The following is a 57671-nucleotide window of genomic DNA, read 5'->3' as shown; positions in this document are numbered from 1 at the left end:
CGGCCGGCCCCGGCGTCGCCGGGCACCTGCTGACCGGCACCAGCGTGAGCGTGGTCTCCGGCCGGATCGCTTACCTGCTCGGCCTGAACGGACCCGCGCTGACCGTGGACACCGCCTGCTCGGCCTCGCTGGTGGCGCTGCACCAGGCGGTGCGCTCGGTGCGCTCCGGGGAGTGCACGCTCGCCCTGGCCGGCGGCGTCACCGTGATGGCCACCCCCGGCATGTTCGTGGAGCTCTCCCGCCAGCGGGTGCTGGCCGCCGACGGCCGCTGCAAGGCGTTCTCCGCGCAGGCGGACGGCACCGGCTGGGGCGAGGGCGCCGGCATGGTGGTGATCGAGCGGCTCTCCGCCGCCCGCCGCCACGGCCACCCGGTGCTGGCGGTCGTCGCGGGCAGCGCCGTCAACTCCGACGGCGCCTCCAACGGGCTGTCCGCGCCGAACGGCCTCGCCCAGCAGCGCGTCATCCAGGACGCCCTCGCCGACGCCGGGCTCGCCCCGCGGCAGGTCGACGCCGTCGAGGCGCACGGCACCGGCACCGCCCTGGGTGACCCGATCGAGGCGAACGCCCTGCTGGCCACCTACGGGCAGGACCGGGCGGGGCAGCGGCCGCTCTGGCTGGGCTCGCTCAAGTCCAACATCGGGCACGCCCAGGCGGCGGCCGGTATCGGCGGCGTGATCAAGATGGTGCAGGCGATCCGGCACGCCACCCTGCCCGCGACCCTGCACGTCGACCGGCCGTCCCCGCACGTGGACTGGACGGCCGGGGCGGTGGCCCTGCTCGACCGGGCCCGGCCCTGGCCGCAGACCGGCGGGCCCCGGCGCGGCGGCGTCTCCTCCTTCGGGATCAGCGGCACCAACGCGCACGTCATCCTCGCCGAGCCGCCCGTCGTCGCGGCCGGGACGGCGGACACGGCGGACACGGCGGACGCGCCGGGGACGGCGGAGCGGCCGCAGCGCCCGCCCATGGTGCCCGTGGTGCTGTCGGCCCGCACCCCCGAGGCGCTGCGCGAGCAGGCCCGGCGGCTGGCCGCCGCCCCGCTCGACCCGACCGCGGCCGCACCGGCCCTGACCGCCCGTACCGCCTTCGACGAGCGCGCCGTGGTGATCGCCGCCGACCGCGCGGAGGCCGACCGGGCGCTGGACGCCCTGGCCCGCGGCGAGGAGCACCGCGCCGTCGTCACCGGCCGGGCCGGTGAGCCCGGGCGGACCGTCCTGGTCTTCCCCGGCCAGGGCGGCCAGTGGCAGGGGATGGCGGCGGCGCTCGCCGCCGAGAGCCCGGTCTTCGCGGCCCGGCTGGCCGAGTGCGAGCGGGCGCTCGCGCCGTACGTGGACTGGTCGTTGGCCGACGTCCTGGCCGGGGCGCCGCTGCTGGACCGGATCGACGTGGTGCAGCCCGCGCTGTGGGCCGTGATGGTGTCGCTGGCCGAACTGTGGCGCTCCGCCGGGGTCCTCCCGGACGCCGTGGTCGGCCACTCCCAGGGCGAGATCGCCGCCGCCGTGGTGGCCGGGGCGCTCTCGCTGGAGGACGGCGCCCGCGCCATCGCGCTGCGCAGCAGCGTGGCGATCGAGCTGATGGGCAAGGGCGCGATGGCCGTCGTCCCGCTGCCCGCGGCGCGGGTGCGGGAACGGCTCGTCGAACCGCTGGCCGTAGCCGCGATCAACGGCCCCGGCAGTACGGCGGTGGCCGGGCCGCCGGCGGCGATCGCCGAACTGGTCGACGGCTACCGGGCCGAGGGCGTCGAGGCCCGGGTGATCCCGGCCGCCTTCGCCTCGCACTGCCCGGCGGTCGAACCGATCCGGGACCGGATCCTGGCCGGGCTGGCGCCGTTGGCCCCGCGCGGCGGCGGCACGGCGCTGATGTCCTCGGTCACCGCCGACTGGCAGGACGGCGCCGGGCTGGACGCCTCCTACTGGTACGCCAATCTGCGGCACACCGTGCGCTTCCAGGAGGCCGTCGAGGCGCTGATCGCCGCCGGCCACACCACCTTCGTCGAGGTCGGCCCGCACCCGGTGCTGGTCGGCAGCATCGGCCGGATCCTGGAGGAGGCCGGGGTCGAGGGGACGGTGACCGGCTCGCTGCGCCGCGAGGACGGCGGACTGCGCCGCTTCCTCACCTCCGCCGCCGAGGCCCACGTCCGGGGCCTGCCGGTCGCCTGGGACCGGCTCACCGGCCCCGGCACCGGCACCGCCGCCGACCGCCCCGAGCTGCCCACCTACCCCTTCCAGGGGCGCCGCTACTGGCTCACCGCCACCGCCGGACCGACCGGCACCGCCGACCTCGGCCAGGCCCCGGCCGACCACCCGCTGCTCGGCGCGGCCGTCGAACTCGGCGACGGCGAGACGGTGTTCACCGGACGGCTGGCCGTCCGCAGCCACCCCTGGCTGGCCGACCACGCCCTCGCCGGGACGGTCGTGCTGCCCGGCAGCGCCTTCCTGGACCTGGCCCTGCACGCGGGTGCCCGGTCCGGGGCCGCCCGGATCGAGGAACTGACCGTCACCGCACCGCTGGTGCTGCCCGCGGACGGCGCCGTCGACCTGCGGGTCCGGATCACCGGCGAGGACGGGGCCGGGCTGCGGACCTGCCGGATCTCCGGCCGGGCGACCGGCGGGGCGACCGGCGGGGAGTGGACCGAGCACGCTACCGGCACCCTCGCGGTCGCGAGCCCCGCCGCCGTACCCGCACCGGAGGCCGGGGAGTGGCCGCCGACCGGTGCCGTGCCGGTGCCGCCGGAGCGCGCGTACCAGGACCTCGCCCTGCACGGCCACGCCTACGGGCCGGTGTTCCAGGGGCTGCGGGCCGCCTGGCGGCGCGACGGCGAGCAGTTCGCCGAGGCCGTCCTGCCCGAGCCGGCCGCCGAGGCCGCCGGGGCCCACCAGCTGCACCCCGCCCTGCTCGACGCCGCCCTGCACGGGCTGATCGCCGAAGCGCTGGAGCGGCAGGGGCGGCGCACCCAGCCGCTGCGCTGGCGCGGCGTGTCGCTGACCGGCGGCGCCGGCCCGACGGCCCTGCGGGTGCACGCGGAGCCCGCCGGGGACGGCGGCTTCCGGCTGACCCTGCGGGACGCCTCGGGGGCCGCGGTGGGGCTGGTCGAGTCGGTGGAGCTGTGTCCGGTCGCGGAGACCGGCGGCTCGGTCGATCCCGAAGCCGCCGCGCGGGACTCGCTGTTCGCGCTGGGCTGGGAGCAACTGGCGCAGCCTGACGTTGAATTGACTGGACATCAGAAAGCCGTCCGCTGGGAGGACCTCGACCTGGAGGCGCTGTGCACGGCGGCCGAGCCGCCCGCGCACGTCCTGGTGGACTGTCCGGCGGGTGCGGACGGGACCGATCCGGCGACGGCGGCCCGTACCGTGACCCGTCGGACGCGGGACCTGCTCGGCCGCTGGCTGGCCGAGGAGCGGCTCGCCGGGGTCCGGCTGGTGCTGGTGACCCGTGGGGCGGTCGCCGTCCGGGACGGCGAGACCGTCCGGGACCTCGCCCAGGCGGCGGCCTGGGGGCTGGTGCGGACAGCCCAGGTCGAGCACCCGGGCCGGTTCGTCCTGGTCGACCTCGCCGCTGACCCGGCCGACCCGGCCGGTGCTGCCGGTGCGCCCGGTGCCGCCGGGGTTCCGGCCGCTGCCCTGACGCCTGAGGAGCACCAGCTGGCCGTCCGGGACGGTGCCGTCCTGGTGCCCAGGCTGCGATCCGCAGCGGGGGAGCGCGCGCTGACCGTACCGGCGGACGCGGCGGCCTGGCGGCTGGACCTGTCCCGGCCCGGCACCCTCGACGCCCTGGAGCTCCGCTCCTGCCCCGAGGCCGCCGCGGCACCGGGCCCCGGCCTGGTCCGGATCGCGGTCCGCGCCGCCGGGCTCACCTTCCACGACGTCCTGGGCGCGCTGGACCTGCACGCCGGGGAGCCGGGCCCGCTCGGGCTGGAGGGCGCGGGCGTGGTCACCGCGACCGGTCCCGGGGTCACCGGGCTGGCCGTCGGCGACCGGGTGATGGGCCTGTTCCCCGCCGCCTTCGGCACCGTCGCCCACGCCGACCACCGCACCCTGGTGCGGATCCCCGAGGGCTGGTCCTTCACCCGGGCCGCCGCCGTGCCGGTCGCCCACCTGGCCGCCCTGCACGCCCTGGTCGAACTGGGCGGGGTGCGCGCGGGCGACGCCGTGCTGATCCACGCCGGGGCGGGCGGCGTCGGCACGGCCGCCGTCCAACTCGCCCGGCACCTGGGCGCGGAGGTCTTCGCGACCGCCGCCCCCGCCAAGTGGCCCGCCCTGCGCGCCCTCGGGGTGGACGACGACCACCTGGCCTCCTCCCGGGAGCCCGGCTTCGGCGAGCGGTTCGCCGAACTCCCGTCCGGCGCACGGGGGATGGCGGTGGTGCTGAACTCGCTGACCGGGGAACTCGTCGACGAGTCGCTGCGGTCGCTGCGCCCGGGTGGCCTGCTGGTCGAACTCGGCCGGGCCGACCGGCGCGACCCCGCCGAGGTGGCCGCCGCCCACCCCGGCGCCCGCTACCGGGCGATGAACCTGCTGGAGCTGCCGCCCGAGCACCTCGGCCGGCTGCTGCGCCGGGTGGTCGAGCTGTTCGCCGAGGGCGCGTTCGGCCGGGCCCCGGTGACCGACCTGGACGTGCGGCGCGCCCCCGAGGCCTTCGGGCTGCTGAGCCGGGGCGGGCACGTCGGGAAGGTCGTGCTGACCGTGCCGCCGGTCCTCGACCCGGACGGGACCGTCCTGATCACCGGCGGGACGGGCGCCATCGGCCGGGCCCTCGCCCGGCACCTGGTCACCGCCCACGGCGCCCGGCGGCTGCTGCTGGCCGGACGGCGCGGCGCGGCGGCGCCCGGCGCGGCCGAACTCGCCGCCGAACTGGCGCAGTCGGGCGCCGAGGTGCGGTTCGCGGCGGTCGACGTCGCCGACCGGGCCGCGGTGGCCGCGATGATCGCCGCCGTCCCCGAGCGGCACCCGCTGACCGCGGTGGTGCACGCCGCGGGCGTGGTGGACGACGCCCCGATCACCTCGCTCACCCCCGACCGGATCGACCGGGTGATGCGGACCAAGGCCGACGGCGCCTGGCACCTGCACGAGTTGACCGCCGGCCACCCGCTCACCGCCTTCGTGCTGATCTCCTCGGTGATGGCGACGCTCGGCGGCGCCGGGCAGGGCGGCTACACCGCCGCCAACGCCTTCCTGGACGCGCTCGCCCGGCACCGCCGCACCCAGGGCCTGCCCGGGCTCGCCCTCGGCTGGGGCCTGTGGGACGACCCGGACGGCATGCTCGGCGGGCTGAGCGCCGCCGACCGCGCCCGCTTCGCCCGGGCCGGACTGGTCGCGATGGCACCCGAGCTGGGCCTCGCCCTGCTGGACGCGGCCCTGCCGTCCCCGCACGCTGCCCTGCTGCCCGCCCGGCTGGACCGGGCGGCGCTGCGCGAGCTCGGCGGCGAGCTGCCGCCGGTGCTGCGCGGGGTCCTGGCGGCCGCCGGAGCGCAGCGGCCGGGGCACGCCCCCGGGCGGCGGAACCGGCCGTTGCGGGAGGAGCTGGCCGGGCTGGGCGCCGACGAACGCGCCGAGCTGCTGGCCGAGCTGATCCGCACCCAGATGGCCGCCGTACTGGGCTGCCGTCCCGAGGCCGTCCCGGCCGACCGGCCGTTCGGCGAGCTCGGCTTCGACTCGCTCACCTCGGTCGAGTTCCGCAACCGGCTCGGCGCGGCGACCGAGGTCAAGCTGCCCGTCACCCTGCTGTTCGAGGCGCCGACGCTGCCGGAGCTGGTCGCGGTGCTGGACGCCGCGCTCGTACCGGCCGAGCCGATGGCAGCGGAGCCGGAGCCGGAGCCGGAGCCGCAGCCGGCAGCGGAGACGGCGGCGGACACGGCCGATCCGGCGGAGGACGTGACGGCGCTGATCGAGGCCGCCACCGCCGAGGAGCTGTTCGCCTTCATCGACCGTCAGCTCGCCTGACCCCTCGCCTCCTCCCCTCTCCCCCCACGCAAGGACCGATCCGCCATGGCAACAGCACCAGCACCGGCAACAGCAGCACCAGCACCGGCACCGGCCGCCGACGAGAAGCTGCTCGGCTACCTCAAGCGCCTCACCGTCGACCTGCACCGGACCCGCGAGCGCCTGCGCGAAGTGGAGGAGGGCGGCCGGGAGCCGATCGCCATCGTCGGCATGGCCTGCCGCTACCCGGGCGGCGTCGACTCGCCCGAGGCCCTGTGGCGGCTGCTGGCCTCCGGCGGGGAGACCGTCGGCGCGTTCCCCCGGGACCGCGGCTGGGCGGAGGGCCTGCACGACCCCGCCGACGGCGGGGGTCCGAGCCTGACCGGCTCCGGCGGCTTCCTGCGCGACGCGGCCGACTTCGACGCGGCCTTCTTCGGCATCAGCCCGCGCGAGGCGCTGGCCATGGACCCGCAGCAGCGGCTGCTGCTGGAGACCGCCTGGCGGGCCTTCGAGGACGCCGGGATCGACCCGGAGTCGGTGCGCGACAGCGAGACCGGGGTGTTCACCGGGCTGTCCTGCCTGGACTACGGGCAGGGGCGCGGCGAGGTGCCCGAGGAGGCGGAGGGCTTCCTGACCACCGGCTCGGTGGGCGGCGCCGCCGCCGGCCGGATCTCGTACACGCTGGGCCTGCGCGGCCCCTCGCTGACCGTGGAGACGGCCTGTTCGTCCTCGCTGGTGGCGCTGCACCTGGCCGTGCAGTCGCTGCGTCGCGGCGAGTGCACGATGGCGCTGGCGGGCGGTGCGACGGTGATGTCCACCCCGCAGCTGTTCACCGAGTTCACCCGGATGCAGGGGCTGTCGCCGGACGGCCGATGTCGCCCGTTCTCGGCGCAGGCCGCGGGCAGCGGGCTCGCCGAGGGCGTGGGCGTGCTGCTGGTGGAGCGGCTGTCGGACGCCCGGCGGCTGGGCCACCCGGTGCTGGCCGTGGTGCGCGGCAGCGCGGTGAACCAGGACGGTGCCAGCAACGGCTTCACCGCGCCCAGCGGCTCGGCCCAACAGCGGGTCGTCCGGCAGGCGTTGGCCGACGCGCGGCTCTCGCCCGGTGACGTCCAGGTGGTGGAGGCGAGCAGCACCGGCACCCCGCTCGGCGACCCGATCGAGGCCCGCGCCCTGCTGGCCGCCTACGGGCGCGACCGGGACCCAGGGCAGCCGCTGCGGCTCGGCTCGCTCAAGCCCAACATCGGGCACACCCAGGCGGCGGCGGGCGTCGCCGGGGTGATCAAGACCGTGCTGTCGCTGCGGTACGGGCGGCTCCCCGCCACCCTGCACGTCGCCGAGCCGACCCCGCACGTGGACTGGTCGGCGGGCGCGGTCGAGCTGGTCGCCGAGGCGTGCGACTGGCCGCCGAGCGCGGGGCCCCGGCGGGCCGGGGTGTCCTCGCAGGGCATCACCGGCACCAACGCCCACGTGATCATCGAGGAGGCCCCGGCCGCCCCCGCGGCGGGCGAGCGGACCGCGCCGGACCGTCCGGAGCTGCTCACCCTGTCGGCGAAGACCCCGGTCGCCCTCGCCGAACTCGCCGCTCGCTACGTCGAGTTGCTCGACGCCGACCCCGCCGGCCGGTCGCTCGCGGCGCTCTGCCGGACCACCGGCCTCGGACGGGCGCACTTCCCCCACCGGCTCACCGCCGTCGCCTCCTCCACCGCCGAGCTGCGCGGCCTGCTCGCCCGGACCGGCCCGGACGGGGCGCTGCCCGCCGGGGTCCGCCGCGGGGCCCGTACCCCGGAGGGCGCCCGCGGGCCGGTGTTCCTGTTCACCGGCGGCCCGGACGGGCAGTTCGCCGACGCGGCGGCCGAGTTGGCCGCGACCGAGCCGGTCTTCCGGGGCGCCCTGGAGCGGTGCGCGGAGGAGCCCGGCGCCTGGCCCTCGGCGTTCGCCGTCCAGTACGCGCTGGCCGAGCTGTGGCGGTCCTGGGGCGTGCAGCCCGCCGCCGTCCTCGGGCACGGCGCCGAGGGCGAGGCGGTGGCCGCCTGCGTCGCGGGCACCGGCGCCAAGAGCCCGGCGGAGGCGCTGCGGGCGGCGCGCGCGACCGCCCCCGCCCCCGCCGCCGACGCGGACCGGCGGTTCGCCGAGGGCCTCGCCGCGCTGCTGCGCGAGGGGCACCGCGGCTTCGTGCTGCTCGGCCCCGCCTCCCCGCTGCTCGACCGGGCCCGGGCGGAGGCCGGGGACGCCGGGTTCCTGCCGTCGCTGCGCGCGGGGGAGGACGCCCGGCGCACCCTGCTGGACGGCCTCGGCGCGCTGTACGTCCGGGGTGCCCGGATCGACTGGGCGCGGGTGCACGGCGAGCCGGTCGGCCCGCCCGTGCCGCTGCCCGGCTACCCGTTCCAGCGCGAGCGCTACTGGCTCTGGAACGGCAGCCCCCGGCCGGAGGGGAGGCCGGCGCACGGCGGTGGCGGGCCGCTGGTCGCGCAGGTGCGGCTGGTCGGCGCCGACGGCACGCCGGTGGCCCTGGCCGAGGGCGTACGGCTGGAGCCGGTGCCCGGTGCCGATCGCCCGGAGCGGTCCGTACCGAGGGAGGCCGTACCGAGGGAAGCCGGACCGGGGGAGACCGCACCCGGCGAGGCCGCGCCCGGGGACCAGGGCGTCGACGTCGCCGAGCTGGTGGTCGGCATCGTCGGCCGGGCGCGCGGCGCGGCCGTCACCGGCGAGGACCTGCACCGGCCGCTGCGCAGCCTGGGCGCCGACTCGCTGATCGCGATGGACATCCGGCAGACCCTGGCCCGGCGGCTCGGCGTCGACCTCCCGCTGCCCGAACTGCTGGACGGCCGGAGCGTGGCCGAGCTCGCGCAGCGCGTCCGGGCCTCGTACGGCGGCGCCGCCGCCACCACCCCGGCGGAGCGGCCCGGTGCGGCGCTGGTCGCCGACCCGGCGGCCCGGTACGAACCGTTCCCGCTCACCGACCTCCAGCAGGCCTACCTGGTCGGCCGGACCGACGCCTTCGAGCTGGGCAACGTCGCCACCTCCTTCCTGGTCGAGCTCGACCTCACCGACACCGACCTCGACCGGCTCGCCGCCGCCCTGCGGCAGCTGATCGACCGCCACGACATGCTCCGCGCGGTGGTCTCCCGGGACGGCTACCAGCGGGTGCTCGCCGAGGTCCCCGCGTACCGGATCGCCACCGTCGACCTGCGGGCCCTCGACGCGGCCGAGCGGGCGGAGCGCCTCGCCGAGACCCACCGGGAGCTGCGCGACCGGGTCTTCGACACCGAGGCCTGGCCGCTGTTCGACGTCCGGGCGAGCCTGCTGGACGACCGCACCACCCGGCTGCACCTCACCTTCGACGCGCTGATCGTCGACGGCCGCAGCTCCGGCGTGCTGTTCCGGGAGTGGGCGCAGGCCTACCGCGACGGCGCCCCCGCGACGCCCGCCCCCGGCGTCAGCTACCGCGACTACGTGCTCGCCGCCGCCCGGACGGACGCCGAGCGGCGCGCGGACTCGCTCGCCTACTGGCAGTCCCGCCTCGCCACCCTGCCGTCCGCGCCCCGGCTGCCGCTGCGCCCGGGGGCGCTACCGCGCCGACCGGTGTTCACCCACCGCACGGCCCGGATCGAGCCGGCCGAGTGGCAGCGCTTCCAGGCGAACGCCGACGCGGCGGGCGTCTCGCCCTCGGCGGCCCTGTGCGCCGCGTACGCGCAGGTGGTGGGCGCCTGGAGCGAGTCGCCGCGCTTCACGCTCAACCTGCTGGCGTTCCACCGGCGGCCGCTGCACGAGGACGTCGCCCGGGTCCTCGGCAACCTCAGCACGACCACCCTGCTGGAGGTCGACGCCGCCCCCGCCGAGTCCTTCGCCACCGGCGCCCTGCGGCTCCAGCACCAGCTGCTGACCGACCTCGACCACGGGTACGTCAGCGGCGTCGAGGTGCTGCGCGAGCTCAACCGCACCCGGGGCGGGACGGGACTGGCGAGCATGCCCGTGGTGTTCACCAGCACCATCGGCTTCTCGGCGCAGGACGCCTCCGGCGAGGGCGGCGGTGCCCTGACGGCGCTGACCGGGCTCGGCCGCTCCGGCCGACTGGCCTCCAGTTCCGTCCGCACCCCGCAGGTCTGGCTCGACCACCAGGCCCTGGAGGAGGCCGGCGAACTGGTCCTGAACTGGGACGTGGTCGAGGAGGTGTTCCCCGACGGCGTGGTCGACGCCATGTGGGAGGCCTACCGGGAGCTGGTCCGGGAGCTGTGCGGCGAGGGGGCGTGGCGCCGACCGGCCGCCGTGCCCGTGCCCGCCGCCGACCTGGCCCTGCGACGGGCCGTCAACGCCACCGACGCCCCCGTCCCGGCCGAACTGCTGCACGACGGGTTCCTGCGCCAGGCCGCGGCCCGGCCGACCGCCCCCGCCGTCATCACCGCCGACCGGACGCTGAGCTACGGCGAGCTGGACCGCCGCTCCGACCGGATCGCCCGCCGGCTGATCGCGCACGGCGCGGGGCCGGGGGTGCCGGTGGGCATCGTGACGGACAAGGGCTGGGAACAGGTGGTCGCCGCGCTGGGCGTCCTCAAGGCCGGGGCCGCCTATGTGCCGGTGGACGCCGCGATGCCGGCCCGCCGGCTCCGGATGATCGTCGAGACCGCCGGCATCGGGCTGGTGCTGACCCGCTCGGCGCTCGCGGACACCCTCGAACTGCCGGACGGCACACGCTCGTTGAACGTCGACACCGAGTCGGCGGACGGCGTCGGCGACGGTAGTGGCGACGGCCTCCCGCTGCCGCCCTCCCCGGCCCGGCCCGAGGACCTCGCGTACGTCATCTTCACCTCGGGCTCCACCGGCGTCCCCAAGGGCGTGATGATCGAGCACACCGGCGCCGTCAACACGATCCGGGACGTCAACGACCGCTACGGCGTGACCGCCGAGGACCGCGTCCTCGCGCTGTCCGCGCTCAACTTCGACCTCTCCGTCTACGACGTCTTCGGCCTGCTCGCCGCCGGTGGCGCCGTCGTGCTGCCCGACGAGGCCGCGCGGCGTGAACCCGCGGCCTGGCTGGAGCTGGCCGAACGGCACCGGGTGACGGTCTGGAACAGCGTCCCCGCGCTGATGGAGATGTTCACCGAACACCTGCGGGCCGTCGGCGGCACGCCCCCGCTGCGCCTGGCGCTGCTGAGCGGCGACTGGATCCCGGTCACCCTCCCCGAGGCCGTCGCCGAGCTGCTGCCCGGCACGCGCGTCCACGCCCTGGGCGGCGCGACCGAGGCGTCCATCTGGTCGATCCAGCACCCGGTCGAGCGGACGGACCGGGAGCGGGCGAGCATCCCGTACGGCCGGCCGATGCGCAACCAGCGCTTCCACGTGCTGGACGAGGCGCTGCGGCCGCGCCCGACCCTCGTCCCCGGCGACCTGTACATCGCCGGCACCGGCCTGGCCCGCGGCTACCTCGGCGACGAGGCCAGGACCCGCGCCGCCTTCCTCCACCACCCGGTCACCGGGGAGCGGCTCTACCGCACCGGCGACCTCGGCCGCTACCTGCCGGACGGCGAGATCGAGTTCCTGGGCCGCGCGGACTTCCAGGTGAAGATCCAGGGGCACCGGATCGAGCTCGGCGAGGTCGAGGCCGCGCTGCTGCGCCTCCCGGGCGTCCGGGCCGCGGCCGCGGTGGCCGAGGGCGAGCCGGGCGGGCCCCGACGGCTGGTCGGGTACGTGGTGGCCGACACCGCGCCGGCCGAGGACTCCGAAGGCTTCGAGGAGGAACTGCGCACGGCACTCGGCCGGGAACTGCCCGGCTACATGGTGCCCGCCCGGATCGTCCGGCTCGACGAACTGCCGCTGACCGACAACGGCAAGGTGGACCGCCGCCGGCTGCCCGCGCCGCCGGAGTCCGCCCCGCGCTCCGCCGGGACCGTCCCGCCGCGCGACGCCGTCGAACGTCAACTCGCCGGGATCTGGGCCGAGTTCTTCTCGAGCACGGCCACCCGGGAGCTCGGCGTCACCGAGGACTTCTTCGACCTCGGCGGCGACTCGATGCTCGCGGTGCGGATGATGGCCCGGATCCACCGGGCGACCGGGCGCTCGCTCCCCGTCGCCACCCTGCTCGCCCGCCCGACCGTCGCGGCGCTCGCCGAGGTGCTGCGCGAGCGGCCCGGCCCGGCCGCCGACGAGGCCCGGGCCGCGCTGGTCCCCGTCCGGGCCGCCGGCAGCCGGCCGCCGCTGTTCCTGATCCACCCGGTCGGCGGCGACGTGCTCTGCTACGCCGGGCTCGCCGCCCTGCTGGACACCGAGCAGCCGGTGCACGCCCTCCAGTACCCCGACCCCGACCCCGCGCCGCGCAGCGTGGCCGAGCTGGCCGCCCACTACGTGGACGCGATCACCGAGCGCTTCCCGAACGGCCCGTACCGGCTCGGCGGCTGGTCCATGGGCGGGGTGCTCGCCCTGGAGGCCGCCGCGCTGCTCACCGCCCGGGGCGCCACCGTCGAACTGGTCGCGGCCGTCGACCTGTTGGAGCCGCCCGGCCCGGCCGGGCCGCAGTCCGACGCGGCCCTGCTGGCCCGCTTCGCCCGCGACCTCGCCGGGCTGGCCGGACGCGACTGGCACCCCGGCCCGGAGGCCTTCGAGCCCACCGGCGACCGCACCCCGACCGAGGAACTGCTCACCAGGGCCCGGCAGGCCGCCGTCCTCCCGGACGACGTCGACCCCGCCACCCTGGACCGGCTCGCGGGCCGCTTCCTGCACCTCAGCCGCGCCCTGGCCGAGCACCGGCCCACCCCGTACCGGGGCCGGGTCAGGCTGCTGCGCGCCATGGACGGGGCCGGCACCGGCACCACCCGGCAGTGGCTGGACCTGCTCGGCGACCGCGCCGAGGCCGTCGACCTGCCCGGCGACCACTACAGCGTCATGCGCCCGCCCCACCTCCAGACCCTGGCGGCCGAGCTCGACAAGGCGCTGAACGACCTGTGACCGACAGCCACCGGATGAACCGGACGGAACCGATGAACCGGATGAAGCCGATGGACCGGACGAAGCCGACGGACCGGCCGGACCGGCCGAGCTTGGAGGACGAGCGGATGACCGTCGTCGAACTGCCGCCCCGGGCCCCCGAGTCGGGGCTCACCGCCGACGACGTACTGGAGCGGGTCCGGGCCTACGCCGCGACCCTGCCGGCCCGCGCGCCGGAGGTCGAGCGGCAGGGCCGGATCCCGGCCGACCTGCTCGACGGCCTCCGGGCCACCGGCCTGCTGCGCGCCGCCCTCCCGCCCGCCCTGGGCGGGGTCGAGCTGACCGCGCCGCAACTCACCCGGGCCGTCGACCTGTTGGCCGAGGGCGACGCCTCGGTCGGCTGGTGCGCCGCCGTCGCGCTGAACGCCTCGCTCGCGGTGGTCTCGCTGCCCGCCGAGGTGTTCGCCGAGCTGTTCCCGGACCCGGACCTGATCACCGCCACCGTGCTGCCGCCGCTCGGCCGGTCCGCCGCCCACGACGGCGGGTACCTGCTCTCCGGCCGGTGGCCGTCCGCCAGCGGGATCACCCACGCCGACCGGGTATTGGCCGGCTTCCTGACGCCCGACGGCGCCCCGCGGGTCGCCGTCCTGAACGCCGCCGACGTCCGGGTGCTCGACACCTGGCACACCACCGGGCTGCGCGGCACCGGCTCCCACGACTTCGAGGTCACCGACCTGTTCGTCCCGGACCGGCACACCTTCACACCCCCGGCGGCCGGCGCCCCGCAGCCGCTCCACCTGCGCGCCGACAACCTCGCCCTCAAGATGGCCGGCGTCCCGCTGGGCATCGCCCGCTCCGCGCTGAGCTGCGCCCGGGAGCTGCTCACCGCCCGCGGCCCGGCCCTGCCCAGGCCCTCCGCCCCGGCCGAACTCGCCCACGCCGAGGCCCTGATCGGCGCCGCCGACGCCTACGTCTACACCACCCTGGACCGGGCCTGGGCCGCCCAGGCCGCGGGCCGCGCCCCCGAACGCGGCACCGCCGCCCTCGCCCGCCAGTACGCCCACCGCGCCTGCCGGGAGGCCGTCCAGCACCTCTACGACCTGGTCGGCGCGGCGGCCGTCTACACCGAGCGCACCCCGCTCGACCGCTGCCTGCGCGACGTCGTCACGGCCGGCCGGCACGTCGCCTCCGCCGAACGCATCCTCGACGCCGTCGGCGAGCTGCGCCTCGGCGGCGACCCCTCCTCGCCCCATCTCTGACCGGGTGGTCGGCCGGCGTCGACCACATCCGGACAACTGCGAACCGGGGGTCCGGGGTGCGATCCGGCCCGGAGCGCGGGTGGAGGATTCACGGAGCAACCGAGGCACTCATGGCCGCCGTCCCCGGACGGCGGCCATCGTCGTCGCCGAACGACGGCCGCCGAACGAGGGCGCCGACGCAGAAGCGCTCGGCCGGGAAACCCGGCCGAGCGCTTGGACGAACTGATCAACGGCGGCAGGATACCGCCCGCGCACCGCTGCGGCCCCCGGGCGGGGGCTCGGCGGCGACGCGCTGGCGGGTTAGGCCGCGGGGGTGAGCAGGGAGTCGGTGCGGGTGACGGTGACGCCCATGCGGTGGAAGGCGTCGATGGCGGCGGTGTGGCCCTGGGGGGAGAGGGCGGCGACGGCGTCCTCGACGACGGTGGTGGGGTAGCCGAGGTTGACGGCGGTGCGGACGGTCTCGCCGACGCCGTACTCGGTGGCGATGCCCGCGACGACCAGGTCGGTGGCGCCGAGGCGGTTGAGCCGGTCGGCGAGGTCGGTGCCGGCGAAGGCGTCGATGCCGTACTTGGTGACGACCTCATTGCCGGGGCGGGCGGCGACCTCGGGGGCGAAGCGGTTGAAGGCGGAGTCGGGTCCGCCGTCGCTGCCGTCCATCCGGGCGTAGCGGACCAGGACGACGGGCCGGCCGGCGGCCTCGAAGGCGGCCTTGAGCCGGGCGGCGGAGCGGACCACCTCCGGGCCGCTGAGCGGGGCGACCGGGCGGCGGACGATCCACTGCTGGAGGTCGACCAGCACCAGGACGGTGCCGGGGGTGAGGGCGGGGGTGTCGGGCATCGGGGTTCCTCGGTGGTCAGTTCAGTCGGTGACGGGTGGCGGCCGGTCGCTCACTCGGCGGCGACGAGCAGGGCGGTCCAGGTGAAGCCGGCACCGGCGCTCAGCAGGATGGCGATCCGGCCGGGTTCGAGCAAGCCGCGGGCGTGCAGGTGGGCCAGGCCGGCGGCGGCGTCGCCCGCGCCCAGGTGGCCGGTGCGGGTGCCCAGGTCGAGCACCTCGACGCCGGTCAGCCCGAGGCGGTCGACGGCCGGGAGGTAGGCGGTCTCCAGGACGGTGCGGCCGAGCCGGGGAAGCAGCAGGTGGCTGAGCCGGGGGTCGTCCGGGGCGAGGCCGGCGTCGGCGAGGGCGCCGCGGACGGCCCGGGCCACGCCCTCGCCCGCGGTGGCGGCGAAGTGCGGGCCGAGGCCGTCGCCCAGGAAGGCCTTCTTGGTGCGCCGGATGTCGAGGGTCTCGCCGTTGGCGCGGGGTGCGGCGGAGAAGGCGTCGTGGCCGCGGTGCATGGACTCCAGGTCGGGGGCGGCGGCGGTGTGCGCGGCGAGCAGCCGGTACGGGCCGCGCTCGCGGTCCAGCACGAGCGCGGTCGCGCCGTCCCCGTACGCGACCCCGTAGTCGCCCTGCCAGCGGTCGAAGCCGGGGGCGGCGAAGCGGTCGCCGGTGGTGACCAGGGCCCGCTCCAGGGCCGGGTCGGCGGCCAGCCGGACGGCCGCCAGCTCGACGGCGGTGGCCCCGCCGTTGCACATCTGCTGGACGCCGAGCGGCACCGCCCGTACGGCGCCCGCGTGTTGGGCGACGTAGTGGGCGGGGGACCAGAAGTCGTGCCCCTGGTGGTAGATCCAGGCGTGGACGACCAGGCCGATGGACTCGGGCGGGCAGCCGGCCTCGCCGATCGCCTTGGCGGCGGCGAGGACGGCCATCTCGGGGCCCGACGGGCCGTCGCTGACGGGCAGTTCGAGGTAGCCGTCCTTGGCGGCGTTCTCGGCGGTGACCCGGCCTCCGGCGACGGCCGCCGCCGCGGTGTCCGTGGTCGGGGGGAGCCAGTCGACCACGGCGGCGATCCGGGGCGGTGGGTCGAAGCGCATCGGGGCGGTCCTTAGGGGAGGGTCGGCGGGCGGGGTCAGCGGGCGGGGTGGTGCAGGGCCTCGTCCAGCAGGGCGGTGATCCGGTGCGCCTCGTGCAGCGGGAGCCGGGTGTGGACGTGCTGGTCGGGGCGGACCAGCACCACGGAGCCGCGCCCGGAGCCGCGTCCGGCCGGACGACCGGAGCCGCGCCCGGAGCCGTGCGGCCGGGTGCCCGGGCCCGGCTCGGCCGGCGCGCCGTCGTGCAGGGTGCCGGTGGCGTCCAGCACCCGGACGTCCAGCAGCCCGGGGTGGCGCTTCTCGGCCTCCGCCAGGGCGCGGGCGACCCGCGGCGGCAGGGCGGTGCCGGGCAGTTCGACCAGCAGGGTGTGCTGGAGGTCGGAGACGGCCTCGCGCAGCGACAGCCGGCGGCCGAGCCGGCGGTCCCAGACCTGCCGGTCGGGGGTGAGCGCCCCGGGCACGAAGCGGTGGCCCCAGAGCTTCCAGCTGCGCAGCCTGGTCTCCCGGCCCTCGCCGTAGACGGTGCGCAGGCCGGCCAGCCAGGGGATGTAGTCGAGGTCGAACAGGCCGAACCGGGAGGCGGCCGAGGCGGCCCGGTCGCGGGCGGTGACCTGGGCGGGCTTGCGCAGCAGCCAGGCGCGGGTCTGCAGGTCGGCCTGGCGGACGACGGCGCGGGCGACCTGGGTGCGCTCGGTGTGGTAGCTGTCGAGCAGCGGGGCGCCGGCCTCGCCGCGCCAGACCAGGGCGAGCTTCCAGGCGAGGTTCTGGGCGTCGGTGACACCGGTGTTGAGGCCCTGGCCGCCGGCCGGGCTGTGGATGTGCGCGGCGTCGCCGACCAGGAACACCCGGCCCTCGCGGTAGCGCTCGGCGTGCCGGGCGTGCACCGCGAAGGTGCTGGTCCAGGCGGAGTCGCGGAGGGTGAGGCCGCCCGGGCCGCGCTCGTCCACGACCTGCTGCATCAGTTCCAGGGTGGCGTCCTCGGGGGCGAGGCCGGGCGGGAGCGAGGTGAAGACCCGGGAGCGGCCGCCGGGCAGGCCGATGATCACCAGCACGCCGCGCGAGGAGCAGAAGTAGTGGGCGGCGTCGTGCTTGAGCGGGCCGTCCACGTAGGCGTCGACCAGCATGAAGGTGTTGGGGTAGGTGAGGCCCTCGAAGCTGAGGCCGAGCAGCTCCCGGACGGTGCTGCCGGCCCCGTCGCAGCCGAGGACGTACGCGTACTCGGCGCTCCGCTCGGTGCCGTCGGCGCCGCGCAGCACGGCGACCACGTGGTCGGGGTGCTGCTCCAGCGCGGTGAGCGAGGTGCCGCGTTCGACCTCGCCGCCGAGCCGGGTGACGGCGGCGCCGAGCAGGTCCTCGATCTCGGGCTGCGGGAGGATCACCGGCTGGGCGCGACCGGTCAGGTCGAGCGTGGCGATCGGGCGGCCCTCGGAGTAGTAGTGGAAGGCGTCGACCGGCAGGCTGCGGGCGGCGGTGCCGGCCGGGTCGGCGAGCCGGCGCAGCACCTCCAGGGTGCGCGGCCAGACCAGCAGGGCCTTGGTGAGCGGGGAGGGCGCCGGGGCGCGGTCGACCAGGTGGATGTCGACGCCGCGGCGCAGCAGTTCGGCCGCGGAGGTGAGTCCGACCGGGCCGGCGCCGACGATCAGTACGGGCCGTCTGCCGGTGGGACGGGGGGCGGTGGGGTCGGCGCTGCTGGTCACGTCTCTTCTCTCGTACGGGTGTCGGGCGGGTGCCGGCCGGTTGCGGTGCGGGTTCCCGTCGTCGTCAGGGGTGGGGTGTGCCCCGGTGGGGCGCCTGGGCTACGCGGCGGCGTGCCAGCGCAGCAGGCTGCTGCCGATCGACATGCCGCCGCCGAAGCCGGAGAGCAGCACCAGTTCGCCGTCGCGCAGGGCGCCGGCGCGGTTCGCGGCGTCGAGGGTGATCGGGACGGAGGCGGCGCCGGTGTTGCCGTACTCGGCGACGGTGAGGTGGGTGCGGGCGCGGTCCAGGCCGAGCGAGGGCAGGATCTCGGCCAGCATCTGGCCGTTGGCCTGGTGCGGCACGAAGTGGTCGACCTCGGCGCCGGTGCGGTCGGCCCGGTGGAGCAGTTCCTTGACCGTGAACGGCAGCCGCTCGGTGACGAACTCGCGGACCTCGCGGCCGTTCATGGCGAACCAGTGGGCGCCTTCGGCCAGGCTCTCGGGCGAGGCGGGTCTGCGGCTGCCGCCGGCCGGGACCCGGATGGTGCGGTGGTACTGCCCGAAGGTCTCCAGCAGGGAGCTCTCGATGCCGTAGCCGGCCGGGACGGGGCCGAGCACGACGGCGCCGGCGCCGTCGCCGAACAGGACGGCGGTGCGGCGGTCGGTGGGGTCGATGATCCGGGAGTAGACGTCGGCGCCGATCACCAGGGCGTGGCCGCCGTCGGCGATCAGGCGGTGGGCGGTGTGCAGGGCGAAGGCGAAGCCGCTGCAGACCGAGTTCAGGTCGAAGGCCGCGGCCTGCTCGGCGCCGATCAGGTCCTGCACGATGGCGGCCGTGGCGGGCTGCGGGTGGTCGGGCGTGGAGGTGGCCACCACGATGTGGTCGAGCTGGCCGGGGCGGATCCCGGCGTCGGCGAGGGCGGCCCGGGCGGCGTGCGCGGCGAGGTCGGAGGTGGCCTCGCCATCGGCGGCGTAGCGCCGCTCGCTGATGCCGGTCTTGCGGTGGATCCACTCGGCGGTCACGCCGGCCCGGGAGCCGACCAGGGTGTTGTCGACGGCGTTCGCGGGCAGGTGCGACCCGGTGCCGAGGATGCCGATGGACGTCGCGTGCTGCTGCGCTGTCTGCATGATCGATACAGTATCAGAGGCCTGACTTAGGTCAATGCCTTGTCCAGTATCGCAATGTTAATGAGTAGGTGAACCATAGGCTGTATCCGAAGCATGGGTGCCCGGCCCCGGAAAAGGGAAAGGCCGCCCCCTCGGCGCCCCGGGTGGTGATCGGGCGTCCAGGGGGCGGCCTTCCGCCCTGCCTCGCGGTGCTGCCGCGGTGCGGCTCAGTCGGTCTTGCGCAGAGCCGCCGCGGAGCGTTCCAACAACTCGCGCAGCTGGGCCTGCTCGGAGTCGTCGAAGGCGTCGGTGAGTCGCTTCTCGACCCCCCGGGCCAAGGTGTCGGCCTTCTTCGCCAAGGTGCGGCCGGAGCGGGTGAGCTTGGCCACCAGCACCTTCTGGTGCACGCTCGACGTCTCACGGGTGATGAGGCCCTTGTGCTCCAGGTTGGTCAGGATCGTGGTCATGGTCTGCGGCGTGACCATGCACTCCCGGGCCAGCTGTGCCCCGGACATCCCGGAGGACTGTTGGAGCACGAGCAGGGTCACGTACTGCGGAACCGTCAGGTCGACGGTGCGCAGCGCGCGCGTCTTCTCGCCGATCAGCGCCTGCTCGGCCCGCTTGATGGCATGGCCCAGGCGGTCGTGGAAATCGAGCGGAGCTGAGTTCGGCTGGTTGGAGCTGTTATCGGTCACAGTGATCGCATCCCTGGCTGCCCCCCACGGCGGATTATTCGGACTTTAAGGTACATCAGTGGGCTGATCAGTCGCTACGTACGAACTGATCCGCGCCGACGGGTCGGCCTCCGGTGCGGACACCGCTGCCACGGCGCGCCGCAACAGTGAGCGGAAAGCCACCACCTCCTCCGCCAGGAACGAGCTGACCAGTTGCTGCTCGGCCGTGTGCTCGGCCGCCTCGCCCCGGACGGTCAGGGCCCGCCCCTCCTCGGTCAGCCGCGCGGTGAAGACGTGCGAGTGGACCGAGGAGACCTGCCGGCGGACCAGCCCGCGCCCCTCCAGCGAGACGAGCCGGGTGGCCATGGTCTGCGGCGTGACCAGGCAGTGCCGGGCCAGCTGCGCCCCGGACGCGTCCGGGTGCTCGGCCAGCACCCGGAGGGTGAGGTACTGCGGCACGGTCAGGCCGACCGTCCGCAGCGCCCGGCCGCGTGCGGCCATCATGGTCTGCTCACACTGTTTGAGGAGGTGTCCCAGCCTTCGGGAGGGGACGTCCTGGTCGGGGGGAGCCACGGGGCCTCCTCTGTGGTCGGAACCTGAAGTGCTACTCAGAACCTTAATACTTCGTAGAGCCCTGAGTTACAACTCGGAGAACGAACTCGTTTGTGGCGCACGTCAGTAGCGGGTTCCGACGGGGGCCGGGAGGGAGTCCAGCACGGAGAGATCGTCGGCGCTCAGCAGGACCTCGGCGGCCGCGGCGTTCTGCTCGATGTGGAGCCGGCGGGTGCTGCCCGGGATCGGCACGACGTGCTCGCCCTGGGCCAGCGTCCAGGCCAGCGCGACCTGGGCGGGGGTGGCGCCGTGCCGGGCGGCGACCTCCTGGATGCCGTCCGAGATCCGCTGGTTCTGCGCCCGCGCCTCCTCCTGGAAGCGCGGCAGCCGGGCCCGGAAGTCGTCCTGGTCCGGCGCGTTCTCGCCGTCGAAGCGGCCGGCCAGGAAGCCCCGGCCGAGCGGGGAGAACGGGACGAAGGCGGCCCCGTTGGCCTTGCACCAGGGCAGCACCTCGGCCAGCGGGTCCCGGCTCCACACCGACAGTTCGGACTGCACGGCGCCGACCGGGGCGATCGCGTGCGCCGCGTCCAACTGGGTGGCGGACACCTCGCACAGGCCCAACTGCACGATCTTGCCCGCCTGCTGGAGCTCGGCCAGGGCGCCCCAGCTCTCCACCAGCGGGACCCTCGGGTCGACCCGGTGCAGGTAGTAGACGTCGATCCGGTCGGTGCCCAGCCGGCGCAGCGAGCCCTCGACCGCGGCGCGCAGGTGCTCCGGCCGGCCGTCGGCGGACACCTGCACCGAGCCGAGGTGGGACTCCGGGCCGGCCTTGAGGCCGCCCTTGGTGGCGAGCACCACCTGCTCGCGCAGCCCGCCGCGGAGCGCCTCGCCGAGCAACTCCTCGTTGGTGAAGGGGCCGTAGAGGTCCGCGGTGTCGAGCAGGGTGATGCCGAGGTCGACGGCGTGCCGGATGGCGCCGATCGACTCCTCGGTGCTCTGCAGCTGGGAGGTGTACACCCAGTTCATCCCCATGCAGCCGAGGCCGATCGGGCCGACGGCCGGTCCCTCGGCGCCCAGGGTGCGCTGCTGTGCCATGAAGTCTCTCCTTGTGGTTGGTGCGGATTCGCGGGGGGCGTGGGGGCGGGGGTGGTGAAGACGGTTGGGGCAAACGGTGGGTGACCGGGCGTCAGTACCGCGAGCCGACCGGGGCCGGCGCGGAGTCCAGCTCGGTCAGGTCGGCGTCGGACAGCCGCAGGTCGGCCGCGCCGGCGTTCTCGGCGAGGTGGCCGAGCCGCTTGGTGCCGGGGATCGGGACGACCTGCTCGCCCTGGGCGAGGGTCCAGGCGAGGGCGACCTGCCCCGGGGTGGCGCCGTGCCGCTCGGCGACCCGTCGCAGGGTCTCGACGATGGCGAGGTTGGCGGCGAAGGCCTCCCGGGCGAAGCGCGGGTTGGCGGTGCGGTAGTCGTCCGGCGCGAAGGCGTCCGGGCTGGTGTAGCCGCCGGTGAGGAAGCCGCGGCCGAGCGGGGAGTACGGGACGAAGGCGGCGCCGTTGGCCTCGCACCAGGGCAGCACGTCGGCGAGCACCTCCCGGCTCCACAGCGACAGTTCGGTCTGCACGGCGGCGACCGGGTGGACGGCCTGCGCGGCCGCCAGCTCCTCGACGCCGACCTCGGAGAGGCCGATGCCGCGGACCAGGCCGGCCTCGACCAGCTCGGCCATCGCGCCCCAGGACTCGGCCAGCGGGACGTCCGGGTCCACCCGGTGCAGGTAGTACAGGTCGACGTGGTCGGTGCCGAGGCGCTTGAGCGAGGCGCGGATCGAGGCGTGGATGTGCTCGGGGCGGCCGTTGCGGTACATCGGCCGGTCCGGCTCCTGGACCAGCCCGACCTTGGTGGCCAGCACGGCCTGCTCGCGACGGCCGGCCAGCGCCCGGCCGAGCAGCTCCTCGTTGGTGAAGGGGCCGTAGACGTCCGCGGTGTCGATCAGGGTCATGCCCTGGTCGAGGGCGTGGTGGACGACCTCGACCGAGGCGGCCTCGTCATAGCCGCCGGTGGTGTAGAAGTCGGTCATCCCCATGCAGCCGAGGCCGATGGCTCCGACGTCGAGGCCGGTGGGGCCGAGGTGGCGGCTGTGCATGATCTCTTCCTTCGCGGTGGTTCGGGAGCGGGGGTGCAGGGGGTCCAGCGGGTGCGGGAGGTACGGGAGGTGCGGAGGCGGAGCGGTCCGGGCGGGGCGGCGGGTTCACCGCGCCCCTCCCGGACCGGTCGCTCGGGTCTGGCGGTCAGTTCCGTCGCGGCGGGCGTCAGCGCCCGGCGCCGACCGGCTCGGGGGCCTGGTCGGCCTCCGGGGCGGTCACCGCGGCCGCGGCGGCCTTGCGGTCACGGAGCATCACGGCGATCAGCGGAGCGCTGAGCGCGGCCACGCCGGCCAGGATCCACAGCACGGTGCGCAGCGCGTCGGTGTAGCCGTCGGCGAGGAAGGTGTGGAAGGCCTGGCGGCCGGCCTCGGCGACGCCGGACTCCGGGTCGGCCAGGTTGCCCTGGGCGACCTTGGCGGCGAGGCCGTCCGGGTTGCCGGTGAAGCCGCTGCCGTAGGAGTCGAGGTTCGTGGAGACGTTGGAGCTGACCAGGCTGACCAGGACGGAGCCCATACCGGCGATGGCGATCGCCTCGCTGGCCAGGCGCATGGTGTTGAACATGCCCGCGGCCATACCGGCCCGCTCCGGCGGGACGGAGCCGATCGCGGCGCCGTCCAGCAGGCCGAAGGAGATGCCGACGCCGGTACCGATGATCAGGAACGGGCCGATCAGGCCCGCCACGCCGATGCCCGGGTGGATGGTGGTGAGCCAGGCGGCGCCGCCGGCGACCAGCAGCAGGCTGACGGCCAGCAGGGTGCGGACCGAGATCTTCTGGGCGAGGCGACCGGCGATGATCGGGAAGACCAGCACGGGGGCGGTGAGCAGCAGCATCACGGCACCGGCCTCGGAGCTGCTGAACCGGTTGGCGCCCATGAAGTAGGAGGGCAGGAAGACCAGCAGGCAGACGAAGCCGAAGGCGAGCGCGACGGGGACGAAGCAGATCGCGACGAAGCGGCCCTGGGTGAACAGGGTCATGTCGAACATCGGGCGCTCCTGGCGCAGTTCGACGACCACGAAGAGCGCGAGCAGCAGCACGAAGCCGGCCAGCAGGCCGAGCACGACGGGGCTGGTCCAGCCCTGCTGGGGGCCCTCGACCATGGCGAGGGTGACCAGCGCGAGGCTGGTGGTGAAGGTGACGGTGCCGCCCCAGTCGACGCCGCGGGCGCCCGGGTCACGGGACTCGGTGATCCGCGGCAGGGCCAGCAGCAGCGCCAGGTCGATCGCCGCGTGCAGCAGGAAGACCGACCGCCAGCCGAAGGAGGAGACCAGCAGGCCGGAGGTGGAGGGGCCGAGGGCGAGTCCGACGCCGAAGGAGGAGCCGAGGACGCCGAAGGCCTTGGCCTGGGCCGGGCCGGAGAAGGTGGTGGCGAGCACCGCGCTGCCGGCGGTGAGCACCGCGGCGGCGGCCGCGCCGGCCAGCAGGCGGGCGCCGTCCAGCAGGTAGATGTTGCTGCTCAGGCCGCTGACCAGGGAGCAGAGGCCGAAGAGCGTGATGCCGATGCCCAGCATTCTGCGGCGGCCGACCAGGTCGGCGATGGCGCCGCAGGCGAGCATGAAGCTGGCGAAGGTCAGGTTGTAGCCGTTGACCACCCACTGGAGCGGTCCGAGGCCCGCGCCCAGATCGGTGGCGATCTTCGGCAGGGCCACCGAGGCGCCGGTGAGCGAGGCGGGGAGCAGCCCGCCGGCGATGCACACCGCTGCGAGCGTGGTGCGTGGGTAGCTCTTCATGGGTCGAGGACTCCGATGATGTCGATGGTGTCGATGAGTTCGATTAGCAGCAAGAACCCTGTTCGGTATCAGGGTTCTTACTCATGGCAGAGGACGCTATAGGTTCGCCGCGGCGGGCGTCAAGACGGTCGGTCGTCCGGGATCGGGATTCTTGGTGAAGTCTTGATATGAGACAGGGTCGTAAGCTGTCTACGAATGCTGATACTGTCCTGGCAGCTGGCCTCCCGTCAGGAAGGCGGGAGAGGGCTGTAATTCAAGCCTTTTGCCTGTTCAGAGACGCGCGCCACGCGCACTTCATGTGATGGGGGCATTGACATGACGCATCGAACCGATGTTCTGTACCTGGTCGGCGACCGCTTCGGCGCACTGGCCGCGAACGACGGAGTGGCCACCGCGGGTGGGTTCGTCAAGGAGCTGCGGGCGGGGCGCTACAGTGACCCCGAGCTCCGTCTGACGCTGATCAACGGCCAGGGCATGAGCTCCTACGAGTGGGACTGGGTGGCTCGTGAGATCGCCCGCTACGGTGCGGCCGAGCGCATCTCGGTGCCCGAGCTGCAGCCGAGCCTGGCCTGCCGGGACGAGGCGCACAAGCACCGCGAGCAGAACGTCCTGATCGCCGGCCTGCGCCAGATCGACGCGCTGCGCTACCAGGCGGACCTGAGACTGGACAACGACAACGAACTGCTCCTGGACCACACCACCGGCCAGCACATCCAGGGCATGATCATCATCGAGGCGGCGCGGCAGATGTTCCTGGCCGTCACCGAGCGGTTCTACGCCTCGGCCTGGCCGGAGCGGCAGTACTACTACGTGATCAAGAGCTTCGACACGGACTTCGAGAACTTCCTGTTCCCGCTGGACGCCACCGTCGACTACGAGATCCTTAGCGCGAGCATCGACAACCCCGAGCGGCTGTCCTTCGGCGTCGAGATCGCCGTCCACCAGGGCGGCGCCCGCGCCTCGCTCTCCCGGGTCGAGTTCACCGCCTTCGAGAGCGACGTGATCTCGCAGAAGGAGGGCAAGCGCGCGGCCCGCACGGTCGAGCAGGTCCGCCTCGCCCGTACCGAGCAGGAGCAGGAGCGGGACGGCGAGCTGGCCTCCGCCGGCTCGCGCTGACCGACCCGACCGGATCCCGACCGGACCCCGGACGCACCCGGAACGCACCCCGGACGCCATGACGAACACCAGGAGCACCCAGTGACCCGCCCGACCGGCCCCGCGGCCTTCTTCGACGTCGACGAGACCTTGATCAACGTCAAGAGCATGTTCGACTTCCTGGCCTTCCGGTACCGGGTCGAGGGCCGCCCGGAGTCCGACTACGCGCGGGACCACGGCGCCCTCCGCCGGCTGGCGGACGGCGGCGTGCCGCGCGAGGAGGTCAACCGGGCGTACTACCGGCTGTTCACCGGCGTACGGGAGGCCGACCTCGCCGAGCAGGGCGAGCAGTGGTTCAAGGAGCGGACCGGGGAGGGGGAGCTCTTCCACGCCCCCGCCCTGGCCGCCTTCCGCCGGCACACCGAGCAGGGCCACCACACCGTCCTGGTCTCCGGGTCCTTCCCCGGCTGCCTGGACCCGATCGCCCGGTACGTCGACGCCGACACCGTCCTGTGCAGCCGCCCACTGGTGGCCGACGGGATCCTCACCGGAGAACTGGAGCAGCCGATGATCGGCGCGGCCAAGGCCGTCGCCGCCCGCGAGCTGCTCGACCGGGGCGGCTTCGACCCGCAGGAGTGCCACGCCTACGGCGACCACTCCTCCGACCTCGACCTGCTCCGACTCGTCGGCCACCCCACGGTGGTGGGCGACGACCCGGTGCTGACCGAGCACGCCGACCGCGGGGGCTGGAGCCGGCTGCCCGGCCTCGGCCACGGCGCGGCACAGCACTGACCGACCGACCATCCCACCCCCCGCGCCCGCCCGGGTCCCCCCGGCCCGGGCGGGCGCCCCCGACCGACCCGGTCCGCTGTTCGGCGGCTCGACGCGACCCGCAAGGGCGCGAAGCGGCTCGAAGCGGATCGGCCCGGTCTACCGAAGTACCCCGCAGCACCAGGCAGTTCACGCAGTACCCGGCAGTTCACGCGGTGCGCCGCGGTCCACGCGGTTCGCCGCGGCGCCGGCAGACCAGTAGCAGCAGCAGTTCGACAGCACAGCAGCCAGGAGGCATTCCCATGCGCGCCATTCGTTTCGACAGCTACGGCGGCCCCGAGGTCCTGACCCTCGTCGACGTGGAGATCCCCGAGCCCGGTGCGGGCGAGGTGTCGATCGACGTGGAGTACGCGGGCGTCAACTTCGCCGAGGTGATGTTCCGCCGCGGCCAGTTCCAGCCCGGTACCCCGCACGTCCCCGGCCTGGAGGTCACCGGGACCGTCCGCGCCGTCGGCGAGGGCGTCACCAACCTGCGCCCCGGCCAGCGGGTCGCCGCGCTCACCCTGGCCGGCGGCGGCTACGCCGAGGTCGCGGTGGCCCGTGAGCGGCTGACCGTCGCCCTCGACGGCGAGCTGGACGCCATCCCCGGCCCGGTCGCGGCCGCCTTCCCCTGCAACCTGCCGGTCTCCTGGGCGATCCTGCACGACGTGGCCCGGGTCCGCGAGGGCGAGAGCGTCCTGGTGCTGGCCGGTGCCGGCGGCGTGGGCAGCGGCGCCGCGCAGATCGCCCGCAACCTGGGCGCCGGCGCCGTCTACGGCGCGGTGAGCAGCGCGGACAAGGCCGCGTTCGCCAAGGAGAAGTTCGGCTACGACGAGGTGTTCACCTACGACGAGCTGGAGGAGCGCCTCGCCGAGGTGACCGGCGGCCGCGGCGTCGACATCCTGCTGGACTCCATCGGCGGCCCGCTGCGCGCCAAGGCCCTGGACCTGCTGGCCCCGCTCGGCCGCCACGTGGTCTTCGGCAACGCCTCGCAGCAGGACCACACCTACGAGGCCAACCAGATGTGGTACACCGCCAAGACGGTGGCCGGCTACAACATCGGCGGCCTCGCCGACCAGCAGCCCGACCTGGTCCACGGCCACCTGGTGGAGGCCGCCCGCCAGCTCGCCACCGGCGCCGTCCGGATCGAGACCACCGAACTCGCCCTGGAGGAGGCCGTCAAGGCGCACGAGATCCTCGAGGCCCGCGACTCCACCGGCAAGTTCGTCCTGCGCGTCAAGGCCTGACACCCGGCCGCCCGTACCCGAGGGCCGCCTCCGCCATCCGGCGGGGGCGGCCCTTCGGCGTTCCCGCGCGCGGAAGCGCCCCTGAGCGCAACCCCCTTCTCGACTCCTTCTGATCGCCTATCGACGCTCGGGCCGCCGCGGAGCCCCGTGAAAGGTGGTTGGAAAGCGCACCGGTCTGGACTGGTCCCAGCCGGGGCCGCCCGGCGGAACCGGACCGGGACCACACCCCGGGCCGGACGAGGGACGCACTACGGCACAACGGCACAGCGAACAGCACATGGGGGAGAGCGCAATGACGAAGACCCGGATCATGATCCGCACCGTGCTCGGCCTGGCGGCCGGCGCGATGGCGGTCGGGGTGGTCCTGTCGGCCGCCGGCGCGGGCGGCGAGTCGGGCGACGACACCCACTGGGGCATGGCGCGCTCCTCGGCCGACACCCACTGGGGCGCACCGGTGCCGGTCACCGACGACACCCACTGGGGCGTGACCGGGCCGGAGCTCGCCCCCGGCCGGTGAGCGACCCGAGGGGTCGGGACCGATCGTCAACGGACAGGGAGGAAAAGGTCATGGGCGGGACACGCCGGATGATGAAGCTGGGGGCGTTCATGCTCGTCCCCGGGTACCACGTCGCCTCCTGGCGGCACCCGGCGGCGCGGGCCGACGGCGGCCTGGACTTCGGCCACTACCGGGACCTGGTGCGCACGGCCGAGCGGGCCAAGTTCGACATGTTCTTCGTCGCGGACGGCGTCGGCATCCGCACGCCGTACCAGGACGCCGACGAACTCAGCCGCTGGGGCCGGTTCCTGCAGTTCGACCCGATCACCCTGCTGTCCGCGCTCTCGGTGCACACCGAGCGGATCGGCCTGGCCGCGACCGCCTCGACCACCTACAACGAGCCGTTCCACCTGGCCCGCAAGTTCGCCTCGATCGACCACCTGAGCGCGGGCCGGGCGGCCTGGAACATCGTCACCTCGGTGACCGACGCCGAGGCCCGCAACTTCAACCGGGACTCCCAGCCGGACCACGGCGCCCGCTACCACCGGGCCCGCGAGTTCATGGAGGTGGTCACCGGGCTGTGGGACAGCTGGGAGGACGACGCCTTCGTCTACGACAAGGACGGCGGGCAGTTCTTCCGGCCCGAGAAGCTGCACGTGCTCGGCCACAAGGGCGAGCACTTCTCGGTCGCCGGCCCGCTCAACGTGGCCCGCCCGCCGCAGGGCTACCCGGTGCTGATCCAGGCCGGCGCCTCCGCCGACGGCCAGGACTTCGCGGCCCGGTGGGCCGAGGTGATCTTCACCGCCAGCCAGACCCTGGAGGAGGGGCAGGCCTTCTACCGGGCGATGGGCGAGCAGGTCCGGGCGCACGGGCGCGACCCGGAGCAGGTGAAGATCATGCCGGGGCTGTTCCCGGTGGTCGGCCGCACCCGTGCCGAGGCCGAGGACAAGTACGCCGTCCTGCAGGAACTCGTCGACCCGGTGGTCGGGTTCGGCCTGCTCACCCAGTTGCTCGGCGACGTCGACGTCTCCGGCAGCCCGGTGGACGGCCCGCTGCCCGAACTGCCCGAGACCCAGGGCAGCACCAGCCGGCAGCGGCTGGTCTACGACAAGGCGCGGCGCGAGGGGCTGACCATCAAGCAGCTCTACCAGTCCGTCTCCGGCGGCCGCGGCCACCGGGTGCTGATCGGCACCCCGGAGGAGATCGCGGACGCGATGGAGGAGTGGTTCACCGGCGGCGCCGCCGACGGCTACAACGTGATGCCGCCGGTGCTGCCGGACGGCCTGACGGACTTCGCCGACCTCGTCGTCCCCGAACTGCAGCGCCGCGGCCTGTTCCGCACCGAGTACGAGGGCACCACGCTGCGCGAGAACCTCGGCCTGGACCGCCCCGCCCACGGCGCCGCCGCCCGTACCGAGCACGCCTGAACAGCTCGCACGTCATCCGAGAACCCGAGGAGCACCCGAGCATGCCGTCACTGGCACGAGACCTCAGAGAGATACCGCCCTCGCCCCTGGTCCAGGTGGAGGAACTGCTCAGCCGCAGCGGCGACCTGGCCCCGATCGGCCTGCACCAGGGCAAGACGGTCTTCGAGCCCTGCGCCCGCCCCCGGCCGTGGAACGCCGAGGAGTTCGCCACCGCCGCCCACCAGCACGCCCCGCCCGGCGGCGTCCGACAGCTGCGCGAGGCCTTCGCCGAGCACCTGGCGGCCCGCCGCGGCGCCCCGGTCGAGCCCGCGCAGGTGCTGGTCGGCAACGGCGGCACCCACGCCATCTCGGTGGTGCTGCACGCGATCCTCGGCCAGGGCGACGAGGTGCTGGTGCTGTCCCCGCAGTGGCTGTTCGCCACCGGACTGGTGTGGGCGGCCGGCGGGGTGCCGCGCGAGGTGCCGGTCTTCCTGGAGCTCAGCGCCGACGCCGACTTCGACTTCCTGTCGGTGATCGAGCGGGCGGTGACCGCCCGCACCCGGGCGATCTACTTCAACAACCCCAACAACCCGACCGGCTACCGGCTCAGCGACGCCCAGCTGGCGGCGCTCACCGAGCTGGCCGAGCGGCACGACCTGTGGCTGATCGCCGACAACGCCTACGAGAACTACGACTTCACCCGGACCGGCTTCGTCGACCCGGCCACCGTCGGGCGGGCCGCCGAACGCACCTTCTCGGTGTACAGCTGCAGCAAGACCTACGCGATGCCGGGCGCCCGGGTGGGCTTCCTGGTCTCGCCGCCCGGCCTGGCCGAGCCGCTCACCAAGTGGTCCCTGCACTCGCTCTACTCGGTCTCCACCGCGGCCCAGTTCGCCGCGTACGAGGCGCTGCGCACCCCGGCCGAGGAGCTCACCCGCCGCCGCGACCGGGCCGCCGCGGCCTGGTGGCTCGCGGACTCCAAGCTGGAGGTCCCGCACACCGCCGTCTCCGGCGGGCTGTACACCTTCCTCGACCTGGCCGCGTACGGCGACGGCGAACGCTTCGTCCGCCGCTGCGCCGAACTGGGCGTGGGGCTGGCCCCCGGCCGGGTGTTCGGCGCCCACTGCGCCGACTGGGCCCGGCTCTGCTTCACCGCCGCGCCGCCGCCGCTGGTGGCGGAGGCGATCGACCGCATCAACAAGATCTACCGGGAGGGCATCGATGAGCACTGACACGGTGGTCCTGGAGCATTCCGGCCTGGCTCCGTTCCTGCGCCGCTACGACGCGCCGTCGCGCGTCGGCCTCAAGGTCAACGCCTACCGGGGCTACGAGGTGGAGGGCCTGGCCCGGGCGCTGGAGGCGCCCGAACTGGCCGACTGCCCGCTGGAGTGCGTCATGGTCGGCGACTCCTACTTCATGACCCACCTGGGTCGCCCGAGCACCGCGCTGGCCGACGACGCCGAGCGCGAGTGGGCGCTGGCCACCCTGACCGGGCTGGTCGCCGAGGTGCGCGAGGCGATCGACGCCCACTTCCCGGCCGACCGCCGGCCCTTCCTGCTGGCCGACCTGCCGGACGGCGCGACCGCGAGCCCCGCGGCCGCCCTCGCCGCCGGCGAACGGTTCCGGGCGGCGGGCGCCGACGCGGTGAAGGTCGAACTGGCCGGCGACGGCGACCTGGACTGCCTGGAGGCGCTCGCGCTGACCGGCACCACCACCCTCGGCCACCTCGGCTACACCCCGCAGCGCGGCGAGCTGAGCCGGCACGGCGACAGCGTCGAGGGCGCGGAGCGGATGTTCGCCCAGGCCCGCCGGGTGCGGGACGCGGGCGCGGCCGGCCTGATCGTCGAGATGGTCAGCGAGCCCGTCAACCGGGCGCTGAGCCGCCCGGACGCCGCCGGCATCCCGCTGTACTCGGTGTTCAGCGGCCGGGCCGAGTGGGGCGGGCAGAGCCTCAACGTCTGGGACGCGGTGGTCCGCCCGGCCCGCGGCGGCCGGTTCTTCCCGCCGACCGCGGTGATCGAGGCCGCCGAGGCCCCGACCCGCTACACCCCGGACCTGATCGCGGACCGCCTGCGCGAGCTGATCGGGCTCACCCTGGACGGCGGCTTCCCGCTGTCGCCGCGCACCGTCCTGACCCCCGAGGAGACCGAGCGGATCTCCGCGACCGAGCCCTGGAGCGCCCGATGACGACCACCCTCCCCGCCGGCCCCTCCTCCGGCACCGCGGTCTTCGAGCAGCTGGAGTCCGAGATCCGCACCTACTGCCGGCGCTTCCCGGCGGTCTTCACCCGGGCCAGCGGGCACCGGATGTGGGACGAGGACGGCCGCGAGTACCTGGACTTCCTGTCCGGCGCCGGCGCGCTGAACTACGGTCACAACCCGGCCGACGCCCGTCAGGCGCTGGTGGACTACCTGCTCGCGGACGGCCCGGTGCACGGGCTGGACCTGCACACCGGCGCCAAGCGCCGCTTCCTGGAGCGCTTCCAGGAGGTCGTGCTGGCCCCGCGCGGCCTCTCCTACCGGGTCCAGTTCACCGGCCCGACCGGCACCAACGCGATCGAGTCCGCGTTCAAGACGGCCCGCCGGGTCACCGGCCGCACCGACATCGTCGCCTTCACCGGCGGCTTCCACGGCCTCTCGCTCGGCGCGCTCGCCGCCTCCGCCACCGCCTTCAAGCGCGACGCGGCCGGCGTCCCGCTGGCCAACGTGGTGCGGATGCCGTACGAGGGCTTCGCCGGCGAGGGCGTCGACACCATCGACTACCTGACCCGGATGCTGGACGACCCGGGCAGCGGCATGGACAAGCCCGCGGCCTTCGTGGTGGAGACCGTGCAGGGCGAGGGCGGCCTGGCCACCGCGACCCCGGAGTGGCTGCGCCGGTTGGCGCAGGTCGCCCGGGAGCGGGACATCCTGCTGATCGTCGACGACATCCAGGCCGGCTGCGGCCGGACCGGCACCTTCTTCAGCTTCGAGGAGTCCGGCATCACCCCGGACCTGGTGTGCCTGTCCAAGTCGATCAGCGGCTACGGGCTGCCGATGGCGCTGGTGCTGGTCAAGCCGGAGCTGGACCAGCTCGGCCCCGGCGAGCACAGCGGCACCTTCCGCGGCAACAACCTGGCCTTCGTCACTGCCGCCGCCGTCCTGGACCGCTGGGCCGACCCGGCGTTCACCGAGGGCCTGGCCGCCCGGGTGGAGCTGCTGGACGGCCTGCTGGCCGACCTCGCCCGGCGCTTCGCCGCGCTCGGCTGCACCCCGCGCGGCCGGGGCCTGATCCGCGGCCTCGGCTTCACCGACCCCGCCTTCGCGGACCGGGTCTCGCGGGCCGCGTTCGCCGCCGGGCTGCTGGTGGAGACCACCGGTGCGCGCGGCCAGGTGCTCAAGATCATGCCGCCGATCGTGCTCGCCGAGGACCGGCTGACGCACGGCGTCACCCTGCTCGCCGACGTCATCGACGCGGTGTCCCGCAAGGAGGAGGACCGTTGACCGACCTGCTGCACGACCTCGACACCCCCGTCGCCCCGGACGCCGCGGACGGGTCCGAGGACCACGCCCACGGCATCGACGAGACGGTGCTGCGCCGGCTCGCCGCGTCCTGGCCGCGCCGCGCCACCGTCCGCACCGACCTGGACCGGATCACCGACCCGGACCCGGCGGAGTACGACGCCGCGCTGCCCGACTACCCCGAGCGGCTGCTGCCCTTCGCCGAGCACCCGCTCTGGCTGGCCGCCACCCCGGAGCAGCGGCGGACGGTGCAGACGCTGGCCTGGCTGGTCTACAACGAGCGGGTCATCGCCGCCGAGGAGTACGTCGCCAACCCGACCTTCGCGATGATCATGCACGGCGTCTTCCCCGGCGCCGACGGCGTGCACACCAAGCGGGCGGTGCAGCAGACCCACGTCGACGAGGTGTGGCACACCTACATGCACATGGTCGCCATGCAGCGCACCCGGGAGCTGCGCGAGGTGACCGCCGAGCCGGCCTACCCGCACACCGTCACCTACCGGCGGCTGCTGGAGGCCGAGGCCAAGGTCTCCGAGAAGTGGGAGCGCGACCTGCTCAAGCTGGTCTGGACGACCGTCTCGGAGATCAGCGTCAACGCCTACCTGGAGCTGCTCTCCCGCGACGAGACCGTCCAGCCGCTGCACGCGCTGGTGCCCCGGCTGCACGCCCGTGACGAGTCCGCCCACTCCTCCGTGATGGTCGAGGTGGCCAAGGGCCTCTACACCCACCTGAACAAGGAGCAGCAGCGGGCCTTCGTGAACGCCCTGCCCGAGGCCCTGAACGCCTTCGTCGCCCAGGACTTCGCGGTCTGGCCCGGCATCCTCAGGCACGCCGGGTTCGAGCGGGCCGAGGAGATCGTCGAGGACTGCCGGCGGGCCGCGGGCCACAACCTGCTGGTGCGCGACTTCTCCGGGATCCGCCGGATCGTGCGCGAGATGGAGCTGACCGAACTGGTCGACTTCGACTTCGGGGCCGAGTGATGCGGCGGCCGGTCGGTCTGCGGGAGCTCTCCGCCGAAGGGCGCCGACTGGCCCTGGCCGCACTCGTCCAGTCCCTGGGCATCGGCCTGTTCACCGCCAGCTCGATCGCCTGGTTCACCCGGCACGTCGGGCTGAGCGCCAACCAGGTGGCGACCGGCCTCGCGGTGGCCGGCGCCGCCGCCCTGGCCGGCTCGCTGCTGGCCGGGGTGCTCGCCGACCGGCACGGCGCCCGGCGGGTGCTCGCCACCGTCTACGCGGGGCGCGGACTCTGCTTCCTCGCCTTCGCCTTCGTGACGGACCTCTGGCAGTACCTGCTGGTCACCCTGTTCTCGGTGGCCTTCGACCGGGCCGGCCCGCCGGTGCTCCAGGCCCTGGTCGCGGCCGCGCTGCCGGAACAGCGCGACCGGAGCCGGCTGCTCGGCCTGGTCAACGTGGTGCGCAACATCGGCCTGGGGCTCGGCGCCATGGCCGGCGGGGTGACGCTCACCCTCGACACCGTCGAGGCGTACCGGATCACCATGGTGCTGATCACCGCGGCGTTCCTGGGCGGCGCCCTCCTGGTGCTGCGGGTGCCCGCCCCGACCCGACCGGCCGCCGCCGCCACCCCCGTCGGCGGCGGCCCCCGGGCCCTGCCGGACCGCCACTACCTGGCGCTGACCGGCCTGAACTTCCTGTTGTCCTTCTTCGACGTGCTGCTGCTGGTGGCGATGCCGGTCTGGGTGCTGGACCACACCACCGCCCCGCACGCCACGGTGTCGGTGCTGTACGCGCTCAACACCGTCCTGGTGGTGGTCGCCCAGCTGCCGGTGAGCCGGCTCGCCGACGAGGTGCGGCGCAGCAGCCGGATGCTGCTGTGGGGCGGGGTGGCGCTGGCCGGCTGCAGCCTGTGCTTCGCCGCGGCGGGCGCGGTGCACGGCGCGGCCTCCGTCCTGATGCTGGTGCTGGCCGTGGTGGCCCTGTCGGTGGGTGAGGTGGTCAGCACCTCGGCCACCTGGAGCCTGTCCATCGAGCTCGCCCCGCCCGAGGCGCGCGGCCGCTACCTGGCCGTGTTCGGCCTCGGCCTGGCCGGCCAGCGGGTGCTCGGACCGGTGGTGGTCACCGGGCTGCTGCTCGGCTCGGGCGCGGTCGGCTGGATCGGCGCGGCCGCGGTGTTCGCGCTGACCGGCGCCGCGGCGGAGCGGGTGGCGCTCGCCGGGCACGCCGAACTCACCGCCCGGGAAACCGAATTGACGACAACGTGATGGATGCGAACGTAGGGAGACCGACCATGCGGATCGGATTCGCCGGACTCGGGACGATGGGCGGCGGCATGTGCCGGCGCCTGGCCGAGGCCGGTTTCGAGGTGGCGGCCTTCGACCTGGACGCCGCCGCCGCCGAGCGGGCGGCCGAGCAGCCCGGCATCACCGCCGCCGCCGCGCCCGCCGGCCTGGCCGCGCCGGTCGTGGTCACCATGCTGCCGGACGGCGCCGCCGTCCGGGCCGTGGCCGAGCAGCTGCTGCCGGCCATGGCGGCCGGCTCGGTGCTGGTCGACACCGGCTCCAGCGACCCGGCCGACACCCGCGAACTGCGCGAACTGGCCGGCCGGTACGGCGTGCACGTGGTGGACGCCCCGGTCTCCGGCAGCCCGGCGGCGGCCCGCGGCGGCGAGCTGACCCTGATGGCGGCCGGCGACCCGGAGGCCCTCGACCTGGCCGAGCCGGCGCTCACCGCCCTCGGCCGGGTGTACCGGGTCGGCCCGTCCGGCGCCGGTCACGCGTTGAAGGCGCTGAACAACCTGCTGTCCTCGGTCAGCCTCGCCGCCACCGCCGAAGTCCTGCTCGCCGGGCGGGCGTTCGGCCTCGAACCGGCCGTCATGCTGGAGGTGGTGAACGCCTCCACCGGCCGTAACCACGCCTCCGAGACCAAGTTCCCGGCACACGTGCTGACCGGCACCTTCGACTCCGGCTTCGCGCTCCGGCTGATGCTCAAGGACCTGCGGATCGCCGACCGGCTGCTGGCGGACGCCGGCGGCCGCTCCGACCTGGGCCAGGCCTGCCGGGCGCTCTGGGAGGACGCCCGGGAGAAGCTGCCGGAGCAGGCCGACAACGTCGAGCTGGTCCGCTGGCTGGAGTCCGAGGCCGGACGGGAGCTGCGGTCGTGAACGGCCCCGAGCTGACGCCCGCCCCGCGGATCGCCGTGATCGGCGGCACCCCCGCCACCCTGCGCAAGGTCCGCGCCGCGGGCTTCGAGATCGTCTGGGTGTACGGGCCGCAGGAGCTGGACCCGGCCGGCCTGGCGCACGTCGCCGAGGCCTACCTGACGGACTACCGGGAGCCCGCCGCCGTCGCCGAACTGCTCGCCACCGTGCACCGGTCCCGCCCGCTGGTCCGGGTGGTCTCGATCATCGAGGACGGCCTGGAACCGGCCGCCGCCGCGACCACCCGGCTCGGCCTGCCCGGCAACGGGCTGGACCTCGTCCAGGTGCTCCAGGACAAGCTGGCCTTCCGCACCCTGCTCGCCGAGCGCGGCGTGGACGCCGTCGCGGCCCGGATCGGGCACACCGCCGAGGACATCCGCGCCTTCGTCGCCGAGCACGGCCCGACCGTGATCAAGCCGCGCTACGGCTCCGGCAGCCTCGGGGTGCGCTTCGTCGAGGACCTCGCCGCCGTGGACGAGGCGGGCGCCTGGGCGGCCGGCTTCGGACTGCACTCCTTCCTGATGGAGCAGTTCCTGTCGGGCACCGAGATCAGCGTGGAGACCTTCAGCTACGCCGGCCGGCACGTGGTGCTCGCCTTCACGGCCAAGGAGAAGCTCGCCTCCTTCGTCGAGGTCGGCCACACCCAGCCCGCCCCGCTGGAGGACGCCACCGCCCGCCGGGTCGAGGAACTGGTCTTCGCGATGCTCGACACCGTCGGCCTGGCCGACGGCCCCGCGCACACCGAGGTGATCCTCACCGCGCAGGGGCCCCGGCTGGTCGAGTCGCACAGCCGGCGCGGCGGGGACCGGATCACCGACCTGGTGAAGGAGGTCTACGGGATCGACATTGATGCCCTGGCCTTCCTCTGGTACGCCGGGCGCACCGACCCGGTCCGGCCCGGGGAGCCGTCCTGCGGCGCCTCGATCCGCTTCCTGACCGCCGAACCCGGCGTGGTCGCCTCGGTCGAGGGCCTGGACGGGGTGCTCGCCGACCCGGCGGTCGTCGACGCCTCGGTGAGCGTCGCCCCGGGCGACACCGTGGTGCCGATCGCCTGGTCCTACGACCGCTGCGGCCTGGTGCTGGCCCGCGGCCGGGACGGCCGGGACGCGGCCGAGCGGGCGAGCGCCCTCGCCGCCCGGATCGCGATCCGGACCGCGCCCGCCGAGACCGGCCCGCCGGCCCGCACCCTGGCCACCATCGCGGCCCGCCCGGACCGGCTGGTCGGCGCCGCCCCGGACCCCGGCCCGGGAGCCGGCCCGGGAGGCGCCGAGTGAGCGTCGACGCCAAGGAGCTGCGCGGGGCGCTGCGCCCGCACGCGGCCGGGATCGCGGTGCTCACCGCGCCCGGGCCGGTCGGGGTGACGATCACCTCCTTCACCTCGGTCAGCGCCAGCCCGGCGCTGGTCTCCTTCGCCCTGGCGCAGACCTCCAGCACCTGGCCGCGGGTCCGGGACAGCGAGTGGTTCGGCGTCCAGATCCTCGGCGCCCACCAGCAGGAGCTGGCCCGGCTGTTCGCCACCCCGGGCGCCGACCGCTTCGGCCCGGACACCCGCTGGCACTCCGGGCCGCACCAGGTCCCGCTGCTCGACGGCTGCCTGAGCTGGCTGGTCTGCACCCGGCACGACGTCCGCACCCTGGGCGACCACCACGTGGTCACGGCCGCCGTCACGGAGGTCCGCCACGGCGCGCCGGGCGACAGCCTGGTCCACCTGCACGGCGTGATGCGGCCGGTGGCCCAGCCCGCCCTGGCCCGGCCCGCCCTGACCCGGAGCTGACCCCCGCCGGGAGCTGACCCCCCGCCGGGACCTGACCCCTTGGCCGGGAGCCGGCCCCCCGCCCACCATCCGACTGGAGGAGCAATGGAGACGGAAGCACGACCGCCGCGGCAGTCGGCCACCGGGGCGACCGCCCCGCACGCCCTGGTGCTGGTGGACAGCGACCACGCCGACACCCCGTACGACCTCTGGGCGGCCGAACTCGGCGTCCGGCTGACCCTGCTGGTCTCCGAGGAGAAGTACCCGCAGTACGCCCACCTGCCGGCCGCCCGGTCGATCTCCGGCTACCATGGCGGCAGTGAACTCGAGCGGGTGGCCATGGAGTTGGCCGAGGAGGACTTCGTCGCGGTGATCGCCCGCGGCGAGCGGGACGTGCTGCGCGCCGCCCGGCTGCGCGAGCTGTTCGGCCTGCCCGGCCAGCACTGGGACAGCGCCCTGGCCTTCCGCGACAAGGTCCTGATGAAGACGATGCTGCGCGAGAAGGGCCTGGACGTACCGGAGTTCGCGCCGGTGCGGGTCGCGCTCGACCTGTTCGGCTTCATCCGTGAGCACGGCTACCCGGTGGTGGTGAAGCCCGCCCTGGGCTCCGGCTCCAAGGGCACCGTGGTGCTGCGTGACGAGGCCGACCTCACCGGACTGCTCGCCGGGGGCCTACCCGAGCACGCCGAGGTGGAGCGCTTCGTCGACGGCCGGATGTACGTCGTCGACGGCCTGGTCACCGAGGGCCGGCTGGCCGCCGTGTTCGTCTCGCACTACCTCAACGACTGCCTCACCTTCCACTCCGGCGGCTACCTCGGCTCGGCCCAGCTGAACCGGGGCGAGCCGCTGGTGGAGCGCCTGATCGAGTACGCCGAGACGGTGCTGACGGTGCTGCCGACCCCGGACTGCACCAACTTCCACCTGGAGGTGTTCCTCACCCCCGACGACCGCCTGGTGCTCTGCGAGGTGGCCAGCCGGACCGGCGGGGCCCGCACCACCGGGGCGATCCGCGCCGCCACCGGCTTCGACCTGGACCAGCGCTGGTTCGCCGCCCAGCTCGGCGAGCGGATCCCACGGGGCGAGGAGCTGCGGGCGGTGCCGCCGGGCGGCTCCGGCGGCTGGGTGCTGTTCTACCCCGGGCGGGGCCGGCTGACCGGGCTGCCGCAGGAGCCGCCGTCCTTCGTGGTCGAGGAGCGGATCAAGGGCACGGTCGGACACCGCTACCACGGTGGTGAGAAGTCCGGTGACTACCTCGGCGGCTATGTGATCATTGGCCGGGACGCGGCCGAAATCGCCGCCAACGCCGAGGAGTTGGCCGCGTGGTACGCGAACGGGATCAGCTGGGAGGAGTAGGGCTCGATGGACAAGCGGTACATCGTGGTCGGCGCCGGGGCGGTGGGCGGCGTGGTCGGCGCGCGGCTGCACCGGGCCGGGCAGCAGGTGGTCCTGGTCGCGCGCGGCGAGCACGGCGCGGCGCTGCGCGAGCACGGGCTGACGGTGCACTCCCCGGCGGGGGCGGACACCGCCCGGGTCCCGGTGGCCGCCGGTCCGCAGGAGGTCGAACTGCGCGAGGGCGACGTCCTGTTGCTGGCCGTCAAGACCCAGGACACCGCGGCCGCGCTGGCCGACTGGGCCGACCGCCCGGTCGGCCCGGCCGGGGCCCGGGCCGGCGCCCGGCTGCCGCTGGTCTGCCTGCAGAACGGGGTGGAGAACGAGCGGCTGGCGCTGCGGCACTTCCGCCGGGTGTACGGCGCCATGGTCGTGCTGCCGGCCGCCTTCCTCACCCCGGGCGAGGTGCGCACCTGGTGCGGGCCGCGCACCGGCGCCCTCGCCCTGGGCCGCTACCCGGACGGCGCCGACGACACCGTCCGGGAGATCGCCGCCGACCTCACCGCGGCCGACTTCCGGGCCGAGGTGGTCGAGGACGTGCTGCGCTGGAAGTACGGCAAGCTGGTCGACAACCTGGCCAACGCCGTCGACGCGCTGTGCGGGCAGCGGCCCGGGGCGGAGTCCGCGGCTCTGGCCGTCCGGGCGCGGGCCGAGGCCGTCGCCGTGCTGGAGCGTTCGGGCATCGCGTTCGCGACGTCCGAGGAGCTGACCGAACTGCGCCTCGGCGCGGTCGAGCGTCGGCCGTCCGACCCCGGGGCCGGGCACGGCTCGACCTGGCAGAGCCTCAAGCGGGGCGGCCGGTCCGCCGAGGTGGACTACCTGAACGGGGAGATCGTGCTGCTGGGGCGCGGCTGCGGGGTGCCGACGCCGGTCAACGAGCTGTTCCAGGAACTGGTGAACCGCTGGGTGCGGGAGCGCCGCGAGCCCGGCAGCCTGGCCGTGGCGGAGCTGGCCGAGCTGATCGGGCGGGCGGCGGACGAACAGCCCCTCGCGGCGGGGTAGTCGGCCGGACCTGGCCGCGGGCCGGAGGTCAGCAGCGGTCCGGGCGGCTCCCCAGGCGCAGCGCCGGTCCGGCCTCGGCGGCCGGTTCGGGGCCGCGCCGGGACTCGGCCAGCAGGTCCTCGGTGCGCTCCAGCCAGGGCTTGGAACCGAGTTCGGTGAACAGCTTCCGGCAGGCCTTGAGGTGCCCGGCGGCCTGGGCGCGGTCGGCCCGGCGCAGCGCGATCTCGGCCAGCGCATAGCGCGAGCGGCCCTCCACGGCCCGCTCGCCGACCTGCCGGGACAGCTCCAGCGCCCGGGTCAGGGTGTCCACCGCGCCGTCCAGCCGGCCCTCCCGGCGGTGCACCGTGCCGAGGCCGTGCAGCGCGTAGGCCTCGCCGATCCGGTCGCCGCCCGCCCGGACGATCCGCAGCACCTCCCGCAGGGCGTCCTCGGCCAGGTCCGTCCGCCCGGCCGACAGGTGCAGCTCGGCGAACCGTTGCAGCACCTGGGCCTCCACCCGGACGCAGTTCTCCGCCCGGCAGATCACCAGGGCCTGCTCCAGCAGGGCGTGGGCCCGCTCCGGCCGGCCCGCCGTCATCCACCAGCCGGCCAGGCTGCGCAGGATGTGGGCCTCGCCGATCCGGTCGCCGACCAGTCGCATCACGGCCAGCGCCTCGTCGTACTTCTCCCGCATCGCCAGGTCGTCGCCGCGCACCCCGTCCAGGAAGGCGTCGTTGCGCAGCACCAGGGCCCGGCCGTGGTCGTGCCCGGCCGCCTCGAACAGCTCCCGGGCGAGCGCGAAGTGCTCCTGGGCCTGCTCGTGCCGGGTCTGGAACATGTGCAGGGTCCCGAGCGAGTAGAGCATCGCGGCCTGGCCGACGGTGTTGCCCGCCCGGACCGCCGTCTCCTGGGCGAGCCGGGCGGTCTCCTCCCAGTCGTCGAAGTGCCCCTTGGCCTCGAACAGGGTGACCGAGGTGAGCGCGAGGTCCCAGCAGAGTTCGTCCAGCCCGGCCGCGGCGGCCTGCCGTACGGCCGTCACCAGGGCCAGCCGCTCGGTGTCCCAGCCGTCCACCCCGGTCCCGGCCGCGCCCGAGCGGCCCTCCAGCGGCGGCCGCCAGCGCTCGGCCGTGCCGTGGATGACGGTGTAGTCGCCGCCGTACTCGCGGCGGTGGGCGTCCTCGGCCAGGGCCAGCCAGCCGCCCAGCATCCGGGCCAGCGCGGCCTGCCGCTCGCCCGTGCTCTCGGTGGCCACCAACTGCTCGTGGGCGTAGGCGCGGACCAGGTCGTGGAAGCGGTAGCGCGGCCCCGGCTGGTTCGGGTACTGGACGATGTCCATCACCTGGGCCTCGACCAGCAGGTCGAGGGTGTCCTCGGCGGTGCACGGGTCGCAGTCCAGCAGCGCCGCCGCGATCCAGGCGGGCGCGTCCGGCAGCTGGACCAGGGAGAACAGCCGGAACAGCCGCTGCGCCGAGGGCGGCAGGGCGCGGTAGGTGAGGCTGATGGTGGAGCGCAGTTCGAGGCCGTGGTGGCTGAGCTCGTCCAGCCGGCGGCGCTCGTTGCGCAGCCGCCGGACCAGCCGCTCCACCGGCCAGTGCGGGTGCGAGGCCAGCCGGGCGCCGGCGATCCGCAGGGCCAGCGGCAGCCCGTCGCACAGGTGGACCAGCTCGACGGCGGTGTCCAGTTCGGCCTGGACCCGCGGCCTGCCGATGATGCCCGCCAGCAGGTCCAGCGCGTTGGACATGTCGAACACCTCGACGTCCACCCGGTGGATCCCCGGGACCCGGGCCAGCCGGACCCGGCTGGTCGCGAGCACCGCGCAGCTGGCGCTGCCCGGCAGCAGCGGCGTCACCTGCTCCGCGCTGGTCACCCCGTCCAGGACCACCAGGACCCGGCTGTCGGCCAGCCGGCTGCGGTACATCTCGGCCCGCTCCTGGGGGTCCTCCGGGATCGCCTTGGCCGGCACCCCGACCGCCCGCAGGAAGCGGGCGAGCAGCGTCCCGGTCCGGCCCTCGCCCTCGCCGGTGGCGCCCGGCTCGGCGGTCGGGGTGTGCAGGTCGGCGTAGAGGTGGCCGTCCGGGAAGTGGGCGCCGGCCTCGTGCGCGGCGCGCACCGCCAGCGCGGACTTGCCGACCCCGCCCGGGCCGCAGATGTTGACGATCGGCACCGCGTAGCCGGGGGCCTGGGTGCCGGCGTAGGGCACGATCAGCTTCTTGATCTCGTCGAGCTGGCTCCGGCGGCCGATGAAGTCGCTGATGCTGGCGGGGAGTTGGCGGGGGGTGAGGCGGAAGGCGGTCTCGGCGGCGGGGTGTGCCGGGTGGGTGGTGAGGGTGGCCTGGACGGTGTGGGTGGTGTGCGCGGCGTGGACGGCGGGAGCCGGGGGCGCGGGCGGGGGAATGGCGGGGGCCGGGTCCGCGGTGCCCCGGTCGGCGGGCGGCATCGACAGGGGCGCCACGGAGACCAGGGCCACCTGGGGTACGGGCGCCGGTGCGGGGGCGAGCACGGGTGCGAGCGGCGGAGCGGCCGGGCTGGCGGCGGTGTGCCGGGCGTGCCCGTCGCGGTGCCCCGGCAGGTCCAGCCCGGGGGACTGGCACAGGATCGCCCGCTCCAGCTCCCGTAGTTCCTGGCCCGGCTCGATGCCGATCTCCTCGACCAGTGCCCGGCGCGCCCGCTGGAACGCCTCCAGCGCGTCCGCCTGCCGGCCCGAGCGGTACAGCGCCAGCATCAGCTGCCCGTACAGCCGCTCCCGGAGCGGGTGGCGGGCGGTCAGCGAGGCCAGTTCGGCGCCCAGCTCGCCGTGCCGGCCGAGCAGCAGGTCCAGCCGGACCCGCTCCTCCAGCACGGTCAGCCGCCGGTCGTCCAGGTGGGTGGCGGCCCGCTGGGCCAGCTCGCCGGGCACCCCGTCCAGCGCGGGCCCGCGCCACAGCGCCAGCGCCGCGCGCATGGTGGCGGCCGCCCGCTCGGTGCGGCCCGCGCCGTCCTCCTCCCGGGCGAGCGCGACCAGCCGTTCGAACTCCAGGCTGTCCACGTCGGCGGGCGCCAGCTCCAGCGCGTAGCCGGGGGAGCGGGTGGTGATCGCCTCCGGCCGACCGGCCTGGGTGAAACGTTTGCGCAGGGTGGAGACGGCGACCTGGACCTGTCCGCGGGCCGTGGTCGGCGGTGCGTCCCCCCACACCGAGTCGATCAGCTGTTCGGTGGAGACGGTCCGGTTGACGTTCAGTCCGAGCATCGCCAGGACCACCCGCTGCCGTGGGCCGCCCAGGTCCAGCGAGCGCCCCTCATGGACCAGTTCGACCGACCCCAGCAGCCGTAGCAGCATGCCTTCCTCCCCGTCAACCGAAACGCGCTCAGCGTATTGGTATACACCAGATTCCCCCGGTGGACACTACCGTCACAGCATTAACCGGACAGTCCCTGCGGGAGGTTTCTGTACGCTCGCCGAATTCTCGTCATAACCCCCGCGCTATCGTACGTGATCCCGGTCTGACCATTGCTGACAGAGATGCTTCGTGTGCGTGCCAGCTCTGCCGGGGCCTCCGGACGGATTCTCCGGGGCCGGGCCCCCGGCGGGCGCCCCCGGAATTGTTTTTGGACATTCGGGAGCGGCCCGCCGGGCCTCTGAACCGGCCGTGCCGCCCGGCCCGTTCGACGCGCCCCGAACGGGCCCTCAGGTTACGGTGACCGGACCGGACGGGGCCGAACGGAGGAGGGCGGGTCGATGGCGGGCGGGTCGACGGAGAGCGAGCCGACGGAGAGCGGGTCGAGGGCCGACGGATCGACGGCCGGAGGGCCGGGGGAGGACGTGGTGGACCGGCGCCGGCCGCGCCGGCTCGCGCGGCTCGCCCTGCTGTGCGCACTGGCCGCCGTGGTCGTGCTCGCCTTCACCGGCCCGCACGGGCTGCTGGTGCTGCTCGCCGAGCTCGCCGGCCTGGTGGTGACGGCCGTCGGCGTCTGGTGGGCGATCACCCGGCGGGCCCTGTGGCGGCTGGTCGGCGTGCTGCTGGCCGTCGGTGGGCCGGCCGCCGGCGTCCTGCTCGCCTACGACGCCGGGGTGCTGGCGCTCACGGTGACCGCCGTGGCCCTCTGGCTCGCCGCCCTCGCCTGCGCCCGCGCCGCGCTGCGCGCCGCCCGGCCGCCGCGCCCGATGCCCACCCGGGAGACCCCGCCGCCGCGGCAGCCCGTCCTGATCATGAACCCGAAGTCCGGCGGCGGGAAGGTCGAACGCTTCGACCTGGTCCGGCGCGCCGAGGAACTGGGCGCCCGGGTGGTGTTGCTCGACACCTCCGCCGAGCAGGACGTCGCCGAGCTCGCCCGCCGGGCGGTCGCCGACGGCGCCGACCTGCTCGGCGTGGCCGGCGGCGACGGCACCCAGGCCCTGGTCGCGGCCGTCGCCGCCGAACACGGCCTGCCGTTCCTGGTCGTCTCCGCCGGGACCCGCAACCACTTCGCGATGGACCTCGGCCTCGACCGCACCGACCCCGCCACCTGCCTCGACGCCCTCCGCGACGGCGTCGAACTCACCGTCGACCTGGGCCGGGTCGGCGACCGGACCTTCGTCAACACCGTCTCCTTCGGCGCCTACGCCCAGATCGTGCAGAGCCCCGAGTACCGCGACGCCAAGACCGCCACCGCCCTCGACGCCCTGCCCGACCTGCTGACCGGCGAGGCCGGGCCCACCCTCACCGCCCGCGCCGACGGGCACCGCATCGACGCCCCGCAGGCCCTGCTGGTCAGCAACAACCCGTACGCCGCCCCCGACCCCGTCGACCTCGGCCGCCGCCCCCGGCTGGACGAGGGCCTGCTGGGCGTGGTCGGCGTCCGGGTCGAGGGCGCCGCCGGAGCCGCCGAACTCGTCCTGCTCGGCGAGCGGGCCGCCGCACTGACCCTGCTCTCGGCGCGGCAGGTCACCGTGCACGCCGACGCCGCCGAGATCCCCGTCGCCGTCGACGGCGAGGCGCTGACCCTGCCGACCCCGGTCGTCTGCACCCTGCAGCACCGCGCCCTGCGGGTCCGCGTCCCGCGCGAGCGCCCCGGCGCCGACCCGGCCCAGCGGGCACACGCCCACCCGCTGGACTGGCGCGACGTCACCCGGCTGGCCCTGTCCGGGGCGGGCTCGCACCCGGCGCAGGCCCGGTCCACCGGAGGCGACCGATGACCGGCCCGGTCCTGCGCGACCTCACCGCGCTCGACGCGGCGCTCTACGCCGCCGTCGCCGCCACCGACACCCCCGCCCTCGACTCCGCCCTGCGCACCCTCTCCGCGGCCGCCGACCACTCGAAGATCAACCTCTCCGTCGCCGCCGCCCTGGCCCTCGTCCCCGGCCGGTGCCGCCGCGCCGGGGTGACCGGCGCGGCCGCCGTCGCCCTCGCCTCCTTCACCGCCAACATCCTCGGCAAGCGGCTGGTCCGCCGCCCCCGCCCGGACCGGGAGGCCGCCCGGGTGGTGCTGGGCCGGCACGTCCCGATGCCGGTCAGCGCCTCCTTCCCCTCCGGCCACACCGCCTCCGCCTTCGCCCTGGCCACCGCCGTCGGCACCCTGCTGCCCGCCACCGCCGTCCCGCTCGGCCTGCTCGCCGTCGCCGTCGGCTACTCCCGGGTGCACACCGGCGTCCACTACCCGGGCGACGTCCTGGCCGGCGCCCTGCTGGGCAGCACCTGCGCCGGGATCGCGCTCGCGGCCGGACGGCGGACGCCGTAGGGTCGAGCCTTCGGACCCGGGGAGGGGAACACTGATGCTGCACCGCAGCCTGGGAGTTGACGGACCGAAGGTGAGCGCGCTGTGCCTCGGCGCGATGACCTTCGGCACCACCGTGGACGAGCGGACCGCCACCGCGATCCTCGACCGGTTCACCGAGGCCGGCGGGACGTTCATCGACACCGCGAACAACTACGCCTGCTGGGCCCCCGGCGGCACCGGCCACGAGAGCGAGGAACTCCTGGGCCGCTGGACCGCCCGCCGCCGCAACCGCGACCGGCTCGTCCTCGCCACCAAGGCGGGCGCCCGTCCCGTCCCCGGACTGCCCTACCCCGAACACCTCGAAGGCCTCTCCGCCCCCGCCCTGCGCAGTGCGGCCGAGGGCAGCCTGCGCCGGCTCGGCACCGACCGGATCGACCTCTACTACGCCCACGTCACGGACCCGGGCACGCCCGTCGAGGAGACCATGGGCGCCTTCGCCGGCCTGGTCGCCGACGGCAAGGTCACCGCCCTCGGCTGCAGCAACCACCGTGCCGCCGACCTCGCCGCGGCCAACGACCTCGCCGACGCGCGGGGCTGGCCCGGCTACCGGTGCGTCCAGCAGCGCCACAGCCACCTGCAACCCCGGCCAGGCGCGGACCTCGGCATCCAGCGGCACGCCGACCGGGCCCTGCTGAGCTACCTCGCGGACCGGCCGGACCTCACCCTGCTCGCCTACTCGCCGCTGCTCGGCGGCTCCTACACCCGCCCCGACCGCCCCCTGCCCGAGGAGTACCGGTGGCCCGGCACCGAGGCCCGGCTCGCGGCGCTGGCCGAGGTCGCGGAGGAGACCGGCGCCACCGTCAACCAGGTCGTCCTGGCCTGGCTGCTCGGGCACCCCGTCCCCACCGTCCCGGTGATCGGCGCCGGCTCGGTCGCCCAACTGGAGGAGAGCCTGGCCGCCCTGGACCTGGCCCTCGACCCGGACCAGCGCCACCGCCTGGACACCGCGGGCAGTTGAGGCGGGCAGTCGGGCAGTCGGGCAGTCGGGCAGCCGGGCAGCCGAGTTGAGCCGGGCGGGCCGTCAGGGCCGCCCGGTCCCGGTCCCGGTCGCGGGGCGCCGGATCGAAGGCGCCCACCGCCACCGACGGCCGGCCGGGCCGCCCTCGGCGCCCGCCGCGCGGGCCCCGTGCACCCGGCGGCGGGCCTGCTCGGCGAGCCCGCGGGTGTCCGCGGTGGTCCGGTCGAGGGCGGTCGCCACCAGGTCGACGGGCAGCCGGAACACCTCGTGCAGCACGAAGGCGACCCGCTCGGCGGGGGCCAGTGCGTCCAGCGCGGCCAGCAGCGCGGGTCCGACCGACCCGTCCGCCGGCACCGGGTGCCCCGGCCCGACCGCCACGTCCGGGAGCCGCCGGGGTCGCGTGTCCCGCGCACCCAGCAGCCCCAGGCAGACCCGCCCGGTCACCGTGGTCAACCACTCGGCGAGGTCCGCCACCTCCGCCGGATCGATCCGGCCGAGCCTGACCCACACCTCCCGCACCGCGGCCTCCGCCTCCGCGTGCGAGCCCAGCAACGGGTACGCGAGGGCCCTCATCCGCGGCCGCAGGTGCTCGAACTGGCCTGCCTGCCGGTCCTGCTCGGGCACGGTCACACTCCTCGGCTCCGGAGGGTTCGTCACCGACCGGTAGCCCGGCCGTGGCTGGACCTTACTCGGAGAAGCAGGTTGATCACACCGGGTGGTGCCGGGCAAATCTCCGGGGAGGTCCGACGCCGGTCGTCGGAAACGACGCCGTCCCCCGCCGGAAACGACGCCGTCCCCCGCCGGATGGACTCCCGGCGGGGGACGGTGCTCTGCGGTGCTGGGGTCGAACGGGTGTTACACCGTCTGCTGGGCCTCGAAGATCCAGTGCTCGTTCCCCTGGTCGACGCACTGCCAGACGTCCAGGCCCCGGCCGTTGGTGGTGTTCCAGGCGCTGAGGTCCAGGCAGAGGCCGGACGCCGGGTTGTACAGCGAGTTGTCGTAGCGGCGGGTCCAGGTCTGCGAGCCCGGGTTGCTGCCGCAGTCCTGCGCGACGACCGGGGTGCCGTTGACGGCCGCGGCGTCCGCGGTGCCGAGGCAGAGCCCGGAGATCGGCATCTTGATCCGGTTGTCCTTGGTCATCACGAAGTGCTGGCTGTCGCCGTTCCAGCAGTCGTAGATCCGGAGCTGGGCACCGGCGTTGCCACCCCAGTTGTCGAGGCACTTGCGGCTGTCGACCGCGCTGCGGATCTGGATGGCCGAGTCGGTGGTGGCGAGCGTGTTGGCCTGCTGGTCGGTCAGCGCGTACGGGTAGGCCCGGACGTCGCTGATCGCGCCGTTGAGCAGGTCACCGGGGGTGGACTTGTTGTAGGTGACACCGCCGATGTTCAGGCTGCCGGGGGCGGGCTTCCAGCCGCTGGGCATCTTGTCGGAGCCGACGGCCGCGCCGTTGACGTACAGCGTGATGGTCGAGGTGTCGGCGTTGAACGTGCCGGTCAGGTGGGTCCACTGACCGACCGCGGCGTTGGTGCGGCCGCTGTGGTCGTAGGCGGAGTACCAGGCCGTGGGGTTGGTGCTGTCACTGCTCGGTGCGACGAAGGCCCAGTTGTGGAAGGACTTCGAGTACTGCAGGTAGAACGGGCTCGCCACGTCGCCGGTGAGGGAGACGGCGGTCTCGAAGGAGTCGAGGTTGTTGACCTTGACCCAGGCCGAGACGCTGTAGCTGCGGGTGGTGTCGAGACCGCCGTTGACGGGGGCGGTGGTGCGGTAGACCGACGCTCCGTCGAAGGCGGTGGCCTTGTTGGCGGTGCGGTTGTGGTCGGCGGTGAGGGTGGCCCCGGTCGGGTAGCTGTTCTTCGGGTCGTCGCCGTTGCGGTAGAGCTTGTTGGTGTCACCGCTGTCGCCGCTGGTGCGGCCGTCGAGCACCCACTGGGCCGGGTTGACGGCGGTGTTGGCGACGGTGTTGGGGCCGACCTGCCAGGTGTAGCCGGCGGTCGGGGTGCCCGCAGTGGTGACCTTGCCCCACCAGATGTCGACGGAGCCGTCGGCCTTGGTACCCCAGAGGGCGGCGTTGCCGTTGCCGGTGAGGTCGCCGTCGGAGCCGAGGGTGGTCCAGGTGTCGCTGGGCACCCCGCCGATCTTGGTGGTGCTGGCGATGCCGGTGAGGGTGGGGACCATCAGCGGCTTGCCGGTGGGGTCGTTGACGGGCTGGCCCTGGTTGTCGGTGGCCAGGACGGTGCCGGTGGTGAAGGTGAGGCCGTTGAGGTCGTCCTTGGCGGCGTCGGCGGAGGCGGCGAGGTTGCGGGTGAACAGGCCGGGGTGGCCCTGCTTGGCCCAGTCGCCGGGGGTGATGAGCTCCTTGTCCTTCCAGCCGGTGGCGGCGAGGCGGACGGGCTTGCCGAGGGTGTTGGCGTTGGTCGCGGGGTAGTACCAGAGGGCCGCGTCGGTGCCGTTGTTGGTGCTCTCGACGGTGAGCAGGCCGGTCTTGTTCTTGAAGCCGAGCTTGGGGTCGAGGTCGGTGTTGACGGGGTCGCCGAGGGCGGCGATGCGCAGGGTGGTGGACCAGTCGTTGGCGTTGTAGCCGGCGGTGGTCAGCCAGGAGCAGTCCTCGGTGGCGGTCTTGGCGCACTTGGGCTTGGCGAGCGGGACGGGCTTGTCGATCCGGCCGTAGACGCCGGTGTTGCCCGGGTTCGGGTAGACCCAGAGTTCGCCCGCGCCGGGTGCGTGGGCGATCACGTCGTCGATGTTGTTGCCGCCGGTGAGGGTGCCGCGGTGGGTCAGCTGGATGCCGTTCCACCCCTTGCCGCCGGGGGCCTCCGCCGGGAGGGAGACGGCCGAGACGGACGGGCTCTTGGCGTTCGGGTTGCCCGGCGGGTTGTACGCCCGCAGGTAGCCGGCCTGGTCGGGCGCGAGGATGTCGGGCGCGCCGTCGCCGGTGACGTCACCGAAGACCGGCGGCGGGCCGTCCGGGTTCCACGGCACGTAGAAGGAGTACTGGGCGACCGGGGAGACGTTGCGGGCGTTGTCCATCACCTGCAGGTACAGGATGTTGGTGCCCCAGCGGCCGGGGGTGACCGGGATCCCGCCCTGCGGCATCGAACCGCCGCACGACCAGCCGACGTTGGCGAGCTGCGGGTCCCAGCCCCAGCGGGCGCAGACCACGCCGGAGGCGTTGCCGCCGGGCGCGGGGTCGGTCGCGGTGAAGGGCACCAGGCCCTGCTCGCCGACGTGCTTCTTGGTGACCTGGCCGTTGCCGGACGGCGGGAACCTGTCCGCGAGGTCGGCGGCCGACAGCACGGTGTTGGCGTCCGGGACGGAGAGGGTCGGCGGGGTCAGGTCGACGCCGAAGCGGCACATCGGGGTGGAGGCGGACATCCGGACCAGCTTGTCGGTGGCCATGGTGCCCCAGCCGTAGACGTGGCCGTCCTTGATGACGCTCGGGTTGACCTGGAAGACCGCGTTCCCTCCGTTGGTCACCTCGGGGGTGTAGCCGGAGTCGACGTCGGCGCTCAGGTCCGCGTAGTCCCAGATGTGGGTCCAGGCGAACAGTGAGGTTTGGGCGTTGCTGCTGACCGTCGCGTTGAGGCTGACCGACCCGTTGAAGCCCGAGGAGGAGTTGAGCCAGCCGATCGAGTTGCCGTCACAGCCCTGGTTCTCGGCCCACGGCACGGTCGTCGAGGGGACGGGCCAGGCGTACGGGTTGGTCGGGGTGTTGGGGACGCGGTCGTACTCGACGACGACGGCGGGGTTGTAGGTGAGGCGCTTGAAGGCCATCTTGTCGGACTCGTTGTGGGCGAAGAGTCCGAAGGTGAGGGTGTCGTGGCTGGGGGCGTACTGCTGGTAGGCGCCGGTGACGTCGTAGTCGAACTGGGTGTTGCCGCCGCAGCCGCTCTGGCCGGCGCCGCCGACGTCGGCGCTGCCGGTCCAGGCGACGACGCCGGGGGTGTTGTTCCAGCTGGTGCTGTTGTCGATGGCGCCGGTGAGGGCGAGGTCGACCTGGTACTTGTTGGTGCAGGACATGTCGGCGGACTTGGCCTCCCAGACGGACAGGACGGCCTTGTTGATGACGATGTCGTTGTACCAGCGGGTGTCGAACTGGAAGTAGGAGCGTTCGATGCCCTTGTCGGTGCGCCAGCCCTGGTAGCCGACGCCCGGCTGGGCGTACTGGTCACCGGTGTTGGCGACGGTGCGGCCGAGGTTGGCGGCGCCCGGGTAGGCGGACTGGGTCCAGGTCCAGGCGTTGGCCTCGCGGCGGTCGTAGATCCAGCCGGGGTCGATGAACCAGGGGCCCTGGCCCTTGCCGAGGACGGTGTCGTCGGTGGTGAGCTCGACGGCGTCGCCGGAGACCGCCGTCTTCATGGTGGCGACCTTGGCGTTGGTCCCCGGTGCCTCGGCGGTGCTGGTCTGCTCCGGGGTCTGGCCGTCGCCGTCGCGTTGGGCGGCGGCGGACTTGCCCTTGACCGCGGGGGCGCCCGTCGTGCCGCTGTCCCACATCTGCGGGGCGGAGGCGTGCCAGCGGGTCTTGCCGTCCTTGGTGGTGGCGGATAGGTTCCCGGCGTCGTCGGCCTTGACGGTGACGCCCTTGGCCTTGGTGGGGAAGCGGACCTTCTTGAGGGCCGGGTTCTTGGCGGCCTCGGCGGTCTTGACGACGAGGACGGTGGAGAGGCCGCCGAGCTTGGAGGCGGTGACGCGCAGGTCGATGCCGGGGGCGACCTCGGGGTAGACCAGGGCCTCGCCCTTGGGGTCGAGGGTGGGCTTGGTCAGTGGGAAGGGCGAGTCGATGGTGAGGGACTCGCCGTCCGGGCTGGTGAGGGTGCCGAGCGGTCCGTCTCCGCCGCCGGAGAGGTGGACGCCGGCGACGGCGGTCTTCGGCCGGTAGCCGCCGTGGTCGTCGGCCACCAGGGTGCCGTCGAGGTCGGCCCAGGCGTTGTCCTGCTTCACGCGCTGGGGGTCGGCGTGCTGGGTGCGGGACAGGTGCCCGGCGGGGGTGGCGACGGTCTCGCTGTACTCGTCGGTCAACTCCGGTACGGGGACGGGCTTTCCGGTGCGCTTGGCCTCGGCGATCGCCTTGTCGGAGGCGATTTGGGGCTTCTCGCCCGCGAACTTGGCGTCGCCGGCGGCGATCCGGTCGGCCAGGTCCTTCGGGATCGCCCCGGGGGTCTGGCCGGCGGAGGCCGCGGGGGCGCTCGGGGAGTCGGCGGCGAAGGCCAGCGGCGCGATCGGTCCGACGGAGGTCAGCGCGAGCACGAGGGCGACCGCGACGGCGTGGGAACGCCGGGGCGGATGCCCGGTTCTGCGCATGCCGGAGGAAGCTCCGGACGGAGCGGACATGGTGAAGCCCCTTCGAGGAGAGGAGAGACCGTCCGGCCGCGAATGGCGACCGGATCCGGTTCGTTCGTGAAGGACCTCAGCAAGCTGCCGCATTAGCTGGTTGATCGTCAATTGCTATATGCGGCCGGGATGTCCGCTTTGACGGACCGTCCGCCGATTTCGTTCGACTGTGATTTGAATCACATCCTCAGGGGATCCTCAAGCCGCTCGACCACCGGATCGTCAGCCCCCTACCCTCCAGCGAGACTGTCCGCGCCGAGTCGCGGTGCGGACTTCTCAAAGGGGTGGAGATGTCCTCTTTTCCCGAACGACCACCCGGTGAATCCGGGTGGGACCAGTCGCCGTCGAGATGGCGTAAATCCCAATTGTCATTGGTCGGTTCGTTCGCGGTGCTGGCCGTTCTGGCGGCGCCGCTCGGCACCGCGGTAGCGGCCCCTGCGGGCGGCGGCGCCGACCACGGCCGGATCTGGTCGCCGCCCGGCACGCCGCTGCCGAAGACGGCCTCGGTGCACGGCGCGGCGGACAAGGTGAAGTCGACCTCACCGCCGACCGGTTCGCCGAACTGGGTGCCGCCGAAGTCCCTGCCGCAGCCGAAGAGCGGCAGCGCCGAGGTCGCGCTGGACGCCGGCGCCGGTGCGTCCAGGCAGGCGGGTGACCTGCCGGTCTGGCTGGCCCCGGCGCCGGGGGGCGGGGCCGCGCCCGCCGCGCCCGTGCGGGTGAAGGTCGCCGCACCGTCCGCGGAGTCCGCGAAGGGCGTGCAGGGCACGGTCGTCACGCTGACCCGCGACGGGGCGGCGGAGGCCGGCAAGGTCCAGGTCGGGATCGACCTCGGCGCGATCGGTGTCGGCGCGGAACTCGCCGCCCGGGCCCGGCTGGTGGCGCTGCCCGAGTGTGCGCTGAGCACACCGGACGCGGACGGCTGCCGGGTCCGTACGCCGGTGGCCTCGCACTACGACGAGAAGTCGAAGCGGCTGGTCGCGGACGTCGACCTGCCGGCGGTGGGCGGGACGTCGAAGGGCTCGCGGGCGGAGTCCGCGGCCGCCGCCGAAGCGCCCGCAGCCTCGGGTCAGGTGCTGCTGGCGCTGGACGCCGCGCCCTCCGGCGGGACCGGCACGTACAGCGCCACACCGCTGGCCTCCAGCCAGAGTTGGACGGCGGGCAGCACGTCGGGCTCGTTCACGTACAGCTATCCGATCGCGCTGCCGCCCTCCCTGGGCGGTGGCGCTCCCACGCTCGCGCTCGGCTACGACTCGGCCTCGGTGGACGGCAGGACGGCGTCGACCAACGCCCAGGCCTCCTGGATCGGTGACGGCTGGGACCTGAGCGCGGGATTCGTCGAGCGCGGCTACCGCGGCTGCGACAAGGCGGGCATTCCCGGTTCGGGCGACCAGTGTTGGGGCGGTCCGAACCTGACGCTGTCGCTGGGCGGCCACTCGGGTGAGCTGGTGCCGGAGGACTCCTCGTGTGCCGCCGGGACGGCGACGGACGAGCAGTCGCGGTGCAAGTGGCGGCTCAAGGGCGACGACGGGACGAAGGTCGAGTTCCTGACCGGCGCGAACAACGGCACCTGGAACGGCTCGTACCTCAAGGTGACCGACACCTCCGGCACGGTCTACTACTTCGGGCTCAACCAGCTTCCGGCGGCGGACGGTTCGCCGAGCAAGACGGGGCCGGAGAGCAAGTCGGCGTGGACGGTTCCGGTGTACTCGCCGAACCCGGGTGACCCGTGCTACGACGGGTCCAAGGGCAAGGGCTCCTGGTGCCAGACGGCGTGGCGGTGGAACCTGGACTACGTGGTCGACGCCCACGGGAATCTGACCACGTACTCCTACACGCCCGAGACCAACTGGTACGCGCGCGGTGGCGCGCAGAACGGCGGCAAGGGCACGAACACCGCATACACGCGGGGCGGGGTGCTGGCCGCGATCACCTACGGTCAGCTGCTGTCGGACCAGTTGGGCGCGGGCGGCTCCTACCAGGCGGCGGCGCGGGTGGACTTCGACTCGGGTGAGCGGTGCGTCTCGGACGCGGCGACCTGTGACCCGGCGAAGCGGACGGCGGCGAACGCCGCCAACTGGCCGGACGTTCCGATGGACAAGCAGTGCCAGGAAGTCGGTGCCTGCACCAACTACGGTCCCACGTACTGGTCGACGAAGTGGCTGAACGCCATCACCACCTCGATCCGTTCTGGCAGCACGTACCGTCCGGTGGACAAGTACGAGTTGACCCATGTGTTCAAGACGCCGCAGAACGCGACGGAGAACGCCCCGATCGCCTGGCTGCAGTCGGTGAAGCGGACCGGTAAGGACACCGCCAACGGGCAGGCCGAGCAGGCGCTTCCGGCGGTGACGTTCGCGGACCTGCTGCTGCCCAACCGGGTCGACGGCCTGGTGCCGGCGCGGCCGCGCTACAACCGGCCGCGGCTGGCGGTGATCACCACGGAGACCGGCGGCAGCATCCTCGTCTCGTACAAGCAGGACCAGTGCTCGCGCACGGCCGGGCGGATGCCGCCGTCGGCCGACAACAACACCAAGCCGTGCTTCAACGTGAAGTGGTTCGACACCCAGGTGCAGTCCACGGTGGACGACTGGTTCCTGCGCTACCCGGTCGACACGGTGACCGTGGACCCGAACGCCAACCTGATCTCCGGTTCGGTGCCGATGACCACCTCCTACACCTACGGCCCGGCGGCCTGGCACCGCAACGACAGTCCGCTGGTCGAGTCCGACTACCGGACCTGGGACCAGTTCCGGGGCTTCGCGAGCGTGACCGCGGTGACCGGTTCGGGCAAGGACGGGCCGCAGGCCATGTCGACCACCAGCTACTACCAGGGCATGGACGGCGACCTCAAGGCCGACGGCAAGCCCAGGGGCGCCTCCGTCGCCGGGATCAAGAGCGGCAGCCGGACCGACTACGACTGGATGTCCGGGCAGGTCCTGGAGTCGGACACCTACGCGGACGCCTCGGCCGACGCGGGCTCGCCGGTGTCGTACACCGTCAACTCGTACGAGAACCCGGTGGTGACGGCCACCCACAAGCGGGCCGGCCTGCCGGACCTGGTCGCCCGCTACGGCGCCACCAAGGTGACCACCGCGGCGACCGCCGCGACCACCACCGGCACCCGCACCACCACGACGGTGTCGAACACGGACGCCGGGAACAACAACCGGGTCACCACGTCGCTGAGCACGGCCGACGGCACCCCGGACGTCTGCACCCGCTACCGGTACGCGGGCGGCGCCAACCCCCAGATGACCGGCCTGGTCTCCGAGCAGCTCGTCGTCTCGGGCGCCAATGCCTGCACCGCGGACGCGAACGCCTCCAACACCGTCTCCGACACCCGCACCCTCTACGACGGCCAGGGCTTCGGCAGCGCCGGCGCCAAGGCCGAGGTGACGGGCAAGCAGGTGCTGAACGGCTACGACGCCAACGGCGCCGCGCAGTTCGTCACCACCGCGACCAGCACGTACGACCAGTACGGCCGGGTCACCTCGGTGACGGATCCGACGGTCACCGACGGCGCCAACCCCAACGGCGCGGTCACCACCACGACGTACAGCTCGGCCAACCCGGGCGAGCTGCCGAACCAGGTGGTCACCGGCACCCCGGCCCCGGCCGGCGCGCCGGACGCGGGCACCGCCCGCACCAGCACCGTCACGCTCAGCCCGGCGCGCGGCCTCGCGCTCACCTCGACGGACCCCAACGGCCGTAGCACGACCAGGACCTACGACGGTCTCGGACGGGCGAAGGCGGTCTGGTCCCCGGGGCAGAACACCGGCGGCAACGCGAACGCGACCTTCGACTACGCCGTCAACGGCACCTCGGGGCCGTCCACCGTGACGACCAACTCGCTGCGTCCCGACGGCAAGGCCTACGGGAAGTCCGTGCAGATCGTCGACGGCCTGGGACGCACCGTGCAGACCCAGGGCGACCCGGCGATCTCCGCCTACCAGGGCCGGATCGTCTCGGACACCTTCTACGACTCGCAGGGCCGGGTGGGCCGTGCCTACGGCGCCTACTACGAGGACACCAACAAGCCGAACACGACCCGGTGGATCCCGGACGGCGCGATGGTGCCCAACCAGAGCGTGGTGCAGTTCGACGGCCAGGGCCGGGTGGTGAGCACGCAGTTCGTGGCGCTGGGCAAGCCCCAGACCACCACGACCACGGCCTACCCCGGCGCTGACCGGGTGGACGTCTCGCCGCCCGCCGGTGCCACCGCGACCAGCACGGTCACCGACGCGCGCGGGCGCAAGACCCAGGTGTGGCAGTACCGGACGGCCACGGCGACCGGCAACCAGGCCGACGCGGACGTCACCAACTACACCTACACGCCCGGCGGCCAGGCCGCGACCCGGACGGATTCGGCCGGAAACACCTGGAGTTACACCTACGACCTGCGCGGGCGTCAGGTGAAGGCCGACGACCCGGACACGGGCGTGTCGACCCGGACCTACGACGGTGCGGGGCAGTTGGCGACGACGACGGACGCGCGTGGTCAGACGGTCGCGATGACGTACGACCTGCTGGGCCGCAAGACCGGCACGTTCAACGGTTCGGTGACCGCGGCGAACCAGCTGACCGGTTTCCTCTACGACACCGTGGCGAAGGGCCAGTTGACCTCCTCGACCCGGTATGTGGGCGGCGCTGGTGGTTCGGCGTACACCAAGTCGGTCGGTGAGTACGACGCGGCGTACCGTGCGACCAGGTCGACCGTGTCGATCCCCGGCAGTGAGATCGGCGGCAGTGGTCAGGTGAACTTCGACTACTCGGCCGCCTTCAACCCGGTCAGTGGTTCGCTGGTGTCGGAGACGCGTGCGGCGGCGGGTGATCTGGCGCAGGAGGCGGTGAACTACAACTACGAGGCGTTCGGTCAGCTCAACGACATCAGCGGTGCGGGGTACACCTATCTGCGGCAGGCGGACTGGGACGCGTACGGGCGCAACATCCGTGACACGATGAACCCTTGGGGGACGCAGGTCGTCTCGACGAACACCTACGACGAGTCGACCGGGCGTCTGCTGACCCAGTACGTGGACAAGCAGACGGCCACCACCGGCACCGTCCAGAACACCACCTATGCGTACAACCCGGCGGGTCGGGTCACGGCGGTGCGGACGATTCCGGACAACAGTCCGGACCGGACGGATCTGCAGTGCTTCACGTACGACTACCTGGGCCGGCTGACCACGGCGTGGTCGGACACCGGGCGGCTCAACCAGCCCACGCCGTCGCTTGCCGGGCAGGGGTCGTGTGCCAATGCGACGCCCACCAGCGGGGCTTCGACGGCGGGTACCACCACCGTCGGCGGCAGTGCGCCGTACTGGCAGGACTACAGCTACGACGCGGTCGGCAACCGGACGAAGCTGGTCATGCACAACCCGACCGGTGACACCTCCAAGGATCTGACGATCGACCAGTCGTTCCCGGCGGCGGGTTCGCGCAACGTGCCGACCACGGCGGCGGGCACGGGCGGCGGCACCGGTGGTTCGCACGTGCCGACGGCGGTGAAGTCGACGTTCCCCAACAACGGGAGCACTCCGGGCAGTTACCAGTACGACGCGGCGGGGAACACGACGAAGATCGCGAACCCGGGGGCCAACAAGGCCCTGGGTGCGGGTTTCGTGCTCAACCCGGGTGAGTCGGTGCGCTCCAGCAGTGTGCAGCTGACGATGCAGTCGGACGGCAACCTGGTGCTGACCTCGTTGCGGACCGGTCTGGTGACGTGGTCGACGAACACGGGCAACCACCCGGGTGCGTGGGCGACGATGCAGGACGACGGCAACTTCGTGGTCTACGACCCCCAGCGGGTTCCGCTGTGGTCCTCGCAGAGCTGGGTCGGCCCGAACAGCAAGTACTTCGCGGTCGTCCAGGACGACGGCAAGTTCATGGTGTACGCGCCGGGCTGGGTCCCGAAGTGGGACTCCCACACCTGGAAC

General features: G+C 74.3%; 34 protein-coding genes (1 of these 34 running past the window's edge). 22 read left to right on the top strand and 12 right to left on the bottom strand.

Annotated features, from left to right (window positions below):
• The 3 genes in view from AB0F71_RS23630 to AB0F71_RS23620 are tightly spaced (at most 45 nt apart) and all read left to right on the top strand, a layout consistent with a single transcriptional unit that may run on beyond the window.
• A protein-coding gene (locus AB0F71_RS23630; RefSeq protein ID WP_360237710.1) for a type I polyketide synthase crosses the window boundary here: on the top strand, positions 1-5936 show its 3' portion. It extends 3535 nt beyond the left edge of the window; only the last 5936 of its 9471 coding nucleotides appear in the window; the start codon falls outside the window, past its left edge; it ends in the stop codon at positions 5934-5936.
• Positions 5937-5981: 45 nt separating this feature from the next.
• Positions 5982-12854 (top strand): amino acid adenylation domain-containing protein, encoded by a 6873-nt coding sequence (locus AB0F71_RS23625; protein WP_360237708.1) that lies wholly within the window; start codon positions 5982-5984, stop codon positions 12852-12854.
• Between the two features lie 14 nt (positions 12855-12868).
• Positions 12869-14092, top strand: coding sequence for an acyl-CoA dehydrogenase family protein (locus tag AB0F71_RS23620; protein WP_360237706.1), 1224 nt, complete (start codon positions 12869-12871; stop codon positions 14090-14092).
• A 300-nt stretch (positions 14093-14392) separates the two neighbouring features.
• Here the strand turns inward: AB0F71_RS23620 and AB0F71_RS23615 are convergent, their stop codons facing one another.
• The 9 genes from AB0F71_RS23615 to AB0F71_RS23575 form a co-directional block, all read right to left on the bottom strand.
• Positions 14393-14929, bottom strand: coding sequence for an isochorismatase family cysteine hydrolase (locus AB0F71_RS23615; RefSeq protein ID WP_360237704.1), 537 nt, complete (start codon positions 14927-14929; stop codon positions 14393-14395).
• Between the two features lie 50 nt (positions 14930-14979).
• Positions 14980-16008, bottom strand: a complete 1029-nt coding sequence (locus AB0F71_RS23610) for a 3-oxoacyl-[acyl-carrier-protein] synthase III C-terminal domain-containing protein (protein WP_360237702.1) — start codon at positions 16006-16008, stop codon at positions 14980-14982.
• A gap of 35 nt (positions 16009-16043) precedes the next feature.
• Positions 16044-17702: an FAD-dependent monooxygenase gene (locus AB0F71_RS23605; protein ID WP_360237700.1), complete on the bottom strand. Its 1659-nt coding sequence runs from the start codon at positions 17700-17702 to the stop codon at positions 16044-16046.
• 99 nt (positions 17703-17801) lie between these two features.
• Positions 17802-18809 (bottom strand): ketoacyl-ACP synthase III, encoded by a 1008-nt coding sequence (locus tag AB0F71_RS23600; protein WP_360237698.1) that lies wholly within the window; start codon positions 18807-18809, stop codon positions 17802-17804.
• Positions 18810-19015: 206 nt separating this feature from the next.
• A complete protein-coding gene (locus tag AB0F71_RS23595; RefSeq protein WP_360237695.1) occupies positions 19016-19483 on the bottom strand; it encodes a MarR family transcriptional regulator in 468 nt (155 codons plus the stop codon).
• 45 nt (positions 19484-19528) lie between these two features.
• Positions 19529-20035 carry a MarR family transcriptional regulator gene (locus AB0F71_RS23590; RefSeq protein ID WP_360237693.1) on the bottom strand — a complete coding sequence of 169 codons (507 nt, stop codon included), beginning with the start codon at positions 20033-20035 and terminating at the stop codon, positions 19529-19531.
• 102 nt (positions 20036-20137) lie between these two features.
• Positions 20138-21109 (bottom strand): aldo/keto reductase, encoded by a 972-nt coding sequence (locus AB0F71_RS23585; RefSeq protein WP_360237691.1) that lies wholly within the window; start codon positions 21107-21109, stop codon positions 20138-20140.
• 91 nt (positions 21110-21200) lie between these two features.
• On the bottom strand, positions 21201-22151 hold the full coding sequence (locus AB0F71_RS23580; protein ID WP_360237689.1) for an aldo/keto reductase: 951 nt from the start codon (positions 22149-22151) through the stop codon (positions 21201-21203).
• A 166-nt stretch (positions 22152-22317) separates the two neighbouring features.
• On the bottom strand, positions 22318-23880 hold the full coding sequence (locus AB0F71_RS23575) for an MFS transporter (RefSeq protein WP_360237687.1): 1563 nt from the start codon (positions 23878-23880) through the stop codon (positions 22318-22320).
• A gap of 315 nt (positions 23881-24195) precedes the next feature.
• On the opposite strand from AB0F71_RS23575, the gene AB0F71_RS23570 reads away from it, so the two are divergent.
• From AB0F71_RS23570 to AB0F71_RS23500, 15 genes are all read left to right on the top strand, one after another.
• Entirely contained in the window at positions 24196-24996 is an 801-nt protein-coding gene (locus AB0F71_RS23570) for an AfsA-related hotdog domain-containing protein (protein ID WP_360237685.1), read from the top strand.
• Between the two features lie 81 nt (positions 24997-25077).
• Positions 25078-25767, top strand: a complete 690-nt coding sequence (locus AB0F71_RS23565; protein WP_360237683.1) for an HAD family hydrolase — start codon at positions 25078-25080, stop codon at positions 25765-25767.
• A 281-nt stretch (positions 25768-26048) separates the two neighbouring features.
• Positions 26049-27032, top strand: coding sequence for a zinc-binding dehydrogenase (locus AB0F71_RS23560; RefSeq protein WP_360237681.1), 984 nt, complete (start codon positions 26049-26051; stop codon positions 27030-27032).
• Between the two features lie 292 nt (positions 27033-27324).
• Positions 27325-27549 (top strand): hypothetical protein, encoded by a 225-nt coding sequence (locus tag AB0F71_RS23555; protein ID WP_360237679.1) that lies wholly within the window; start codon positions 27325-27327, stop codon positions 27547-27549.
• A 50-nt stretch (positions 27550-27599) separates the two neighbouring features.
• The gene (locus tag AB0F71_RS23550) at positions 27600-28955 is read left to right on the top strand and encodes an LLM class flavin-dependent oxidoreductase (protein ID WP_360237677.1); all 1356 of its coding nucleotides are present in this window, start codon (positions 27600-27602) and stop codon (positions 28953-28955) included.
• A gap of 41 nt (positions 28956-28996) precedes the next feature.
• Positions 28997-30166 carry a pyridoxal phosphate-dependent aminotransferase gene (locus tag AB0F71_RS23545; RefSeq protein ID WP_360237675.1) on the top strand — a complete coding sequence of 390 codons (1170 nt, stop codon included), beginning with the start codon at positions 28997-28999 and terminating at the stop codon, positions 30164-30166.
• Positions 30156-31121, top strand: a complete 966-nt coding sequence (locus AB0F71_RS23540) for a 3-methyl-2-oxobutanoate hydroxymethyltransferase (protein ID WP_360237673.1) — start codon at positions 30156-30158, stop codon at positions 31119-31121. Before AB0F71_RS23545 ends, AB0F71_RS23540 begins: the two co-directional genes overlap by 11 nt.
• On the top strand, positions 31118-32416 hold the full coding sequence (gene ectB, locus AB0F71_RS23535; protein ID WP_360237671.1) for a diaminobutyrate--2-oxoglutarate transaminase: 1299 nt from the start codon (positions 31118-31120) through the stop codon (positions 32414-32416). The genes AB0F71_RS23540 and ectB overlap by 4 nt, the downstream gene beginning before the upstream one ends.
• Positions 32413-33414 carry a diiron oxygenase gene (locus AB0F71_RS23530; protein WP_360237669.1) on the top strand — a complete coding sequence of 334 codons (1002 nt, stop codon included), beginning with the start codon at positions 32413-32415 and terminating at the stop codon, positions 33412-33414. The genes ectB and AB0F71_RS23530 overlap by 4 nt, the downstream gene beginning before the upstream one ends.
• Positions 33414-34655, top strand: a complete 1242-nt coding sequence (locus tag AB0F71_RS23525) for an MFS transporter (RefSeq protein WP_360237667.1) — start codon at positions 33414-33416, stop codon at positions 34653-34655. Before AB0F71_RS23530 ends, AB0F71_RS23525 begins: the two co-directional genes overlap by 1 nt.
• 26 nt (positions 34656-34681) lie before the next feature.
• Complete coding sequence (locus AB0F71_RS23520) at positions 34682-35554, top strand: NAD(P)-dependent oxidoreductase (protein WP_360237665.1); 873 nt, start codon at positions 34682-34684, stop codon at positions 35552-35554.
• The gene (locus AB0F71_RS23515) at positions 35551-36864 is read left to right on the top strand and encodes an ATP-grasp domain-containing protein (RefSeq protein WP_360237663.1); all 1314 of its coding nucleotides are present in this window, start codon (positions 35551-35553) and stop codon (positions 36862-36864) included. The genes AB0F71_RS23520 and AB0F71_RS23515 overlap by 4 nt, the downstream gene beginning before the upstream one ends.
• A complete protein-coding gene (locus tag AB0F71_RS23510; RefSeq protein ID WP_360237661.1) occupies positions 36861-37364 on the top strand; it encodes a flavin reductase family protein in 504 nt (167 codons plus the stop codon). The genes AB0F71_RS23515 and AB0F71_RS23510 overlap by 4 nt, the downstream gene beginning before the upstream one ends.
• Positions 37365-37448: 84 nt before the next feature.
• The gene (locus AB0F71_RS23505) at positions 37449-38696 is read left to right on the top strand and encodes an ATP-grasp domain-containing protein (protein WP_360237659.1); all 1248 of its coding nucleotides are present in this window, start codon (positions 37449-37451) and stop codon (positions 38694-38696) included.
• A 6-nt stretch (positions 38697-38702) separates the two neighbouring features.
• Positions 38703-39734, top strand: coding sequence for a 2-dehydropantoate 2-reductase (locus AB0F71_RS23500; RefSeq protein ID WP_360237657.1), 1032 nt, complete (start codon positions 38703-38705; stop codon positions 39732-39734).
• Positions 39735-39762: 28 nt separating this feature from the next.
• Here the strand turns inward: AB0F71_RS23500 and AB0F71_RS23495 are convergent, their stop codons facing one another.
• Positions 39763-43029, bottom strand: coding sequence for a BTAD domain-containing putative transcriptional regulator (locus tag AB0F71_RS23495; RefSeq protein WP_360237655.1), 3267 nt, complete (start codon positions 43027-43029; stop codon positions 39763-39765).
• Positions 43030-43515: 486 nt separating this feature from the next.
• On the opposite strand from AB0F71_RS23495, the gene AB0F71_RS23490 reads away from it, so the two are divergent.
• The 3 genes from AB0F71_RS23490 to AB0F71_RS23480 are packed head-to-tail and all read left to right on the top strand — an operon-like array spanning position 43516 to position 46404.
• On the top strand, positions 43516-44865 hold the full coding sequence (locus AB0F71_RS23490; protein ID WP_360237653.1) for a diacylglycerol kinase family protein: 1350 nt from the start codon (positions 43516-43518) through the stop codon (positions 44863-44865).
• On the top strand, positions 44862-45407 hold the full coding sequence (locus AB0F71_RS23485) for a phosphatase PAP2 family protein (RefSeq protein WP_360237651.1): 546 nt from the start codon (positions 44862-44864) through the stop codon (positions 45405-45407). The genes AB0F71_RS23490 and AB0F71_RS23485 overlap by 4 nt, the downstream gene beginning before the upstream one ends.
• Before the next feature lie 34 nt (positions 45408-45441).
• A complete protein-coding gene (locus tag AB0F71_RS23480; protein ID WP_360237649.1) occupies positions 45442-46404 on the top strand; it encodes an aldo/keto reductase in 963 nt (320 codons plus the stop codon).
• A 63-nt stretch (positions 46405-46467) separates the two neighbouring features.
• Here AB0F71_RS23480 and AB0F71_RS23475 read toward each other — a convergent pair whose 3' ends face one another.
• Positions 46468-47028 (bottom strand): hypothetical protein, encoded by a 561-nt coding sequence (locus tag AB0F71_RS23475; protein WP_360237647.1) that lies wholly within the window; start codon positions 47026-47028, stop codon positions 46468-46470.
• Positions 47029-47259: 231 nt separating this feature from the next.
• The gene (locus AB0F71_RS23470) at positions 47260-51702 is read right to left on the bottom strand and encodes a LamG-like jellyroll fold domain-containing protein (RefSeq protein ID WP_360237645.1); all 4443 of its coding nucleotides are present in this window, start codon (positions 51700-51702) and stop codon (positions 47260-47262) included.
• A gap of 401 nt (positions 51703-52103) precedes the next feature.
• Here AB0F71_RS23470 and AB0F71_RS23465 point away from each other — a divergent pair.
• On the top strand, positions 52104-57671 hold a 5568-nt coding region (locus AB0F71_RS23465), incomplete at its 3' end, for a hypothetical protein (RefSeq protein ID WP_360237643.1).

The organism is Kitasatospora sp. NPDC028055, from assembly GCF_040637885.1.
Taxonomy (GTDB): domain Bacteria; phylum Actinomycetota; class Actinomycetes; order Streptomycetales; family Streptomycetaceae; genus Kitasatospora.
The sequence above is the reverse complement of the archived record's forward strand: the minus strand, read 5'-3'. Positions and strand labels throughout refer to the sequence as shown.

Bases quoted from the DNA above. Each gene is read 5' to 3' on its own strand.
- AB0F71_RS23625 (WP_360237708.1), top strand. From the start codon at position 5,982: ATGGCAACAGCACCAGCACCGGCAACAGCAGCACCAGCACCGGCACCG.
- AB0F71_RS23620 (WP_360237706.1), top strand. From the start codon at position 12,869: ATGAACCGGACGGAACCGATGAACCGGATGAAGCCGATGGACCGGACG.
- AB0F71_RS23615 (WP_360237704.1), bottom strand. From the start codon at position 14,929: ATGCCCGACACCCCCGCCCTCACCCCCGGCACCGTCCTGGTGCTGGTC.
- AB0F71_RS23610 (WP_360237702.1), bottom strand. From the start codon at position 16,008: ATGCGCTTCGACCCACCGCCCCGGATCGCCGCCGTGGTCGACTGGCTC.
- AB0F71_RS23600 (WP_360237698.1), bottom strand. From the start codon at position 18,809: ATGCAGACAGCGCAGCAGCACGCGACGTCCATCGGCATCCTCGGCACC.
- AB0F71_RS23585 (WP_360237691.1), bottom strand. From the start codon at position 21,109: ATGGCACAGCAGCGCACCCTGGGCGCCGAGGGACCGGCCGTCGGCCCG.
- AB0F71_RS23580 (WP_360237689.1), bottom strand. From the start codon at position 22,151: ATGCACAGCCGCCACCTCGGCCCCACCGGCCTCGACGTCGGAGCCATC.
- AB0F71_RS23575 (WP_360237687.1), bottom strand. From the start codon at position 23,880: ATGAAGAGCTACCCACGCACCACGCTCGCAGCGGTGTGCATCGCCGGC.
- AB0F71_RS23570 (WP_360237685.1), top strand. From the start codon at position 24,196: ATGACGCATCGAACCGATGTTCTGTACCTGGTCGGCGACCGCTTCGGC.
- AB0F71_RS23560 (WP_360237681.1), top strand. From the start codon at position 26,049: ATGCGCGCCATTCGTTTCGACAGCTACGGCGGCCCCGAGGTCCTGACC.
- AB0F71_RS23555 (WP_360237679.1), top strand. From the start codon at position 27,325: ATGACGAAGACCCGGATCATGATCCGCACCGTGCTCGGCCTGGCGGCC.
- AB0F71_RS23550 (WP_360237677.1), top strand. From the start codon at position 27,600: ATGGGCGGGACACGCCGGATGATGAAGCTGGGGGCGTTCATGCTCGTC.
- AB0F71_RS23545 (WP_360237675.1), top strand. From the start codon at position 28,997: ATGCCGTCACTGGCACGAGACCTCAGAGAGATACCGCCCTCGCCCCTG.
- AB0F71_RS23540 (WP_360237673.1), top strand. From the start codon at position 30,156: ATGAGCACTGACACGGTGGTCCTGGAGCATTCCGGCCTGGCTCCGTTC.
- ectB (WP_360237671.1), top strand. From the start codon at position 31,118: ATGACGACCACCCTCCCCGCCGGCCCCTCCTCCGGCACCGCGGTCTTC.
- AB0F71_RS23525 (WP_360237667.1), top strand. From the start codon at position 33,414: ATGCGGCGGCCGGTCGGTCTGCGGGAGCTCTCCGCCGAAGGGCGCCGA.
- AB0F71_RS23520 (WP_360237665.1), top strand. From the start codon at position 34,682: ATGCGGATCGGATTCGCCGGACTCGGGACGATGGGCGGCGGCATGTGC.
- AB0F71_RS23505 (WP_360237659.1), top strand. From the start codon at position 37,449: ATGGAGACGGAAGCACGACCGCCGCGGCAGTCGGCCACCGGGGCGACC.
- AB0F71_RS23500 (WP_360237657.1), top strand. From the start codon at position 38,703: ATGGACAAGCGGTACATCGTGGTCGGCGCCGGGGCGGTGGGCGGCGTG.
- AB0F71_RS23495 (WP_360237655.1), bottom strand. From the start codon at position 43,029: ATGCTGCTACGGCTGCTGGGGTCGGTCGAACTGGTCCATGAGGGGCGC.
- AB0F71_RS23485 (WP_360237651.1), top strand. From the start codon at position 44,862: ATGACCGGCCCGGTCCTGCGCGACCTCACCGCGCTCGACGCGGCGCTC.
- AB0F71_RS23480 (WP_360237649.1), top strand. From the start codon at position 45,442: ATGCTGCACCGCAGCCTGGGAGTTGACGGACCGAAGGTGAGCGCGCTG.
- AB0F71_RS23470 (WP_360237645.1), bottom strand. From the start codon at position 51,702: ATGCGCAGAACCGGGCATCCGCCCCGGCGTTCCCACGCCGTCGCGGTC.